The sequence below is a fragment of the Aeromonas sp. ASNIH5 genome (assembly GCF_002902865.1).
GTDB lineage: Bacteria > Pseudomonadota > Gammaproteobacteria > Enterobacterales > Aeromonadaceae > Aeromonas > Aeromonas caviae.
Genome location: NZ_CP026122.1, coordinates 1,662,393 through 1,718,438, shown reverse-complemented (window position 1 = coordinate 1,718,438; position 56,046 = coordinate 1,662,393). Strand labels below are relative to the sequence as shown.

Annotated in this window: 54 protein-coding genes, 1 tRNA gene and 1 pseudogene (2 of these 56 running past the window's edge); 23 read left to right on the top strand and 33 right to left on the bottom strand. The window is 60.9% G+C overall.

Going from position 1 to position 56,046, the window contains the following annotated elements:
* The 5 genes in view from C2U30_RS07720 to C2U30_RS07700 are tightly spaced (at most 17 nt apart) and all read right to left on the bottom strand, a layout consistent with a single transcriptional unit that may run on beyond the window.
* On the bottom strand, positions 1 to 239 hold the 5' portion of the coding sequence (locus C2U30_RS07720; protein ID WP_066918456.1) for a hypothetical protein. The gene continues 31 nt to the left of window position 1, outside the view; the window shows 239 of its 270 coding nt (coding positions 1–239); it begins with the start codon at positions 237 to 239; its stop codon lies off the left edge, out of view.
* Positions 226 to 702, bottom strand: a complete 477-nt coding sequence (locus tag C2U30_RS07715) for a putative molybdenum carrier protein (protein ID WP_103243560.1) — start codon at positions 700 to 702, stop codon at positions 226 to 228. Before C2U30_RS07715 ends, C2U30_RS07720 begins: the two co-directional genes overlap by 14 nt.
* Positions 699 to 1,115: a hypothetical protein gene (locus tag C2U30_RS07710; RefSeq protein ID WP_059936908.1), complete on the bottom strand. Its 417-nt coding sequence runs from the start codon at positions 1,113 to 1,115 to the stop codon at positions 699 to 701. Before C2U30_RS07710 ends, C2U30_RS07715 begins: the two co-directional genes overlap by 4 nt.
* Complete coding sequence (locus tag C2U30_RS07705; RefSeq protein ID WP_069953369.1) at positions 1,112 to 1,756, bottom strand: hypothetical protein; 645 nt, start codon at positions 1,754 to 1,756, stop codon at positions 1,112 to 1,114. Before C2U30_RS07705 ends, C2U30_RS07710 begins: the two co-directional genes overlap by 4 nt.
* Positions 1,757 to 1,773: 17 nt before the next feature.
* Positions 1,774 to 2,430, bottom strand: a complete 657-nt coding sequence (locus tag C2U30_RS07700) for a hypothetical protein (RefSeq protein ID WP_103243559.1) — start codon at positions 2,428 to 2,430, stop codon at positions 1,774 to 1,776.
* 143 nt (positions 2,431 to 2,573) lie between these two features.
* On the opposite strand from C2U30_RS07700, the gene C2U30_RS07695 reads away from it, so the two are divergent.
* The 3 genes from C2U30_RS07695 to C2U30_RS07685 all read left to right on the top strand — a co-directional run bounded on the left by C2U30_RS07695 (position 2,574) and on the right by C2U30_RS07685 (position 4,518).
* Positions 2,574 to 2,813, top strand: a complete 240-nt coding sequence (locus tag C2U30_RS07695) for a helix-turn-helix domain-containing protein (RefSeq protein WP_011806687.1) — start codon at positions 2,574 to 2,576, stop codon at positions 2,811 to 2,813.
* A gap of 464 nt (positions 2,814 to 3,277) precedes the next feature.
* A complete protein-coding gene (locus tag C2U30_RS07690) occupies positions 3,278 to 3,496 on the top strand; it encodes an AlpA family phage regulatory protein (RefSeq protein ID WP_069953367.1) in 219 nt (72 codons plus the stop codon).
* Positions 3,497 to 3,507: 11 nt separating this feature from the next.
* Positions 3,508 to 4,518, top strand: a complete 1,011-nt coding sequence (locus C2U30_RS07685) for a replication protein RepA (protein ID WP_069953366.1) — start codon at positions 3,508 to 3,510, stop codon at positions 4,516 to 4,518.
* A 1-nt stretch (position 4,519) separates the two neighbouring features.
* On the opposite strand, the gene C2U30_RS07680 is transcribed toward C2U30_RS07685, so the two are convergent.
* From C2U30_RS07680 to lolB, 8 genes are all read right to left on the bottom strand, one after another.
* Positions 4,520 to 5,308, bottom strand: coding sequence for a hypothetical protein (locus C2U30_RS07680; protein ID WP_103243558.1), 789 nt, complete (start codon positions 5,306 to 5,308; stop codon positions 4,520 to 4,522).
* On the bottom strand, positions 5,295 to 6,533 hold the full coding sequence (locus tag C2U30_RS07675) for a tyrosine-type recombinase/integrase (protein ID WP_053814599.1): 1,239 nt from the start codon (positions 6,531 to 6,533) through the stop codon (positions 5,295 to 5,297). Before C2U30_RS07675 ends, C2U30_RS07680 begins: the two co-directional genes overlap by 14 nt.
* Before the next feature lie 206 nt (positions 6,534 to 6,739).
* Positions 6,740 to 7,831, bottom strand: coding sequence for a redox-regulated ATPase YchF (gene ychF, locus C2U30_RS07670; RefSeq protein WP_010673843.1), 1,092 nt, complete (start codon positions 7,829 to 7,831; stop codon positions 6,740 to 6,742).
* 131 nt (positions 7,832 to 7,962) lie between these two features.
* Complete coding sequence (pth, locus tag C2U30_RS07665; RefSeq protein ID WP_043155778.1) at positions 7,963 to 8,559, bottom strand: aminoacyl-tRNA hydrolase; 597 nt, start codon at positions 8,557 to 8,559, stop codon at positions 7,963 to 7,965.
* Positions 8,560 to 8,807: 248 nt separating this feature from the next.
* Positions 8,808 to 9,755 (bottom strand): ribose-phosphate pyrophosphokinase, encoded by a 948-nt coding sequence (locus tag C2U30_RS07660; protein ID WP_010673845.1) that lies wholly within the window; start codon positions 9,753 to 9,755, stop codon positions 8,808 to 8,810.
* Positions 9,756 to 9,994: 239 nt separating this feature from the next.
* Positions 9,995 to 10,069 (bottom strand) — tRNA-Gln (locus C2U30_RS07655).
* Positions 10,049 to 10,927 carry a 4-(cytidine 5'-diphospho)-2-C-methyl-D-erythritol kinase gene (gene ispE, locus C2U30_RS07650; protein WP_103244666.1) on the bottom strand — a complete coding sequence of 293 codons (879 nt, stop codon included), beginning with the start codon at positions 10,925 to 10,927 and terminating at the stop codon, positions 10,049 to 10,051. Before ispE ends, C2U30_RS07655 begins: the two co-directional genes overlap by 21 nt.
* Positions 10,927 to 11,505 (bottom strand): lipoprotein insertase outer membrane protein LolB, encoded by a 579-nt coding sequence (gene lolB / locus C2U30_RS07645; protein ID WP_039039599.1) that lies wholly within the window; start codon positions 11,503 to 11,505, stop codon positions 10,927 to 10,929. Before lolB ends, ispE begins: the two co-directional genes overlap by 1 nt.
* 125 nt (positions 11,506 to 11,630) lie before the next feature.
* Between lolB and hemA the strand changes: the two genes are divergently transcribed.
* Genes hemA through kdsA form a run of 6 tightly spaced genes read left to right on the top strand, consistent with a single transcriptional unit; the run spans position 11,631 to position 16,966 of the window.
* Entirely contained in the window at positions 11,631 to 12,890 is a 1,260-nt protein-coding gene (gene hemA, locus C2U30_RS07640; RefSeq protein WP_041212583.1) for a glutamyl-tRNA reductase, read from the top strand.
* A 50-nt stretch (positions 12,891 to 12,940) separates the two neighbouring features.
* Positions 12,941 to 14,029 (top strand): peptide chain release factor 1, encoded by a 1,089-nt coding sequence (gene prfA / locus C2U30_RS07635; RefSeq protein WP_048207166.1) that lies wholly within the window; start codon positions 12,941 to 12,943, stop codon positions 14,027 to 14,029.
* Entirely contained in the window at positions 14,029 to 14,862 is an 834-nt protein-coding gene (gene prmC / locus C2U30_RS07630) for a peptide chain release factor N(5)-glutamine methyltransferase (RefSeq protein WP_039039602.1), read from the top strand. Before prfA ends, prmC begins: the two co-directional genes overlap by 1 nt.
* Positions 14,863 to 14,904: 42 nt before the next feature.
* Positions 14,905 to 15,288, top strand: a complete 384-nt coding sequence (locus C2U30_RS07625; RefSeq protein ID WP_042880800.1) for a SirB2 family protein — start codon at positions 14,905 to 14,907, stop codon at positions 15,286 to 15,288.
* Positions 15,289 to 15,299: 11 nt separating this feature from the next.
* Positions 15,300 to 16,100, top strand: a complete 801-nt coding sequence (locus tag C2U30_RS07620; RefSeq protein WP_041212584.1) for a SirB1 family protein — start codon at positions 15,300 to 15,302, stop codon at positions 16,098 to 16,100.
* A gap of 11 nt (positions 16,101 to 16,111) precedes the next feature.
* A complete protein-coding gene (gene kdsA / locus C2U30_RS07615; protein WP_039039605.1) occupies positions 16,112 to 16,966 on the top strand; it encodes a 3-deoxy-8-phosphooctulonate synthase in 855 nt (284 codons plus the stop codon).
* Between the two features lie 46 nt (positions 16,967 to 17,012).
* On the opposite strand, the gene C2U30_RS07610 is transcribed toward kdsA, so the two are convergent.
* Complete coding sequence (locus tag C2U30_RS07610; protein ID WP_041205253.1) at positions 17,013 to 18,350, bottom strand: IS4-like element ISAeme15 family transposase; 1,338 nt, start codon at positions 18,348 to 18,350, stop codon at positions 17,013 to 17,015.
* A gap of 346 nt (positions 18,351 to 18,696) precedes the next feature.
* Here C2U30_RS07610 and C2U30_RS07605 point away from each other — a divergent pair, with 346 nt between their 5' ends.
* Positions 18,697 to 19,980 (top strand): dicarboxylate/amino acid:cation symporter, encoded by a 1,284-nt coding sequence (locus tag C2U30_RS07605; protein ID WP_103243557.1) that lies wholly within the window; start codon positions 18,697 to 18,699, stop codon positions 19,978 to 19,980.
* 78 nt (positions 19,981 to 20,058) lie between these two features.
* Here C2U30_RS07605 and grcA read toward each other — a convergent pair whose 3' ends face one another.
* On the bottom strand, positions 20,059 to 20,439 hold the full coding sequence (gene grcA, locus C2U30_RS07600) for an autonomous glycyl radical cofactor GrcA (protein ID WP_010673855.1): 381 nt from the start codon (positions 20,437 to 20,439) through the stop codon (positions 20,059 to 20,061).
* A 608-nt stretch (positions 20,440 to 21,047) separates the two neighbouring features.
* Between grcA and ung the strand changes: the two genes are divergently transcribed.
* Together ung and C2U30_RS07590 are read left to right on the top strand one after the other, a co-directional pair.
* A complete protein-coding gene (gene ung / locus C2U30_RS07595) occupies positions 21,048 to 21,728 on the top strand; it encodes a uracil-DNA glycosylase (protein ID WP_048207174.1) in 681 nt (226 codons plus the stop codon).
* Between the two features lie 160 nt (positions 21,729 to 21,888).
* Positions 21,889 to 22,434 (top strand): hemerythrin domain-containing protein, encoded by a 546-nt coding sequence (locus C2U30_RS07590; protein WP_041212588.1) that lies wholly within the window; start codon positions 21,889 to 21,891, stop codon positions 22,432 to 22,434.
* A 96-nt stretch (positions 22,435 to 22,530) separates the two neighbouring features.
* Here the strand turns inward: C2U30_RS07590 and C2U30_RS07585 are convergent, their stop codons facing one another.
* Positions 22,531 to 22,710 (bottom strand): DUF3545 family protein, encoded by a 180-nt coding sequence (locus tag C2U30_RS07585; RefSeq protein WP_010673858.1) that lies wholly within the window; start codon positions 22,708 to 22,710, stop codon positions 22,531 to 22,533.
* Positions 22,711 to 22,890: 180 nt separating this feature from the next.
* Complete coding sequence (tal, locus tag C2U30_RS07580; RefSeq protein WP_010673859.1) at positions 22,891 to 23,841, bottom strand: transaldolase; 951 nt, start codon at positions 23,839 to 23,841, stop codon at positions 22,891 to 22,893.
* Between the two features lie 725 nt (positions 23,842 to 24,566).
* On the opposite strand from tal, the gene C2U30_RS07575 reads away from it, so the two are divergent.
* The 4 genes from C2U30_RS07575 (at position 24,567) to yidZ (ending at position 29,838) form a co-directional block, all read left to right on the top strand.
* Complete coding sequence (locus C2U30_RS07575; RefSeq protein ID WP_103243556.1) at positions 24,567 to 25,997, top strand: alanine/glycine:cation symporter family protein; 1,431 nt, start codon at positions 24,567 to 24,569, stop codon at positions 25,995 to 25,997.
* A gap of 179 nt (positions 25,998 to 26,176) precedes the next feature.
* Positions 26,177 to 27,328 (top strand): CMY-1/MOX family class C beta-lactamase, encoded by a 1,152-nt coding sequence (gene blaMOX, locus C2U30_RS07570; protein WP_103243555.1) that lies wholly within the window; start codon positions 26,177 to 26,179, stop codon positions 27,326 to 27,328.
* A 292-nt stretch (positions 27,329 to 27,620) separates the two neighbouring features.
* On the top strand, positions 27,621 to 28,787 hold the full coding sequence (locus C2U30_RS07565) for an MdtL family multidrug efflux MFS transporter (protein WP_049636983.1): 1,167 nt from the start codon (positions 27,621 to 27,623) through the stop codon (positions 28,785 to 28,787).
* A 10-nt stretch (positions 28,788 to 28,797) separates the two neighbouring features.
* Entirely contained in the window at positions 28,798 to 29,838 is a 1,041-nt protein-coding gene (gene yidZ / locus C2U30_RS07560; protein ID WP_103243554.1) for an HTH-type transcriptional regulator YidZ, read from the top strand.
* Here yidZ and ruvX read toward each other — a convergent pair.
* From ruvX to metK, 7 genes are all read right to left on the bottom strand, one after another.
* Positions 29,835 to 30,257: a Holliday junction resolvase RuvX gene (gene ruvX / locus C2U30_RS07555; protein WP_010673863.1), complete on the bottom strand. Its 423-nt coding sequence runs from the start codon at positions 30,255 to 30,257 to the stop codon at positions 29,835 to 29,837. The genes yidZ and ruvX overlap by 4 nt on opposite strands.
* A gap of 108 nt (positions 30,258 to 30,365) precedes the next feature.
* Complete coding sequence (locus C2U30_RS07550; RefSeq protein ID WP_010673864.1) at positions 30,366 to 30,920, bottom strand: YqgE/AlgH family protein; 555 nt, start codon at positions 30,918 to 30,920, stop codon at positions 30,366 to 30,368.
* 154 nt (positions 30,921 to 31,074) lie between these two features.
* Entirely contained in the window at positions 31,075 to 32,025 is a 951-nt protein-coding gene (gene gshB / locus C2U30_RS07545; protein ID WP_041212592.1) for a glutathione synthase, read from the bottom strand.
* 122 nt (positions 32,026 to 32,147) lie between these two features.
* A complete protein-coding gene (gene rsmE, locus C2U30_RS07540) occupies positions 32,148 to 32,879 on the bottom strand; it encodes a 16S rRNA (uracil(1498)-N(3))-methyltransferase (RefSeq protein ID WP_052816450.1) in 732 nt (243 codons plus the stop codon).
* Positions 32,880 to 33,008: 129 nt separating this feature from the next.
* A complete protein-coding gene (locus C2U30_RS07535) occupies positions 33,009 to 33,701 on the bottom strand; it encodes an endonuclease (protein WP_161470373.1) in 693 nt (230 codons plus the stop codon).
* 73 nt (positions 33,702 to 33,774) lie between these two features.
* Complete coding sequence (locus C2U30_RS07530; protein ID WP_045525548.1) at positions 33,775 to 34,314, bottom strand: SprT family zinc-dependent metalloprotease; 540 nt, start codon at positions 34,312 to 34,314, stop codon at positions 33,775 to 33,777.
* A 68-nt stretch (positions 34,315 to 34,382) separates the two neighbouring features.
* Positions 34,383 to 35,534 (bottom strand): methionine adenosyltransferase, encoded by a 1,152-nt coding sequence (gene metK, locus C2U30_RS07525; protein WP_010673869.1) that lies wholly within the window; start codon positions 35,532 to 35,534, stop codon positions 34,383 to 34,385.
* A 340-nt stretch (positions 35,535 to 35,874) separates the two neighbouring features.
* Here metK and tkt point away from each other — a divergent pair, with 340 nt between their 5' ends.
* Both tkt and C2U30_RS07515 read left to right on the top strand, forming a co-directional pair.
* Positions 35,875 to 37,866, top strand: a complete 1,992-nt coding sequence (gene tkt, locus C2U30_RS07520; RefSeq protein ID WP_039040146.1) for a transketolase — start codon at positions 35,875 to 35,877, stop codon at positions 37,864 to 37,866.
* Positions 37,867 to 38,168: 302 nt separating this feature from the next.
* Positions 38,169 to 38,459, top strand: coding sequence for a hypothetical protein (locus C2U30_RS07515; RefSeq protein WP_103243553.1), 291 nt, complete (start codon positions 38,169 to 38,171; stop codon positions 38,457 to 38,459).
* Between the two features lie 121 nt (positions 38,460 to 38,580).
* On the opposite strand, the gene C2U30_RS07510 is transcribed toward C2U30_RS07515, so the two are convergent.
* Together C2U30_RS07510 and C2U30_RS07505 are read right to left on the bottom strand one after the other, a co-directional pair.
* A complete protein-coding gene (locus C2U30_RS07510; RefSeq protein WP_042017433.1) occupies positions 38,581 to 39,621 on the bottom strand; it encodes an IS481-like element ISAs19 family transposase in 1,041 nt (346 codons plus the stop codon).
* Positions 39,622 to 39,752: 131 nt separating this feature from the next.
* Entirely contained in the window at positions 39,753 to 41,018 is a 1,266-nt protein-coding gene (locus C2U30_RS07505; protein WP_103243552.1) for a RidA family protein, read from the bottom strand.
* A 344-nt stretch (positions 41,019 to 41,362) separates the two neighbouring features.
* On the opposite strand from C2U30_RS07505, the gene C2U30_RS07495 reads away from it, so the two are divergent.
* From C2U30_RS07495 to C2U30_RS07485, 3 genes are all read left to right on the top strand, one after another.
* Positions 41,363 to 42,394 (top strand): IS630-like element ISAhy2 family transposase, encoded by a 1,032-nt coding sequence (locus C2U30_RS07495; RefSeq protein ID WP_001809438.1) that lies wholly within the window; start codon positions 41,363 to 41,365, stop codon positions 42,392 to 42,394.
* 877 nt (positions 42,395 to 43,271) lie between these two features.
* Positions 43,272 to 44,126 (top strand): hypothetical protein, encoded by an 855-nt coding sequence (locus C2U30_RS07490; protein WP_233721084.1) that lies wholly within the window; start codon positions 43,272 to 43,274, stop codon positions 44,124 to 44,126.
* Between the two features lie 375 nt (positions 44,127 to 44,501).
* Entirely contained in the window at positions 44,502 to 44,903 is a 402-nt protein-coding gene (locus C2U30_RS07485) for a hypothetical protein (protein WP_233721082.1), read from the top strand.
* 112 nt (positions 44,904 to 45,015) lie between these two features.
* Here C2U30_RS07485 and C2U30_RS07480 read toward each other — a convergent pair whose 3' ends face one another.
* Together C2U30_RS07480 and C2U30_RS07475 are read right to left on the bottom strand one after the other, a co-directional pair.
* Positions 45,016 to 46,140: an anhydro-N-acetylmuramic acid kinase gene (locus C2U30_RS07480; protein WP_103243550.1), complete on the bottom strand. Its 1,125-nt coding sequence runs from the start codon at positions 46,138 to 46,140 to the stop codon at positions 45,016 to 45,018.
* A gap of 153 nt (positions 46,141 to 46,293) precedes the next feature.
* A complete protein-coding gene (locus C2U30_RS07475) occupies positions 46,294 to 47,604 on the bottom strand; it encodes a peptidoglycan DD-metalloendopeptidase family protein (protein WP_103243549.1) in 1,311 nt (436 codons plus the stop codon).
* 114 nt (positions 47,605 to 47,718) lie between these two features.
* Between C2U30_RS07475 and tyrS the strand changes: the two genes are divergently transcribed.
* The gene (gene tyrS / locus C2U30_RS07470) at positions 47,719 to 48,918 is read left to right on the top strand and encodes a tyrosine--tRNA ligase (RefSeq protein WP_103243548.1); all 1,200 of its coding nucleotides are present in this window, start codon (positions 47,719 to 47,721) and stop codon (positions 48,916 to 48,918) included.
* 78 nt (positions 48,919 to 48,996) lie between these two features.
* On the opposite strand, the gene ygjK is transcribed toward tyrS, so the two are convergent.
* The 4 genes and pseudogenes from ygjK to C2U30_RS07450 form a co-directional block, all read right to left on the bottom strand.
* Complete coding sequence (gene ygjK, locus C2U30_RS07465; RefSeq protein WP_103243547.1) at positions 48,997 to 51,477, bottom strand: alpha-glucosidase; 2,481 nt, start codon at positions 51,475 to 51,477, stop codon at positions 48,997 to 48,999.
* Between the two features lie 184 nt (positions 51,478 to 51,661).
* The gene (locus C2U30_RS07460; protein WP_042865154.1) at positions 51,662 to 52,474 is read right to left on the bottom strand and encodes a helix-turn-helix transcriptional regulator; all 813 of its coding nucleotides are present in this window, start codon (positions 52,472 to 52,474) and stop codon (positions 51,662 to 51,664) included.
* Positions 52,475 to 52,487: 13 nt separating this feature from the next.
* Positions 52,488 to 53,018 (bottom strand): annotated as a pseudogene (locus tag C2U30_RS07455) (YbhB/YbcL family Raf kinase inhibitor-like protein); the annotation flags it as partial.
* Positions 53,019 to 53,195: 177 nt separating this feature from the next.
* Complete coding sequence (locus tag C2U30_RS07450; protein ID WP_103243546.1) at positions 53,196 to 54,452, bottom strand: adenylosuccinate synthetase; 1,257 nt, start codon at positions 54,450 to 54,452, stop codon at positions 53,196 to 53,198.
* Positions 54,453 to 54,642: 190 nt separating this feature from the next.
* Between C2U30_RS07450 and C2U30_RS07445 the strand changes: the two genes are divergently transcribed.
* Entirely contained in the window at positions 54,643 to 55,545 is a 903-nt protein-coding gene (locus C2U30_RS07445) for a LysR family transcriptional regulator (RefSeq protein WP_041212603.1), read from the top strand.
* Positions 55,546 to 55,608: 63 nt separating this feature from the next.
* Here the strand turns inward: C2U30_RS07445 and C2U30_RS07440 are convergent, their stop codons facing one another.
* Positions 55,609 to 56,046, bottom strand: partial view of a TAXI family TRAP transporter solute-binding subunit gene (locus C2U30_RS07440; protein WP_103243545.1) — the final stretch only. Its footprint extends 918 nt past the window's final position; the window shows 438 of its 1,356 coding nt (coding positions 919–1,356); its start codon lies off the right edge, out of view; it ends in the stop codon at positions 55,609 to 55,611.

Below are 56,046 nucleotides of genomic sequence, written 5' to 3'. Positions count from 1 at the left end.
GCGGCCAGTGCATCGGCCTCGCTGGGGTAAGTGGTCGATGGGCCGCTGATGATGCAGGGCTGGGTTTCGCCGTCGCCTTCCACCGTCCACAGCTCCCAGGTTCCATCGTTTTTCCAGCTGGGGATGGCGGTGTAAGGTTTGTCTTTCAGCGCAGCCAGCGCGGCATCCACTTCGGGGCGAATCTGCAACTCACCCGAGTAGATATAGGGTGTCGCGCAGCGGGCATCAGATCGGCTCATGTTCCTTGCTCCAGAAAAGATCCAGTAGCGCGCTCGCCTGCAGGTAAATACCGGGGTTGCGTGCTTCACTCGGGCCAGCAATGTTGAGAATAGCGACGGGATGGCTAAGCAACCAGTCTTGCCATGCCGCCAACAGCTCTTCTGCAGGGTCATGCAAATCGCACAGCAGTAGCGGCTTGCCGTGTCCCGTCGCCAGATCGCGAGTGAGCAGGCTGCCACCTTCGATCCTGTCCCGGTAAATGATCAGTGTGGCATCAGCGTCCAGCACATTGCGTTTGGTGCGCTGGCGATAACCGCTGGATTCGGTCTCCATCAACTGGTAGCGAGCATCCAGTACGCCATCAGCGGCCCGTCGGCCTGCCGGGCACCAGCCGCCGTGCGGAATCTGCCGGGCAATGGCGAAATCAAGCGCCGCCCGGTCTACGCCGGTCTGGCCGCCGGAGAGGATGCGCTGAATGCTCACCCTTGCTCCGTTGCGGCGACCGTGCAAGTCACTTGAACCTCTGCGCTGGGCTGATCTGCCGAGAGCTGGCCGATGCGCCCGCGCTGGCTGGCAAGCTTCAGTTGCTTGCGCACCTGTTCCAGGCTGCGTTTTTCAATGACGGATGTATAGCTCGCACCCAATTCACCATCCGGGTCGATGAACAGCTCGATACGCGTCACCGGCAACCCGAACACTGTGAAGCTGCGTGCCGGTGTCAGCGACCAACTGCCGGGAGCATTGGGCGCAATGCCGTCCAGTACGTGCAACGGCAAGGCTTGACGGCATTCCACGGCGGCGACGATGGCTGGCTCGATCCGCAACCAGTGGTTGAGGTCTGGGGCAGTGCCATCCATCAGCACCACCGGCATGGCTGCCAGTAGCAACGCTTTCATCCCTTGATGTTCCTGATCCAGAAGCGGCGGTCATCGACCGTGAAGTTGGGGTCATAGCCGACCAGCGTCAGCAACGAACCGACATAGTAAAGGCCGAACTGATTCATCAGCCAGCGCTCCATCGCCGGGTCGCTGGGCAGCTTGCTGTACGGTGGGGTTGGCCCGTCGCTGCGAACCTGACCGCTGGTCTTGCCGGAGATGGAAAAGCTCTTCCAGGTCAGCACGAAGTTGTTTGACTGTTTCGGCAGCTCCGGCGCGCAAAGCGACAGATTGCTGAAGCGCTCGGAGCGCTTGGCGTCGTGCCAGAGCACTGCGTCAAAGTGAATGCAATCGCTGGCTTTGAGCGTGAGGCTACGGGTCAGGGTCATCTGATCAGCCGGAATTTGCAGATTGCTGATCACCACCTTGGGCCACTCCGGGGCGCGACCGTCGGTAGACAGATTCTGGCGCAAGGCGTTATGCAGTGGAGTGCCAAGCAAGCTGTTGCGATTTGCTGCGCTTGCGGGCGTAGCCGCTTGCGAAAGGCTGCTCCCAATCGATTTTCCCAAGCCGTTCATGGAATCCAGTGCGCCTTGCATGTCGGGTGTGGCACAACCTGTCAATACAAAAGGCAGAAGCAGCAAGCTCCGGTAGTGTTTCATCGCAGTTCCTCGCGAGGTTATCCGTTAAAGAGGGCATTGAGCCGGGCGCACCAGGTTTCCGCCGCCCGACGGCTCATGGGGAAACTGAGCACTGGTCGTTGCGGATCGGCGGTTTGCAGCTCGATGGCGAAGTTTTTGGCGCGTACCGTGCGCTCGAAGGTCGGCACGCTCATGCCGCTGGCGTTGACCTGACGGCTGCCGCCGTTCATCTCCATGCTCTCGACCTCGCGCCAGGTCATCCGCCAACCAAGCAGCCAGGAGAAGTCGTGGATTCGCCAGGTTTCATCCACGATTGAACAGACAGCCAGTTTGCGATGCTGCCGGTCAAACACCAGAAAGGCCGGCGCGGGGTAGCCCAAGAGTTGTCCAGCATCGAATGACAGGCCCTGCTGGGCGTTGATTTTGGCGACAAGGGCCTGACAGCGAGCCTGCAAACGTGCCAGAAAGCGGAAGGACAGCGTGAAGATCGCCAGCGAAATCAGCAGATAGAGCATCAACTCACCGGTCAACAGCCCCCACAGCGATGGCTGTGACAGGCGCGCAGGCCCCACGCCGAACATCGCCAGTACAAGAATCAGTGCAAAACCAGCGGCAGCGAGCCCTGAAAGCCCAGCCACCGGAACAGCCAGCCCCGCAGCCGCTCCCATCCCAGCAGTCTTCCAGACGCTTGCCATACGTCATCACCTCCATGTTGTTACTCATAGAGGTCATTCTATGGCGCTTGCATTCAATTGTCACTTATAGTGCGGGTACTTATCGGGCGTAGCCCTATAGAGGGGGTACTCATAGAGTCATTTCTCTTTAAGAAGAGAGAAATATGGCCCTTGATCCCCGACTACGCTTCGGCCTGAAGCTGATAGAAATCAGAAAGACCAGAGGGTGGTCGCAAGAACGCCTGGCACTGGAAAGTGGCTTGGCGCGCAGCTATCTGGGGGGTGTTGAGCGTGGGCAACGCAACATCGCCTTACTCAACATCTTCAAGCTGGCCGAGGCGCTGGGGGTGGAGCCTTCAGTGCTGCTGGAGGCACCGGCGGCTGGACAGGAACCTGCACCCTAACATCGTAGCGTTACGATGCCAGATAGTTGTCTCCTCAGGCCACATGGTGTAGCACCGTGAGTGCGTGGAGGTGGAGTCGTCTTGCCAATCGCTGACTGCAGGTGGTTGATGCGTCCCAGATTCCGGTTTTTCCACAGAATGCAAGGCTTTTATAGGCTACTCATTTAAAGGAAAAGTACTAAAGGCAAGAACTACAGGTTTTGGGGGGTGCCGATTCAGCATGGTGCAGGGTTCCGATTCGGCACGCTTTCTGGGGGGCTTGGGGTTCCGATTCAGCACGCGACAGGGGTGCCGAATCGGCATGAATAAGTGCGTTATCCACAGGCATATCTGGCTCCTTGCTCACAACCTTTACTGCGCGGCCACGTTGTCGTGCAGGTATTTTTCAAAACTCGTTCTCTCTGATTTTCGTCTCCCGCCACTACTGTCGCCTCATTGGTTATTCAGGTTCAGTGGGGAGCACGATGGACGATCAGCAAGGGCAAGAGGTTGCCATTCTTCGCAGGCCGCAGGTTGAGAAGAGAACCGGCCTTACCAAATCAGGCATCTATTTTCTAATCCGGGAAGGGGACTTTCCTCGCCCTGTACGACTGGGGAAGCGGGCTGTCGGGTGGATTGAGTCGGAGATCACGACTTGGCTGCGCGAGAAGACCAGCCTCCGCTCGATTGTCGTTCGGGGTTGAGTTGTTTCCGTATGCCGAACCCATCCTCCAACAGTGCTCGTCTTGCGCTGGCAGAGCTACGACGGATTGTTGATCCGAATCCCAGTGGTCAAGTAGCGAGGATTGTGCCTTCTGGATGCAGCAAGGAGTGCGTCCTCTCGATTCGTGACCGCAAGCTGCTTGACTCTGCCGCCGACATTGCTCTCGGCTCAACGTCTGAGAACGCGGTGTTCATGCACACTGTTCTCTGCCAAGTTGGCTTGCCGCGCCGTGCTGTTGATGGCACTTCATTTGAGCGGCGATCTGGAGGGGCGGCACTCCTTATCGAGGCTGGGAAACTGTGGGATGGCGAAAAATTTGTGCAGCAGCCGGTTCCGTATGGCGCAAAACCCCGGCTCATACTTGCCTACTTGAATACCTATGCAGTTCGCCATCGAACGAGGGAAATCGATGTGGGGAAAAGTGCGTCGGCATTTCTCAAGATGCTTGGAGTTCAAGCAAATGGGGGAAAAAGAGGCAGCTACACCGAGTTCAAGAAGCAGATGACTGCGCTGGCTGCCTGCAAGATGACTCTGGGATTCAATGCGGGGAATACTCCTACTACACGCTATGCGAAACCGATAAATGAGTTTCAGGCGTGGGCATCGAATGATGGCTGCCAAAACAGGTTATGGCCAAAAAAAATCATCCTATCGCCAGAATACTTTGACGCTCTGGTAACTGATCAGCACGCCGTCCCTATCGACATTCGAGCTTTTCACGCGCTGTCAGGCTCCGCGCTAGCGATGGATATCTATGTCATGCTCGCGGAAAGGCTGCACAGAATATCAGGAGGCAGACCCGTGAGGTTGAATTGGGCAAATTTGCGTGAGCAGTTCGGGCAGGAATATGCGGCCGACGCCAATGGAAAGAAGAACTTCAAGACGAAGTTTTTGAAGGCGCTTGTTTCTGTTTTGGCTGTCTATCCCAAGGCGAGAATCAGTCAGGTTACGGGCGGGATTCTGCTGTTTCCTTCGCCGCCTCCGATCCCCAAGCTGGTATAAATTACGCCTGCCCAAGGCTGATTTCCAGCTCTGGGTAGCGCTTTCTCAGGGTGGCGTATGAAGCCATCAACTTCGCATGTTCACGCTGCTCAATTGCTTCCAGTGCAGAGAAGAAGCTCTGTTTGGCTGCATCGAGCAAGGCAAAGCACTTCCCAGACGGCAAAACCTCACAGAAAGCCTCCCACGCGTTGACCTGCGACCAAAGCGGCATCAAGACCATTTCATGTCTTAGCAAGGCCCTGACTAGTTGTCGGCCACGATTCTGCTCGTCATTGATTCTTGCTGCCTCTTCAAGTGCCTTTTGAATGAGTATCGCAGACCAGCGCTTTACTATTTCCCGCAATAATCCAAAGCTCATGGCTCGGCCATCATGGGGTAGCGCCTTCATCAACGGTCGATTTGGCTCGGAGGGGGGCGGCATTGATGGCGCGGCTTCCGTCGGTGGCAGCGGCGGAGCCTGAATGCCGAAGGCGTCGTCCGCTTGGCAGGGAGGGATCGCATCCTTCTTTCCGTGCCGTCCGTACCATGTTCGCCACAGCCTTTTCTCCGTGACGCTGCGATGTCGGTGAGCCACGTAAGCGCGCCATTCTGCGCCTGCGTGGTCGCTCCCGAGCAACATCCGCTCCAGTTCATGCTGAGAAGTTCCCGCCATCGAATTCTCGATATGTCGAAGAACTTCGGCAACCAGCGCTCCGGGTACGCTTTTGTGCAGTCGGCTGCGGCCTTCGTTCAATAGGGCCTGCCCATAGCGCAAGCCCTCAAGGAACCGCGCATCGTCATTTCCCATCATCGTCTGCGCTCTTGATGCCATCAGCAGCACTCAGATAATCGGCCCATGCCTGCATGATCTCGCGCCGCTCATTCAGCAGCAGGGCCTTGTTGTAAGTGGCTCGCACCTTGTTGCTTTCGACATGTGCCAGTTGCCGCTCAATGGCATCCGGCCTGAATCCCTGCTCGTTGGCCCACGTCGAGAAAGTGGTGCGCCAGCAGTGAGGTGTTGTGCGTTCTCCAAGCTTCATGTCGCGCATGGCGTACGTGAGCCGATTCGGCGTCGTGAACCCTTCTCCGCTTCGGTGAGGGAAAAGATACTGACCCGCTCCTGTGATTGGTCGTAGGGTTTCCAGCAGTTCCAAAGCCTGCTCTGACAGCGGTGATACGTGGTCGCGGCGTGCTTTCATCTTGGCCGCAGGCCGCCGCCATAGCTTCGCCTCGATGTCGAACTCGCTCCACTCGGCATCTGCAGCTTCTCCGGGGCGGCAGGCTGTGAATGCGATCAGGCGCAGGCATATAGCGGTCTCGGGGTAGCCGCGATAGGCGCGAAGAGCGCGGTAGAAGGCGCGGATTTGATCTGCGGTCAGTACTGCTTTGCTTTTGCTGACCGGAATTTTCAGCAGGCCGCGAAGGCCTGGAATCGGGTTGGAATCGACCAATCCGCGGATGACTGCATACTGGAAAATTGCCGATAGGTCGCCTTTGACGTGGATGCCTGCCCACGCCCCGTGGTCTTCGCACGCTTCTAAGATCGGGCGGATTTCCTTGGGACCGATCTCGGTGATCGGGAGCGTGTCGAGCTTGGGGGACAGGTACTTTCTGATCCGTGATTCCTTCGACCGATAGGAGCCGGGGGTGTAGTCGGGCTTCACCTTGGCCAGATAGGCTGCTGACACCTTGGCGAAGGACAACTCCTGAGCCAGTGCCTCTGCATGCTTTCGCGCTGCTGCGGCCTTGATGTTCCGCTGCCGTTCATCTTTCCGGTGCTGAGAGGGATTGATTCCTTGCTTGACGAGTTCGCGTGCCGCATCTCGGGCCGCTCTGGCTTCAGCAAGGCTTACTTCGGGGTACGAACCGATGGCAAAAAGGTTCTCTTTTCCGTCGAGTCGGAATTTCCAGCGCCAGAGCTTGCTACCCGTCTTTTCGACGGAGAGAAAAAGCCCGCCGCCATCGCCGAGTTTGTATCGGTTGGCTGCGGGCTTGGCTGTCCTGATCTTGGCGTCAGAGAGAAGGTCTTTGGGCATCTGGGTATCCTGCTAGCGAGCGGGATACCCCCACTCATAACATCACATACCCCGAATCCTACCCCATGTTTTTCTGGAATTCCATGAACTCTACTGAACCACCATGAGCAACACGGCATTCCTCAATCCCTTGTACGGCCTAGGAAAATCATTGGCTGCGGCTTGTTGATGGTTCATTATGGTTCAGTGAGGTTCAGGCGGATAAGTCAGACGTTGAACAGGAAGTTCATGATATCGCCATCCTTGACGATGTAGTCTTTCCCTTCCGCGCGCATCTTGCCTGCTTCCTTGGCGCCTTGCTCACCCTTGTAGGTGATAAAGTCGTCGAAGGCGATGGTCTGGGCGCGAATAAAGCCTTTTTCGAAGTCGGTGTGGATCTTGCCAGCGGCCTGCGGGGCGGTGGCGCCTACGGGAATGGTCCAGGCGCGCACTTCTTTCACACCGGCGGTGAAGTAGGTCTGCAACTTGAGCAGCTCGTATCCGGAGCGGATCACCCGGTTCAGGCCCGGCTCCTCGATGCCCAGATCCGCCATGAACTCGGCGCGGTCTTCGTCGTCCAGCTCGGCGATGTCCGCCTCGATGGCGCAGCAGACGACCACGACAACGGCGTTCTCGGCGGCGGCTATCTCACGGACCTGATCCAGATAGGGATTGTTCTCGAAGCCATCTTCCGCCACGTTGGCGATGTACATGGTGGGTTTGAGGGTCAGGAAGTTGAGGTGGCTGACGGCGTCCAGCTCATCCTTGTCCAGCTTCATGCCGCGGATCATCTGGCCGTTTTCCAGGGCAACCTTGATCTTCTCCAGCACTTCCACTTCCAGCTTGGCATCCTTGTCGCCGCCCTTGGCACGCTTGGACTGGCGATTGATGGCGCGCTCGCAGGCATCCAGGTCGGAGAGGGCCAGCTCGGTGTTGATGACCTCGATGTCGTCGGCCGGGGAGACCTTGCCCGCCACGTGGACGATGTTCTCGTCCTCGAAGCAGCGCACCACGTGACCGATGGCTTCGGTTTCACGGATGTTGGCCAGGAACTGGTTGCCAAGGCCTTCGCCCTTGGAGGCACCGGCCACCAGGCCGGCGATGTCCACGAACTCCATGGTGGTCGGCACGACACGCTGCGGATTGATGATGGCCGCCAGCTGGTCGAGGCGGGGATCCGGCATGGGGACCACACCCGTGTTCGGCTCAATGGTGCAGAACGGGAAGTTGGCGGCTTCGATGCCGGCCTTGGTCAGCGCATTGAACAGGGTGGATTTACCTACATTGGGCAGGCCCACGATACCGCATTTAAAACCCATGAATTGTTACCTTGTTGATGGATGCTTCAAGGGGCCGCGCGGGCGGCCCGTGTCGTGTTGCTTGACCCCGAGGCGAGGGATCTCGCCAGGGGCCGGTCATCTTGAACTGCCTGGCGATGCAGGCTGAAGGCCTAGACTTTCTCGGCCTTGAAACAGTGCAGGCGATTCATGGCCTTGGTCATGTCCTGCTTGAACAGGATGTCGGTGGCGCGTAGGGATTCGTCCAGCGCGGCCTCGATCAGACTCTGCTCACTACTGGGCGCCTTGGTCAGCACGAAGCCGGCGACCAGCTCCTTGGCGCCCGGATGGCCGATGCCAAGGCGCAGCCGGAAGAAGTTATTGTTGTTGCCCATCCTGGCGATGATGTCCTTGAGGCCGTTATGGCCGCCGTGACCGCCCCCTTGCTTGAACTTGGCGATGCCGGGAGGCAGGTCCAGCTCGTCGTGGGCCACCAGGATCTCCTCCGGGGCGATCTGGTAGAAGCGCGCGAGCGCCGCCACGGCCTTGCCGGAGAGATTCATGTAGGTGTTCGGGATGAGCAGCCGCACATCCTGCCCGTCCACCAGGAAGCGGGCGGTGTGGCCGAAGAACTTGGGCTCTTCGCGCAGGCTGACATTGTGCCAGCGTGCCAGTTGCTCCACATACCAGGCGCCCGCATTGTGGCGGGTCTTGGCATATTCGGGGCCGGGATTACCCAGCCCGACAATCAGTTTGATTTGACTTGTCACGCTTGATGTCTTCACTCGCTACTTGCCATGGGCGGATGACCCGGGGCAATGGGACGCAATATTCTAGCCGCCGAGTGGCGATCACTCAACCAAAGTGCGGCAAGGTCGGGGAAAAGCCGGACAGAAGGGCTCGGGTGGGGTGGCTCGTCCGAGGTTTTCGTCTCTTGCCGAGTGGAGGCTGGCGGCTGGCGCCAGGCACCCAAAAAACAAAAACCGCCATTCGGCGGTTTTTGTCACAACAGGGTCTATCAATGCTCGAACATGGCAGAGATGGACTCTTCGTTGCTGATGCGGCGAATCGCTTCGGCCAGCACGGAGGAGAGGGTCAGCTGCTTGACCTTGCCGACGGCCTTCATCTCCGGGGTGAGCGGGATGGAGTCGGTGATGATCAGCTCGTCGATGACCGAATTCTTGATGTTTTCAACGGCGGTGCCGGAGAAGACAGGGTGGGTCGCATAGGCGAACACGCGCTTGGCACCACGCTCTTTCAGCGCTTCGGCCGCCTTGCACAGGGTGCCGCCGGTGTCGATCATGTCGTCGACGATGACGCAGTCACGACCAGCCACGTCGCCGATCAGGTGCATGACCTGGGAGACGTTCGGACGGGGACGACGCTTGTCGATGATGGCGATGTCGGTGTCGTCCAGCAGCTTGGCGATGGCACGGGCACGGACCACGCCGCCGATGTCCGGTGACACGACCACGGGGGATTCGAGGTTCTTGGCCTTCATGTCTTCCAGCAGCACCGGGCTGCCGAACACGTTGTCGACGGGGACGTCGAAGAAGCCCTGGATCTGCTCGGCATGCAGGTCAACGGTCAGCACACGGTCCACACCTACGCTGGAGAGGAAGTCGGCGACGACCTTGGCGGTGATGGGCACACGGGCGGAGCGGACGCGGCGGTCCTGACGGGCATAACCAAAGTAGGGGATAACGGCAGTGATACGGCCAGCTGAAGCACGACGCAGTGCATCCACCATGACGATCAATTCCATCAAATTGTCGTTGGTCGGGGCACAGGTGGATTGAATGATGAAGATATCGCCACCGCGTACATTCTCGTTGATCTGTACGCTGATCTCGCCGTCGCTAAAGCGACCTACGGCAGCATTGCCGAGTTTGATAAACAGGCGATCTGCGATCTTCTGGGCTAGTTCCGGCGTTGCGTTACCAGCAAACAGCTTCATGTCAGGCACGGTTTGAAACCTCGGGGTTGCATCCAGTATGTGGGGAGTCTGATTTTAGACCCGTATCGTTTGGGGGCAAACGATTTAGCAAGATGACGGACAAGGTCTCTGGGCGATGTCGAGGATGGCGTCTCATCACCCGCAGGGTGGGTGGACGGGAATCCACCTTGAGCGCCATCGCGTCAGATTGGCCCAAGACACATCGACGAGGTCAACACCTCCCGATACGGCCTCAACAAGGAGAGAGTTGGCTGGGGTACTAGGATTCGAACCTAGGAATGGCGAGATCAAAACCCGCTGCCTTACCGCTTGGCGATACCCCAATCACTCACTTGTTGCAAAGTGACGAAGAGTGGTGATATGTTCTCGCCCTTGGCGACAAACCCATCCCAGCCTTCCGGCACTCTTGCCAACACCTTCCGAGCAGCCATTTCGTCTTCAAATCGAGCAAAGACGCAGGCGCCAGTGCCCGTCATTCTTGACGGCGCGTATTCTAGCAACCAGCCGAGCGCATTGGCAACCTCGGGGTGGCGCTTTTTCACCAGCAGCTCGCAATCGTTTTTCCACTCTCCTGCCAGCAGATTGTCCAGGGTCATCTTGGGGGTGTTGCGGGGCAGGTCGGGATCCTGGAACACGGCGGCGGTGGCCACATGGCAATCCGGCTTGAGTACCAGGTACCAGGCATCCGGCACCTCGATCTGTTGCAACCGCTCCCCCACGCCTTCGGCGAAGGCGGCCTTGCCCCGCACGAACACCGGCACGTCGGCGCCCAGCTGCACGCCGAGCTCGGCCAGCTCGTCTTCACTCAAGCCGGCTTGCCAGAGGTGGTTCAAGGCCACGAGGGTGGTGGCCGCGTCCGACGAGCCGCCCCCGATGCCACCGCCCATGGGCAGTACCTTCTCCAGCCGGATATGGGCTCCCTGCGGACTGGCCAACCGGCTCTGCAACAGTCGCGCAGCCCGGATGATGAGGTTCTGTTCATCGGGCACGCCGGGAATGGCCGGGCTCAAGGTGAGCTGGTCGCTGCCGGGGATCGGCTCGAATTCGAGCCAGTCGCCGTGGTTGAGGAAGATGAAGAGGGTCTGCAGTTCGTGGTAGCCATCGGGGCGGCGGCCATTGACGTGCAGGAAGAGGTTGAGCTTGGCCGGGGCGGGCCAGCGGATCGGCGCCTGGTCGTGCATCATGGTGCCAGGGTCCACTCGTTGATCTGCAGCTTGAGACGGCTCTCCTGCCCGGTCATGGTGAGCAGGTGGGGCAGGCGATAGCCGTCCTGATCCCGATAGTCCCCGTAGACGATCTGCCACTGGCCGTCGCGCACGCTGGCGAGGCTGGCATCGGGGTTGAGCTCGAATTCGGCCTGCCCCGGCAATCCCTTGATCCACTCAGGCAGCCCGGCCACCGGAATGTGCCAGCCGGTGAGCTGATAGACCAGGAGCTCGGCATCCTGGCTCTGGTGCTGTTTTCCGTCGTTGTCGAGCAGAGTCACCTCGCCGCCGGTGCGGGAGAGTTCCAGAATATGGGTGCCGATGAGGCTGGTGAGGTTGAGGCGATAGTCGTCGCCGTTCTGCTGCCAGTTGAGGCGGGCGCTGCCCTTCTGGCGGGCGGTGATGATGGCCATCTTGCCCGACAACTGCCAGTGTGTGAGGCGTTCGAGGCGGGCGCGCTCCTGCTGCCAGTTGACCTGATCCCGCTGGGGTTGGGTGGTGGTACAGCCCGCCAGCACCAGCAGGCAGGCGAGGGAGAAGATACGCAACAACAAGGTGGAGCTCCGCAGATGAGGTTTGCGACAGTATAAGGGGCGGCCGTATTGCTTTTAAAGACTTACCCTTTCTCGTACAATTGTCGGCCTCTACACCCTGTGCATGAAACGATCATCACCCACCCATGAGTCTGCTTGCCCTCGGAATCAACCACAACACCGCCAGTGTCGCCTTGCGGGAGCGGGTCGCCTTTGGCCCGGACCGCATCGATCGCGCCCTGCGTGAGCTGGTGGAGCAGCCTGGCGTCAGCGAGGCGGTGATCGTCTCCACCTGCAACCGCACCGAGCTCTATTGCAGCCTGGAGCAGGGGCAGGGGGAGCAGGTGCTGAACTGGTTGCAGCGGTTCCACGCGCTGGAGGCGAGCGAGGTGCTCTCCGCCATCTACCGGCACCAGGACGAGGAAGCGGTGCGGCACCTGATGCGGGTGGCCTGTGGCCTCGACTCCCTGGTGCTCGGGGAGCCGCAGATCCTGGGGCAGATCAAGCAATCCTACGCCCACGCCCAGCAGGCGGATGCGGTGAAAGGATCCCTGGAGCGCCTGTTCCAGAAATCCTTCTCGGTGGCCAAACGGGTGCGCACTGACACCGAGATCGGCGCCAGCGCGGTGTCGGTGGCCTTCGCCGCCGTGAGCCTGGCCCGCCGTATCTTCTCCGATCTCTCCCAGACCAAGGTGCTGCTGGTGGGCGCCGGCGAAACCATCGAACTGGTGGCCCGCCACCTGCGCGAGCAGAGCGTGACCCGGATGATGGTGGCGAACCGCACCCTGCAACGGGCCCAGTTGCTGGCAGAGGAGTTCGGTGCCCAGGTAATGACCCTGGAGGAGATCCCGGACTACCTGCACGAGGCGGACATCGTCATCAGCTCCACGGCAAGCCCCCTGCCCATCATCGGCAAGGGCATGGTGGAGCGGGCGCTCAAGGCGCGTCGTTTCAAGCCCATGTTCCTGGTGGACATCGCCGTGCCCCGCGACATCGAAGCCGAGGTGGACGAGCTCTCCGATGCCTATCTCTACACGGTGGACGATCTGCAGGGCATCATCGAGCAGAACCTGGAGACCCGCAAGCGGGCGGCCGCCGAGGCGGAACTCATCGTGCAGGAAGAGCGCGACGAGTTCATGGGCTGGTATCGCAGCCAGCACTCGGTGGATCTCATTCGCGATTATCGCCATCAGTCACAGCAGGTCGCGGACGAAGAGTTGCAGCGGGCCCTGCTGGCCCTGCAACAGGGTGAAAATGCCGAGCAGGCGCTCAAGGCCATGGCCCATCGCCTCACCAACAAGCTGATCCACGCACCGACCCAGGCCCTGCGCCAGGCCGCCGCCCAGGGGGACAGCCACAAGCTGGCCCAACTGCGTCAGGTGCTGGGATTGTCACAAGAATCATAGTGTTGGGACGGCCCTTTGCCGTCCCGTCCTCCATCGAGAATCCAAGAGTCATGAACCCCTCATTGATCAGAAAGCTGGAAGGCCTCATCGAGCGCCATGAAGAAGTACAGGCCCTGCTCGGGGAGCCCGGGGTCGCCTCGGATCAGGACAGATACCGCGCCCTGACCCGGGAATACGCCCAGCTGGAAGATATCGTTCACGCCTTCCAGCGTTTCCGCCAGGCCGAAGAGAACCTCGAGACCACCCGGCTGATGCTGGAGGAAGAGGATGCCGAGCTGCGGGAGATGGCGCAAGAGGAACTGCCGCTCGCCAAGGCGACCTTCGAGGAGCAGGAGCAGGCGCTTCAGGTGATGCTGTTGCCGCGCGACCCCAAGGATGACAACAACTGCTATCTGGAGATCCGCGCCGGTGCCGGTGGCGACGAGGCGGCCATTTTCGCGGGGGATCTGTTCCGCATGTACTCCCGCTACGCCGAGCGTCAGGGGTGGCGTGTCTCCATCGTCAGCTGCAATGACGGCGAACACGGCGGCTACAAGGAGGTGATCGCCAAGGTGGACGGTGAGCACGTCTACGGCCGCCTCAAGTTCGAGTCCGGCGGCCACCGGGTGCAGCGAGTCCCCGAGACCGAATCCCAGGGCCGGGTGCACACCTCCGCCTGTACCGTGGCCGTGCTGCCGGAAGTGCCGGAAGCCGAGCAGGTGGAGATCAACCCCTCCGAGCTGAAGATCGACACCTTCCGCGCCTCCGGTGCCGGCGGCCAGCACGTCAACAAGACCGACTCCGCCATCCGCATCACCCACCTGCCCACCGGGCTGGTGGTGGAGTGCCAGGACGAGCGCTCCCAGCACAAGAACCGCGCCAAGGCGATGTCGGTGCTCTCCGCTCGCCTGCAGGCGGCCGAGGACGAACGCCACCGCGCCGCCGAGCAGAGTACCCGCCGCAACCTGGTGGGCTCCGGGGATCGCTCCGAGCGCATCCGCACCTACAACTATCCCCAGGGGCGTCTCTCCGAGCACCGGATCAACCTCACCCTCTATCGTCTGGGCGACATCCTGGAAGGGGATCTGGACTGCGTGATCACCCCCCTGGTGCAGGAGTATCAGGCGGATCAGCTCGCCTCCCTGGCCGAGAGCAACTGATGCAGATCCAGCAGGCCCGCGCCCATATCATGGCGACCCTGGCCTCCGGGGAATCCCCCCGTGCCGACGCCGATGCCCTGCTCTGTCATCTGCTGGATTGCCGGCGCAGCTATCTGATGACCTGGCCGGAGCACGAGCTCGATGCCGCCCAGCAGGCGACCCTGGCGGGCTGGCTTGCCCGTCGCCTCAATGGAGAGCCCATTGCCCACCTCATCGGTGAGCGGGAGTTCTGGTCGCTTCCGCTGAAAGTGAGCCCGGCCACCCTGATCCCGCGCCCCGATACCGAGGTGCTGGTGGAACAAGCGCTGGCCCGCCTGCCGGGTGGCCCCTGCGCCCTGCTGGATCTGGGCACGGGCACCGGTGCCATCGCCCTTGCGCTCAAGTCTGAGCGACCGGATGCCGATGTATGGGCGGTGGACAGGATGCCGGCCGCGGCCGCGTTGGCCCGCACCAACAGCGCCGCCCTGGGGTTGCCCATCGAGGTGCGCGACGGCAGCTGGTTTGCGCCGCTCTCGGATGCACCGCGCTTTGCGATGATCGTCTCCAACCCGCCCTATATCGACGGGACGGACCCCCATCTTCACGAGGGGGACGTGCGCTTCGAGCCGCGCTCCGCCCTGGTGGCGGAGGAGCAGGGGCTGGCGGATATCCGCCTCATCGTCACCCAGGCGCCCGCCCATTTGGTGCCAGGTGGCTGGCTGTTGCTGGAACACGGCTGGGATCAGGGGGAGGCGGTGCGTCAACTCCTGCTGCAACAAGGCTACGTCCAGGTGGAAACCGTGCGCGATTACGGCGATAACGAGCGGGTGACCCTGGGGCGCCTGGCTCAGTGATATGACGGGCGGGCCCGGTCTGCCCCTGTTCAAGGAAATCTTATGTATGTTGTGCTCAAGCATCTGCACCTCACCCTGATTGCCGGGGCCGTGCTGATGTTTATCCTGCGCTTTTACTGGTTGCAGACCGGCTCCGCGCTGGCAGGGGGCGCCCGCACCCTCAAGATCAGCGGCTGGCTCAACGGCCTGGTGGTGCTCTCCGGTGCGCTGCTCTGCATGGTGCTGGGTCTCAACCCCCTCAACAACGCCATCCCCTGGCTGGCCGAGAAGCTGACGTCCATCCTGGTGGTGGCGTTTCTGGCCATGATGGCGCTGCGCCTGGCCCGCAGCAACGGCATCCGCTGGTTTGCCTTCCTGGGCGCACTGGGGTGGATCTTCTTTATCGCCAAGCTTGCGGTGCAAAAGCAGGCCAGCCTGTTCGGCTAGGAAGGATGACGATGATACGTGTGGATGAGTGGACCGACTTCGAGGCTCACGATCTGGCCGAGCTGGCGCTGTCGGTGAGCGACGAGATCCGGGGCCATGGCGGCACGGGAGAGGCCGAGCTTGCCCGCCTCGATGCCTGGCTGGACGAAACGATTGCCGAGGGAGACTGCGACGAGGTGCGCCGTCAGCTGTTGCAGGGTTTCTACCAGACCCTGGGCTTTCGTGGCGACTGGCAGGATTACTTCTCGTCCGCCAACTGCGATCTGGACCAGGTGCTGGCAAGGCGCAAGGGGATCCCGGTCAGTCTCGGCATCCTCCTCATCCAGCTGGGTCGCAAGATAGGGCTGGATGTGGAGGGGATCTGCTTCCCCGGCCATTTCCTCCTGAGTTTTGCCGGTCTGGACGGGGAGGTCTATGTGGACCCCTTCAACGGTGATGAACTGAGCCGGCACCGCATCGAACTGCTGCTGCGCGGTGCCCTCGGCAACCTGGCGAGTCTGAGCGATGATCATCTGCAGCCATCGGGGCAGTGGGAGATCATCGAGCGCTTGCTCAATGTCAGCAAGGGCGCCCTGCTGCGCGAGGAGCGCATGACGGAGGCGCTGCGCTGCAGCGAGCTGCTGCTGCGCATGAAGCCCGGCGATCCGCTGGAGACGCGGGATCGGGGCTTCATCTATGAGCAACTCGATTGCCCGCGCTTTGCCGCCGACGATTTCGAATACTTTATTGAACAATGCCCTGATGATCCCGTGGCCGATGTGCTGAAAACCCAGCTGGCCACCCTGGACCTCAGTCCCAAACCCCTCCATTAAGGATCCCTGAGATGGAACAGAAGAATATCAAGGTCAACCAGATCGACGTCGCCAACGACAAACCTTTCGTGCTGTTCGGCGGCATGAACGTGCTGGAATCCCGCGACATGGCGATGGCGGTGTGCGAGAAGTACGTGGAAGTGACCAGCAAGCTCGGCATCCCGTTCGTGTTCAAGGCGAGCTGGGACAAGGCCAACCGCTCCTCCATCCACTCCTATCGCGGCCCGGGTCTGGAAGAGGGGATGAAGATCTTCCAGGAGCTGAAAGCGACCTTCGGCATGCCGGTGATCTCCGATCTGCATGAGCCCCATCAGGCCAAACCGGTCGCCGAGGTGGTCGACGTCATCCAGCTGCCCGCCTTCCTGGCGCGCCAGACCGATCTGGTGGAGGCCATGGCCCGAACCGGCAACGTCATCAACATCAAGAAGCCGCAATTCCTGAGCCCAAGCCAGATGAAGAACATCACCGACAAGTTCGAGGAGTGTGGCAACGATCGCCTGATCCTCTGCGAGCGCGGTGCCAACTTCGGCTATGACAACCTGGTGGTGGACATGCTGGGTCTGGGCGTCATGAAGAAGAGCACCGGCGGCTATCCGGTCATCTTTGACGTCACCCACTCCCTGCAGTGCCGTGATCCCCTGGGAGCGGCCTCCGGTGGTCGCCGCGAGCAGGTGACCGAGCTGGCCCGTGCCGGCATGGCGGTGGGCTTGGCCGGTCTCTTTATCGAATCCCACCCGGATCCGAAAATTGCCCGCTGCGACGGCCCGAGCGCTCTGCCGCTGGAGAAGCTGGAAGGCTTCCTCAAGCAGATGAAGGCCATCGACGATCTCGTCAAGGGCTTCGAGCCCCTCGATACCTCCGCCTGATCGCGATTTTTACTATCAAAAATGCCCCGCCATGCGGCAATGCTGTTCACTTAAGCGGAGCCGCATTGCGATTTACCGGAAAACGGGTCTTTGATATCTTCACCGCCCTGGGTCTCGATGGCCTGGGGCGTTTTTCTATGAACATGACGCCTATGCAGCCCCGCAACTCCGCCAACCTCCGTGGCGTATGGGCTGGCGATAACGCGCCCGCCATCACTGCCATCTGGTTCGCGATGAACTGACAGGCAAACTTAAAGCTCACCTCATTGGGCGCTCGCTGATGGGCTACGGCGGCCTGGCTGGCCTCCCGCCTGACCAGATTGTATCCAAGCAGCAATCCCCACAGCTCCTGATAGACCAAGTCCACTTTCTTGCTTCTCAGCGTGATGGCGTTGTGCTGCATCGCGCTTTTGATATCCCGGTATCCCAGCTCGATTTCCCAGCGCTCGTGGTACAGGGTCGCCACCTGAGCTGCACTGAATCGCGCCACGGGCAGGGAGGTAAAGACCGTTTTCTCCTTGCCTGCCACCTCATAGGTCACTGCGCGAACTTGCCAGTGTGTCGGCAACGCCGGGTTTTTCTTGCGAGCCTGAGGCGAGACCGTCATTTGCAACAGACGGTCACCGTCGCCATAGCGCTCAAGTTCCGTGTATACCAGCCCCTTGCGTTCCGGGATGAGCCAGTGACGGTCGGTGTCTTCGGCCTGAATACGCAGCAACAGGTCGGCACCGAAGAAGCCTTTATCCAGCAGGGTCACTGACTTGTCCGGCAATGAGTGAATGAACTCGCTGGCCAGGGGGATTTCCCCTTTGCGGTACGGGCTGATGGCCGCGTTGGCAATGACATGCGAGCGGACATTCATGAGCGTGACCAACCGCAGCATCGGGTAGGGTGTCTGCCGGTTGGTTGAGGTGTTACCCGAGCCGAAATGTGCTCTGAGTTCAGGCATATCCTGGGTTCGGAACAGGGCCCCATCGATGGCAAAGACCTGTAAACCGTGCCAATGGTCTTCAGGATAACGTTCCCGCCCCCACACATCGGCGCACTGTTTGAACAGCCACTCGAGCGGCTGTTTGCCGAGTCGCTGACGGGCCTGAGACAGGGCACTGTCCGCGAGCAAGGCATCATTGGCCAACCCTTCTGCACAGATGTTGAGGCGCCGAGCGACCTCGGAGATGGGCTCATTGCGGAAAAAGGCCATCCCCACGACGAGCCACAAGACCATATCAGAAGGTAAGCGGCGTCGGCGGATAGTGGCCTTTTCAGACAAGGCGGCAGCGGCAGTAATCCATTCGTCGGGAATATGGTCGGCAAAAATGGCCAGCCGAGCCAGCATGTCGCCAGATGCCTCAACAACATCGTTCAGATCGTTTGCAATAGACATAAAAAAATCCGGAACCAGTGATTGGTTCCGGATTGTCCTACAGCAGAAGGATCGGTCAATGGATCCTTAACTGATCAGCATTGCCGCCATGCGGGGCATTTTTATTTCCGTCATTTTCATTTGGTGCTCTTCGGCGTCCATTGCGACCATGTTTCCGTGGTGTTAATGATGTTAAATATGTTGTGTGATTGATATCTCTTATTTGCTTCTTATGACATGCAAAAGTAGCGACCGTCAGGATGGCAAAAAGGTATGAAGCGGGTGAGATAACCCTATTTCTCGCCGCAGACTGCTGCATGCGTTATTTGCTGTCAGTGGAGTCACACTTATTAACAGGACGTTGAGCATGCACAAGAAAATTGTCAGTAGCCTCTATTTTCAGGTGATATTGGCAATCACCATCGGAATATGTCTGGGACATGTCTATCCGAGTCTGGGCGCAGATATGAAACCCCTTGGTGATGGCTTCGTTAAATTAATCAAGATGATCATCGCCCCCGTCATTTTCTGTACCGTGGTCACCGGCATTGCCGGCATGGAAAGCATGAAGGCGGTGGGCAAAACCGGTGCCATTGCGCTGATCTATTTTGAAGTGGTGAGCACCCTGGCCCTGATCATCGGTCTGTGCGTGGTCAACGTGCTGCAGCCGGGGGCCGGTATGAATGTGGATCCCTCCTCACTCGACGCCAGCGCCATCTCCGTCTATGCGGATCAGGCCCAGTCCCAGGGGATAATTCCCTTCCTGCTGGATGTGATACCGGCCAGCGTCATCGGTGCCTTTGCCGGCGGCAATATACTCCAGGTGTTGCTGTTTGCCGTCCTGTTCGGATTTTCCCTGCATCATATCGGGGAGAAGGGAAAACCCATCTTCAATATCATCGATGGTTTCTCCCAGGTTATTTTCGGCATCATCAACATGATCATGAAACTGGCGCCGATCGGGGCATTTGGTGCCATGGCATTTACCATAGGGAAATACGGTATTGGTTCTTTGGTGCAGCTGGGGCAATTAATTGCTAGCTTCTATCTGACCTGCCTGCTGTTTATTTTCCTGGTGCTCGGCAGTATCGCCAAAGCCAATGGCTTCAGCATTGTGCGCTTTATTGCCTATATCCGGGAAGAGCTGTTGATCGTGCTCGGAACATCCTCGTCGGAATCCGTATTACCGCGCATGCTGGTGAAAATGGAGGCGCTGGGCTGCAAGAAATCGGTGGTGGGTCTGGTGATCCCGACCGGTTACTCATTCAACCTGGACGGTACCTCCATCTATCTGACCATGGCTGCCGTCTTCATCGCCCAGGCGACCAACACCCCGCTGGACCTGTTCCATCAGCTCACCCTGCTGGTGGTGCTGCTTATCTCCTCCAAGGGGGCGGCCGGAGTCACGGGGAGTGGCTTCATCGTGCTGGCAGCCACCATCTCGGCGGTAGGGCATCTGCCGCTGGCCGGGCTGGCGTTGATCCTCGGGATTGATCGCTTCATGTCGGAGGCGCGCGCCCTGACCAACCTCATCGGCAACGGGGTGGCGACCCTGGTGGTGGCCCGTTACTGCGATCAGCTCGACGAGGCCACCATGCAGGACGCCCTGGCGAAACCCGTGGCGGTCATGCCGGTGGACCTGCGAAGCTGACCCAGGTTCCGGCGGCGATCATCACCCATGAAAAAACGGCCCGAGGGGCCGTTTTTTCATCTCTTTACGCAGGGCGCCTTACAGGCTCTGGGTGAAGGTGCGGGTGACCACGTCACGCTGCTGCTCCGGGGTCAGGGCGTTGAAGCGCACGGCGTAACCGGAGACGCGGATGGTGAGCTGCGGGTATTTTTCCGGGTTGGCGATGGCGTCTTCCAGGGTCTCGCGGCGCAGTACGTTGACGTTCAGGTGCTGACCCCCTTCGACCACAGGCTCTTGCTGAACCGGCAGTTCACGGTATTCGAATTGACCCAGGTCGGAGAGGCTGACTTCCTGATCGGCGGCAAAGCTGTCGCCCTTGGCGCAGATGCAGCGAGCCTGTTGTTTCTCTTCGTCCAGCAGCCAGAAAGAGTTCAGCAGAGCGGCGTTGGCGGACTGGGTGATTTGGATGCCCTTGATCATGGTATGACTCCTCATAGGAAAGCAGATTCAACGGTAAGCACATTACCCTGATGTTTTTAAACCACCTCTTGGAAGGAATGATTTAACGGGGCCTTGCCTTACACCTTTACTTCGTTGGGGCCATATATACCACGACGGTAATATTACGAAAATTGATCCAAATCAATAAAACCCCATTTTGCGCGCATTGAAAGGGATTAAATCATTGAGTTGAATCAAAAACAGATCATTTTTCTGTTTTTGTAAGATATATGAATTATGCATTTTTTATTATTCATATCTAGTAATTTAACTACACCTTTAGGGTTTATTGCTGGCGTCAGCGAAAACCGGCCTGCCCATGAGGCCTGTCCGAAGGACGTCCTGTTATTCCTGTGTCGACGCAGCCCCGGTCATTGCCCGTGAACGCCGCCGCCACTTCCCAGGCTGGCCAGGCTGAGCCTGACCTCCATGCGGTTGCGTCTTGGGGGCGAGGACCCTATCCTGAGCCCCTTGCTCTATTGACCGAGGAGATAGCGGTGCCAAGCTGGACAGAAGGCGGGGAGTGGGGAGAGGCTGGCATGCCAGCCAGGATGGAAGGAGTGGATTCGCAACGAGAGGAGACGGGTGTGCTGACCTGGAAAGATGTGATTGGTTCGGAGAAAGAGCAGGCGTATTTCATGGATACCCTGGCCACCGTCAGGGCCGAGCGGGAGGCGGGCAAGGTGATCTATCCCCCGGCGACCGAGGTATTCAATGCCTTCAAACTGACCGAGCTGGATGACGTCAAGGTGGTGATCCTGGGGCAGGATCCCTATCACGGCCCGGACCAGGCGCACGGCCTCTGCTTCTCCGTCTTGCCCGGAGTGCGCACGCCGCCGTCCCTCGTCAACATCTACAAGGAGATGCAGCGGGATCTGCCGGGTTTTGTCACACCCCATCATGGCTTTCTGGAGTCCTGGGCCAGACAGGGAGTGCTGCTGCTCAATACGGTGCTGACGGTACAGGCGGGCATGGCGCACTCTCACGCCCACCTGGGGTGGGAGACCTTTACCGATCGGGTCATCGAGCGGATCAATGCCCATTGCCAGGGCGTCGTCTTCCTGCTGTGGGGCGCTCATGCCCAGAAGAAAGGGCGCTTCATCGACCGGTCGCGCCACCATGTGCTGAGCGCCCCCCATCCCAGTCCGCTCTCTGCCCATCGCGGTTTCATCGGTTGCGGCCACTTCTCCGAGGCCAATCGCCTGCTGGTCCAGCAGGGACGCAGTCCCATCGACTGGCTCTCGGTCTGCGCCGATCCGGCGGCCTGACGCCGTGCATGCACAGGGGAAATGGTGTCCCCTGTGCCCCCTGTGGTGAGAGGCTGGTGCAGCCGCTGTCTGCATCCGACTTGATTGAGTGCAAAGTTCAGGCAATAAATGACCGTATACTCGAGACAGACGTTTTCTCATTTCAGTGCAAGGAGTGCCCATGTTATCCAGTCTGCATAAGGACCATCTCAACATCACCCGGTTGCTGACGCTGCTCAAGCAAAAGCTGGCGGCCATTCGCAATGAGCAGCCGGTAAGCTACTTCCTGCTGCGAGATGTGGTGGATTATCTGCGCGAGGTATCCGACAAGTACCACCACCCGAAGGAAGACATGATTTATGACTACTACCTGAAATACAGGGTGGTGGAGGGGGAGGTGGCCAACCGGCTGCACGAGGAGCACGCCCGTCTGCTGGATGCAGGGACCGAGCTCAAGGAGATGGTGGAGATGATCCTGATGGACGCGGTCATCCCGCTGGATCAGTTCGTGGCCCGTCTGGAGCAGTTCATCGAGCAGCAGGAGGCGCACATGAACTATGAGGAAGGGGTCATCTTCCCCCATCTGCGCGACTCCCTGACCGAGGATGACTGGCGTCATCTCGAACAGCTCTGGCAGAACCGGGCCATCAATGATCCCCTGTTCGGGGCGGAGGTGAGCCAGCACTTCCAGGCGCTGGCCAAACAGCTCTCGCTGCCTGCAGCCTGACAGGAGGTTCACCCATAAAAACAGCGCCCCGGTCAATCCGGGGCGCTGTTTTTATGGCTCCACTCGCTGGAGTGAAACATGGGCGATGTGGGCGTATCAGAGCTCCAGGTCGTCCGATCCTTCATAGGCGATGTCGATGGCCTGCAGCTCCTTTTGCAGGCGGTGCTTGTCTTTAAGCGCCTCAATCTCACGCCATTTGCGTTTTTTTCCCGTTGTCCCGCGGCTACGTGAACCCAGCTCAACGACCTCGTCAAAATCGAAGTTGAACATGTCCATGGCTCCCTCCTTGGTTTTATGGTTTTCACCATCCGTATAACACGACGCCTTTGAAAATAAAACGTTTTTATGACGAAGTTGTGACAACCGGAAACAGGCACAAAAAAACCGGGCTGCCCTTTCGGGAGCCCGGTTTTTGCGGCGCCACTTCGCTCTGTGAGAGCCGTGTGGCGAGCGGCCTTACAGGTGGCTTGCCAGCATGGTTTCCAGCTTGCCCTGGTCGATGGCGAACAGGCGGATGCCTTCCCCCAGTTTCTCGACGGCCATGGCGTCCTGGTTCAGCTCCCAGCGGAATTCGGCTTCGGTCATCGGGGCCGGTTTGGCTGTGCGCTCGCCGGTGTAGTCCAGCTTGCGCACCACGGTGCCTTCAGCCTTGCTCAGCTCTTCCAGCAAAGCGGGGCCAATGGTCAGGCGGTCGCAGCCGGCCAGTTCCAGGATTTCGCCGGTGTTGCGGAAGCTCGCGCCCATGACCACGGTCGGGTAGTCGTGCTGCTTGTAGTAGTTGTAGATGGCGGTGACGGAGACCACGCCCGGATCTTCACTGGCGGTGTAGTCACGGCCGTTCTTGGCCTTGTACCAGTCGAGGATGCGGCCCACGAAGGGGGAGATGAGGAAGGCGCCGGCTTCGGCACAGGCGCGGGCCTGGGCGAAGGAGAACAGCAGGGTCAGGTTGCACTGGATACCCTCTTTCTCCAGCACCTCGGCGGCACGGATGCCTTCCCAGGTGGAGGCCAGCTTGATCAGGATGCGATCATTGCTGATACCGGCTTCGTTGTAGAGGCGGATCAGCTTGCGGGCCTTGGCGATGCTGGCGTCGGTGTCGAAGGAGAGGCGGGCGTCCACTTCGGTGGAGATGCGACCCGGGACGATTTTCAGCACTTCGAGGCCGATGTTGACCGCCAGCTTGTCGCCTGCGTCGATGATTTGCTGTGCCTTGTCCTGGCTCTGGGATTTGGCCCAGGCAATGGCGTCCTGGATCAGGGCTGCGTACTCGGGGATCTCGGAGGCCTTGAGTACCAGAGAGGGGTTGGTGGTGGCATCGATGGGCTGGTAGCGCTTGATGGCTTCGATGTCGCCGGTATCGGCAACCACTGTGGTCAGGGCTTTCAGCTGGGTCAATTTATCGGCCATGGCAAATATCATCTCTTTATGAGGGAGCAATCCCAGGGTGGCGGGCATGAGACGGCAGTTCTGAAATTAAATTACAAGATCCCGGCGGCTCAGGCTCAGAAAGGGGCGATGGGCAGGCCCCATCGTCATTGCCTGCCTAATTAATACGGATGTGGCGCATCCTGCAATAGGGGGGCTTGTATGCGAATCAGCCAGGTGGTGAAAGCGGTACCGGCTGTCTGGTGAAAGTGTTTGATAAAAAACGAGTTTTATTCATGGTGTGGCGGCTGGCTCCGACATGGAAAAGCGCAATTATTTTGGTGGATTCATGAATTTGTGCGGGAGGTCACATAAATAGTTCTGTCAGCTACTTGAAATTTAATTACGTGTAAAACGTTTTGCGTTACAACCCCTTGCCGATGAGGCATGAGAGGCAAACGCTTGTCTCCCTGGTTTTGTTTCACTCAGCGGTTTTTACCCCCATGGGATGAGTTGTAAAATGGTTCTCTATTGGATCTAATTTGTAAGGGCGCTGGGTAGCGCATCAATTTTTGTTGATTTATTGCGTGCTAAATGAAGCTTTTTTGCATCAAATTGCTCGTTTTTTGTCTCCCCAGTGAGCCCTGTCACTATTCTGAATTCCCTCCCTATGCTAGATTCCGCCCCTTCGGCGCAATGCTGGTTCGGTAATTGACAGAGAGCGGTCAGCGCAGACTGGCCATGGATGTGATAACAACGAGAGAATTATGGACACCTTGATTGCAATGATTAACGACCTGATGTGGGGAGCCGTGCTCATTTACCTGCTGATCGGGGTCGGTATCTTCTTTACCTTCCGTCTGGGCTTTATCCAGATCCGCCACTTCGGCCACATGTTCTCGGTCCTGCGCAACAGTCGCAAATCCGACAGCGCCGGCATCTCCTCCTTCCAGGCTCTGTGTACCAGCCTGGCGGCCCGTGTCGGGACGGGCAATCTGGCCGGTGTGGCCGTCGCCATCTATCTGGGTGGCCCTGGCGCCGTCTTCTGGATGTGGCTGATCGCCTTCATCGGCATGGCCACCGCCTTCGTGGAAAGCACCCTGGCCCAGCTCTACAAGGTCAAGGATGAGGATGGCAACTACCGCGGCGGCCCCGCCTACTACATGGAGCGCGGCCTCGGCATGCGCTGGATGGGGGTGGTCTTCTCCCTCTGCCTGCTGCTGGCCTTCGGTCTGGTGTTCAACGCGGTGCAGGCCAACTCCATCAGCCTGGCCATGAACGTCGCCTTCGGCATCCCTGACTGGGTGAGCGGTCTGGCCCTGGTGGTGCTCTCCGGTCTCATCATCTTCGGCGGCATTCGCGGCATCGCCCGCTTTGCCGAGCTGGTGGTGCCCTTCATGGCGCTGGCCTACATCCTGATGGCGCTGTTCGTGGTGTTCATGAACATCAGCGAGCTGCCGAGTATCTTCGCCCTCATCATCAAGTCTGCGTTCGGCATCGAGCAGGCAGGTTCCGGCGCCATGGGCTATGCCATCTCCCAGGCGATGATCAACGGCATCAAGCGCGGCCTCTTCTCCAACGAGGCGGGCATGGGCTCTGCCCCCAATGCTGCCGCCACCGCCACCCCCTATCCGCCGCACCCGGCCTCCCAGGGTTATGTGCAGATGCTGGGTGTCTTCCTCGATACCATCGTCATCTGTACCTGTACTGCCGCCATCATCCTGATGTCCGGCCAGTTCGAGCCGGGTTCCGGCGTGACCGGTGTCGAGCTGACCCAGCGCGCGCTCTCCTCCCAGGTGGGCGGCGGTGGCAACATCTTCATCGCAGCGGCCATCTTCTTCTTCGCCTTCACCTCCATCGTGGCGAACTACTCCTATGCGGAGACCAACCTGGTGTTCCTCGAGCACAACCACAAGGGCGGCCTGATGCTGTTCCGGATGTTCGTGCTGGGCATGGTGATGTTCGGCTCCGTGGGCGAGCTGCCGACCGTGTGGGCTCTGGCGGATGTCTCCATGGGGCTGATGGCCATCGTCAACCTGGTGGCCATCCTGCTGCTCTCCGGCGTCGCCATCAAGCTGGCCAAGGACTACAACGATCAGCTCAAGCTGGGCCGCGTGCCGACCTTCGATGCCAACAAATACCCGGAGCTGCGCAGCCAGCTGGAAGAGGGGATCTGGGACAACCCGGGCAAGAAATAAGCCCGCGTTGCAAGGTGATTGAAGGGGAGCCATGGCTCCCCTTTTTCATGGGTAAAAAGAGGGGGCGGCTTCACACTGACTTCACAGAGCCTCATCGGCAGCACACCTCGCGGGACTATGCTGGGTTCATCACTCGCCGCCATGGCGATACCTTGCTAACGACAGTCAGGAGACATGCAATGCAACAACGACAATCCATCCTGTGGGGCGCTCTGGCCACCCTGATGTGGGCCGGTCTGGCTCATGCCGGTGACAAGGCGGCGACCGATCCCCTGCGCCCCGTGGTGGATGCCAGCATCCGGCCGCTGCTCAAGGAGCACAGGATCCCGGGCATGGCGGTGGCCGTGCTCAAGGATGGCAAGGCCCACTATTTCAACTACGGTGTGGCCGATCGGGAGCGCGCGGTCGGTGTCAGCGAGCAGACCCTGTTCGAGATAGGCTCCGTGAGCAAGACCCTGACCGCGACGCTGGGGGCCTACGCCGTGGTGCAGGGGGGCTTCGAGCTCGATGACAAGGCGAGTCTGTTCGCCCCCTGGCTCAAGGGATCCGCCTTTGACAACATCACCATGGGGGAGCTGGCTACCTACAGCGCGGGCGGCTTGCCGCTGCAATTCCCCGAGGAGGTGGATTCGCTCGAGAAGATGCAGGCCTACTACCGCCAGTGGACCCCAGCCTACTCGCCGGGTTCCCATCGCCAGTACGCCAACCCCAGCATCGGGCTCTTTGGCTATCTGGCGGCGAGCAGCATGAAGCAGCCGTTCGATCGCCTGATGGAGCAGACGATCCTGCCGGGGCTTGGCCTGTACCATACCTACCTCAATGTGCCCGAGCAGGCCATGGGACACTACGCCTACGGCTACTCGAAGGAGGACAAGCCGATCCGCGTCACTCCCGGCATGCTGGCGAACGAGGCCTACGGCATCAAGACCAGCTCGGCGGATCTGCTGCGCTTTGTGAAGGCGAACATCAGCGGGGTGGATAATGCGGCCATGCAGCAGGCCATCGACCTGACTCACCAGGGCCAGTATGCGGTGGGGGAGATGACCCAGGGACTGGGCTGGGAGCGTTACGCCTATCCCGTCAGCGAGCAGACGCTGCTGGCGGGCAACTCCCCGGCGATGATTTACAATGCCAACCTGGCGGCGCCCGCGCCCGCTGCAACAGGGCACCCTGTGCTCTTCAACAAGACCGGCTCGACCAACGGCTTCGGGGCCTATGTGGCCTTCGTGCCGGCCAAAGGGATTGGCATCGTCATGCTGGCCAATCGCAACTACCCCAACGAGGCGCGCATCAAGGTGGCTCACGCCATCCTGACGCAACTGGCCAGGTAATGGTGCGCCTTCGCTGAGCCTTGAGGGCTCGTCGCATCGCGGCGTGCCCGTTACCTCGGACCCGACCCCTCAAGGGCGACCTGGCAGGGGGTGGGTCGATGAGCATGCCAATCCGGGCCTCTCCTGCGGGAGATGTCCGGATTGGCATTCACCGAGTGCCATCTCGTCACTAGGCCCCGGCAGGCCGCCCGCTCTATAGTGCCCGGCATCTTCCTCTGCTTTTGCAGGATTGAGTTGTCCATCTCGCTGACAGCGCACCTGTGATGGTGAAACCTGCTGCTATGGAGCCTTCATGGGTATGTTTCTGCTGTGTACTTTTCTGATGATCATCCTCTATCCCCTCGGGATCGATCTCTATCTGGTGGCCGTCCCCCGCATTGCGCAAACCCTGCAGGGGAGCGAGGCGCAGATCCACACCGCTTTTTCCATCTATCTGCTGGGCATGGCGGCTACCGTGCTGCCGGGGGGCATGCTGGCGGATCGCCATGGCAGGCGCCCCGTGGTACTGGGGGGCGCTCTCATCTTCGTGGTCGCTTCCCTGGTGGCGGCGGAGGCGACCGGCATCGCCCAGTTTTATCTGGGGCGTTTCTGGCAAGGGGTGGGCGCTGGAGCGCTCTACATCATGACCTTCACCGTGCTGCGGGATGTGCTGAGCCAGGCGCGCCTCGCGATGGCCCTCTCCCTCATCAACGGCGTGATCTGCGTCATTCCGGTGCTGGCTCCCGTACTCGGTTATCTCATCCTGTCGCACTTCGAGTGGCGCGGCATCTTCGTGGGCATGGCGCTGGTGGCCGCCATCAGCGCCCTGGTCAACCTGCGACTGCTCAAGGAGACCCGCCCCGCCCGCCAGCCTGCGGGGGCATCGCCGCTGGCCCTGCTGGGCACGGCCCCCTTCATGCAGCGCGCCTTGCTGACCAGCGCCAGCGTGACCGCCATCCTGGTCTATGTGAGCGTCTCGCCCCTCGTCCTGATGACCACGTTCGGCCTGCCTCCCGAGCAGTACACCCGGCTGATGATGGCGATGGCCGGGGTAAGCATGTCCGCTTCCTTCCTGACCCCCTTGCTGCTGCGCTGGCTCGGCAAGGCAAGGGTGCTGGCGCTCTCCCATCTCGCCTACCTGCTGGCCTTGCTCGCCCTGTTGTGCAGCAGCGGGCCCGAAGGCGGCCTGTCCTGGCTGCTGGCGGGGTGTGCCCTGGTCTGCATCGGGTTTTCCTGCGGGTTCGGGGTGGCGATGGGGGAGGCGCTGGATGTGTGCGGGGATCAGGTGGCATCGGCCAGTGCCCTGCTCTGCATCATGCAGATAGGGTTGTCCGGGCTCTTCATCTGGGGGATGGGCCATCTGGGGATGCCTGCGCTCTGGATGCTGATCCTGGCACTCCTGCTGGCGCTGCTCGGTTACCTGGTGGTCAAGGTGCTGCTACCATGGCGTGCGGTACGGCGAGTACGGGCTCGGGGATAGGAGAGACGCGATGCGCAATCTGGGTGAACTCGATTTGAACCTGCTGGTGGTCTTCAGGCACCTGATGCAGGAGCGCAGCGTGGCGGGGGCGGCCAAGAAGCTGTGTGTCACCCCGTCGGCGGTGAGCAAGGCGCTTGGCAAGCTGCGGGACTGGTTCGGGGATCCCCTCTTCGTGCGCGTGCGCCAGGGTTTGCAGCCGACCAATCTCTCCCTGACCCTGGCGGAGGAGCTCAAGACCTGGTTCCAGCTCACCGAGAGCATCAGCACCCTCAACAGCGAGGCGATCCCCGAGGGGGCCCGCTTCAGTCTGGTGATGGAGTCCCCCTTTGGCATCAGCTTCCTGAGCGAGCTGCCCACGACCATCTACCAGAAGTACCCCCACTCCGTGGTCAGGATGCTGGGCTGGGATCACCACTCCCTCAACGACATCGTCAACGGGGAGGCAGACCTCGGCTTCTGCGCCCGGGAGACCCACGGCCGCTCCCATGCCAGGGTCAACCGGCTGCCCTATTACATCGATCACGAGGTGCTGTTCTGCGATCGTCCCGTGGTGTTCCTGCGCAAGGATCACCCCTTGCTCGGGCAGACGTGGTCGCTGACCCGCTTTCTGGCCTGCCCCCAGGTGAGCGTGGTGTGGGAGGCCAGCGACAGCTGGGCACTGGATGATCTGCTGGAGGACGAAGGCCACAGGCGGCAGGTGCCCATCATGGTGGCGAGCTTCGAGCAGGCGCTGCACATCGCCGCCCAAAAGAGCCACGAGCTGATCGCCGTGGTGCCCTCATATTGCGCGGACTATGCCGCCAGACATCACCCCGACCTCACCCCCATGCCGTTGCCGCTGGAAGAGTCTCTCTATGCCCAGCTGGAGATCGCCTTCATCCTGCTGTGGCACAAGCGCCACAATCAGGATGCCAAGGTGATGTGGTTGCGGGGGGAGATCCGGCGGCTCTATGGACTGGCCGCGGCGGGGAGGACGCGTTTTGCCTGGGGCGGGCCCATGGAGAGCGGGGCGGCGAAAGAGAAGCAAGGGGGAGGAGGCACCCCGGTTTAGTCGTACTGCTCTTCCATCCAGGCTTCGACGATGAGCTGGGCGGAGACGCCGTCCACGCTCCCCTTGTCCAGCGCCTTGTAGCCGCCACGTTCAAACAGGCGGGCGCGGGCATCCGTGGTGGTGAGCCGCTCGTCCTTGAACTCCACCGGCTTGCCGAAGCGACCGTGCAGGCGATTGCCGAACTTGCGAGCTCGCACCGTGATCTCCTGGTCCGTGCCATCCATGTTGAGCGGCAGACCGACGATCAGCAGATCCGGTTGCCACTCCTTGATCAGCTTCTCTATCTCGTCCCAGTTGGGGATGCCGTCGTTGGCCTTGAGGGAGCGAAGGGGGCGGGCGCTGCCCGTGAGCTCCTGGCCGATGGCGACACCGATGCTCTTGGTGCCGTAGTCAAAGCCCATGATGCTGCGTGATGACATGGGGTCTCCTCGAAATGGATGGATAAATGAAGGGGGAAGCCCCCTCCCTGTCTCCCCTGCTTGTGAGGGGGGAGCGTGCCGCCTCCCCCGGAGGGGAGGGCCGGGGTGTCAGCTATGGCCCACCTGGCTGGAGAGGTGCAGAGGGTTGACCCCAATGCTCGCGGCGGCTTGCTGCCAGCGCAGGTGGATGGGGGTATCGAAGACCAGCTTGGGATTGGGGGGGATCACCAGCCAGGCGCCATCCACCAGCTCCTGCTCGAGCTGGCCTGCACTCCAGCCGGCGTAACCGAGCGCCACCAGCCAGTGGTCCGGCGCCTCGTCGGTGCCCAGGGTCTCCAGAATGTCCTTGGAGGTGGTGACCATCATCTCGTCGCTCACCTGCAGGGTGGAGTTGAAGCCCGGGCGGAAGCTGTGCAGCACGAAGCCGCGATCCCCGTGCACCGGGCCCCCCTGCAACACCGGCTGTTTCATCTCGGCGGTGGCGGGGGGATTGAGGTTGAGCTTGGTCAGCATGGCGTCCAGGGACATGTCGACCGGAATGTTGACCACCAGTCCCATGGCGCCTTCGCTGCTGTGTTCGCACAGATAGACCAGGGAGCGCTGGAAATAAGCGTCTGTGAGGCTCGGCATGGCGAGCAGAAAGTGATTTTGCAGTGTTTGCATGGAGCGTATGTATCTCTTAGCGTGCAAAGGTATTTGGGGTGATTATGGCAGTTGATGGCGGCGGGCAAAACCGCTTTTTGCCGGCAGTCAAAGGGGCCTTCACGGCCCCTTGTGTGTGTTTCCTCGCCGCGGCAACGGGTCGCTGGGCAAGGGGTCAGCGGCCCAGTCGGCGCTCGATGGCGTCCATCAGCATGCCGGTAATGGAGACGTCGAAGGCCGCCTCAATCTCGCGGATGCAGGTCGGGCTGGTGACGTTAATCTCGGTCAGGCGATCGCCGATGATGTCGAGGCCGACGAAGATGAGCCCCTTCTCTTTCAGGGTCGGGCCTACCGCGCGGGCGATGGCCCAGTCCGCGTCACTCAAAGGGCGCGCCTCACCACGGCCGCCGGCCGCCAGGTTGCCACGGGTCTCACCCTGGGCCGGAATGCGGGCCAGGCAGTAAGGTACCGGCTCGCCATCCACCACCAGCACCCGCTTGTCGCCATCCTTGATGGCGGGCAGATAGGTCTGCGCCATGCAGTACTGGCTGCCGTGAGAGGTTAATGTCTCGATGATGACGCCGACGTTGGCGTCATCCTCCTTCATGCGGAAGATGGAGGCGCCGCCCATGCCGTCGAGCGGCTTGAGGATGACGTCCTTGTGCTTGGCGTGGAAGGCACGCAACTTGTCGGCTCTGCGAGTGACGAGTGTGGTCGGGGTGTGCTCGGCAAACCAGGCGGTGTAGAGCTTCTCGTTGGCGTCGCGCAGGCTCTGGGGCTTGTTGACGATGAGGCAGCCCTCATCCTCGGCCCGCTCCAGCATGTAGGTGGCGTAGATGAACTCGGTGTCGAAGGGGGGATCCTTGCGCATCAGGATCACATCCAGGCTGGAGAGCGGCTGATCCACCACCTCGCCGAGGCTGTACCAGTCGGCATAGTCATATTTGACGGTGAGCGGGCGCATGGTACCGAAGGCGCGACCGGCCTCCATGTAGAGATCCTTCATCTCCAGATAGAACAGCTCGTAGCCGCGCTTTTGCGCCTCTTCGAGCATGGCGAAGCTGGAGTCCTTCTTGATATTGATGGCCGAGATGGGGTCCATCACGATGCCGAGTTTAATGGTCATCCGAATATCCTTCTTGTGGCTCGATTGGATGTGATGACCCCCTCCCTGCCTCCCCCTTCACAAGGGGGAGGGGCCTGATGCTCCCTCCCCTTCGAAGGGGAGGGCCGGGGTGGGGTCGGCTGTCAGGCCAGATCGCCAAAGCGGCACTGAAGCGCAGTAATCGCCGTCAGGGCGGCGGTTTCGGTGCGCAGCACCCGCGGCCCCAGCAGCATCTCCTTGAAATCTTCCTGCACGGTACGGGCGATCTCGTCGCTGGACAAGCCCCCTTCCGGGCCGATCAGCAGGCGCACGCCGTGCTCGGGGATGGGCAGGGTGTTGATGCTGTAAGGGGCGCGCGGGTGCAGGTTGAGCTTGAGCTCCTGAGTCTCTTCCGCCAGCCAGGCGTCCAGCTCCATCGGCATGCGCACCTCGGGCACGGTATTGCGGCCGCACTGCTCGCAGGCGCTGATCACCACTTTTTGCCACTGCTCGCGTTTTTTCTCCAGCCGATCGGCGGGCAGCTTGACGCCGCAGCGCTCGGAGAAGAGGGGCGTGATGCAGGTGACGCCGAGCTCCACGGATTTCTGGATGGTGAAGTCCATCTTGTCGCCGCGGCTGATCACCTGACCCAGGTGGATGGCCAGCGGTGACTCCACCGAGCGGGTCTCGCAACTGTCGATGGTCACCTCAACGGACTTCTTGCCCACACTGGTGATGGTGGCGGGGTACTGGTGGCCGTCGCCGTTGAACAGCTCGAGCTGCTGGCCCGGCTGCATGCGCAGCACGCGGCCGATGTGATTGGCACCGTCTTCTGACAGGGCGAGGGTCTGGCCAACCTGCAGGCTGGCCGGTTCATAGATACGTGGAATGCGCATGGCTGATAGTCAGTCTCTTGCTTGGAAACCCTTCAATACCCTACTGCACGGCGGCGAGCAAGGCTCGCGAGACAGAGAGTGAAGGGATTCAGGAGGAGGGGGACGCTCCCCCTCCCTGGTCAAATGGGGTTATTGGCACTGCTTTTCAATGAAGGGATTGGTATTGCCCTGCAGCTTGCCGATACGGCGGTTGCGCTCGCACTCCCAGCGATCAGCCGGATACTGCCTGTCCCAGGCTTCGTAAAGCTTGCGCTGCTGGGCCGCCAGACGCAGTCCGTACTGCTGGCTCATGTAGAGGTAGGCGCGGGCGATCTGGCCACGCACCGGCCCCTTGGGCGGCTGCACCTGGCGCTCCTTGAAGTCCACCAGCATCTGGCACTTGCCGTACTGGTTGGGTTTGCCGTTCCAGTCGCTGAAGCGGAAGTTCGCCCGATCGCCGTTCACCTCGCCGATGGCAGGGAAGAGGTTGTGCATGTCTCCCTCCATCCTGTTGAACTCGTCGCTCTTGCCGCAATTCTTGCGACCTCCGTCCTGCCAGCACTGGAGCTGGTGGCCGAACTCCCAGGCGGACACCACGTGCTCCCATTCGATGCGGGAGGCCCGCTCGGCCTGCTTGCGCGGCAGGTAGCCGCAGCTCTCCCAGTCGGGGGCCATCTTCTTGCCGCTGAACTTGATGTTGCAGCCGCAGTAGAAGGTGACGGGGTGGCTCTGGTAGAGCTTGTTCAGATCCTGCTTGGCGGCGCGAAAGGTCTGGATGTTGTCGGCATGAGCCGGGGCGCTGACCAGCAGGGCCAGGCAGAGGGAGAGCAGAGGGCGAAACATGAATATCCTTGGCAATGAGACAGTTGAATGAAGTAAGCGCGCACCCTATCACAGGAGCGCGACACGGGGTGACTCAATCCGCCGTCGTGTCGCGCTGCCACACCAGGGGCTGGCGACAGCGGCGGCAGTGATAGCGGGCCTCGCCGCGCATCACCTTGTTGTGGCGGCGCACCGAGAGGGGATGCTGCTGGCAGGCGCAGGCATACACGAAGGTGCGCTGGGCCAGCACCCCCAGATCGAAGCTGTGGGTGGTGCTGGGTACGAGACCGAACAGCTCCCGCATCACCGACTGCCACTGGCGACCGTGGGGCAGTACCCGGCTCTTGCCGCGCCCCTCTCCCCAGAGCGCATAGACCAGCAGGTGCGCCACCTCGTGGGGCACCACTTCCCTTAAAAACGCCTGCTGATTGGCCTGATAGAGCGCCGGATTGAAACGCAGCTCCCAGGTTTGCAGCCGCGCAGACCCTGCCGCCCGGCCCCGCATGTTGCAATGGACTTGCGGGCGGGGAAAGGTGCGGCCAAGGCGCGTTTCAGCCTGCACAAAGCAGGCCTCGACACGCGCGAGCAGCGTCTCGATGAGGGCGGGGTCAAGCCGGGTGGCAGTGGCAGGCATGGGATCCTCGGGACAGGACACAAAAGCAAAAGGGGAGCCAGGCTCCCCTTTTATCACAACCTCGAGCCTTACAGGCCGGCGGCAGCGCGCAGCAGCTCGGCCTTGTCGGTCTTCTCCCAGGGGAACTCGTCGCGGCCGAAGTGGCCGTAAGCGGCGGTTGCCTGGTAGATCGGGCGCTTCAGATCCAGCATCTCGATGAGGCCATAGGGGCGCAGCTCGAAGAACTCGCGCACCAGCTTGACTAGCAGGGCTTCGGCCACCTTGCCGGTGCCGAAGGTTTCGACGCTGATGGAGGTGGGCTCGGCCACGCCGATGGCGTAGGAGACCTGCACTTCACAGCGATCCGCGAGGCCTGCGGCCACGATGTTCTTGGCCACGTAGCGGGCGGCGTAGGCGGCGGAGCGGTCCACCTTGGACGGATCCTTGCCGGAGAAGGCGCCACCACCGTGACGGGCCATGCCGCCGTAGGTGTCGACGATGATCTTGCGACCGGTCAGACCGCAGTCACCCATGGGGCCGCCGATGACGAAACGACCGGTCGGGTTGATGAAGTACTTGGTGTCCTTGTTGATCCACTCGGCGGGCAGCACCGGCTTGATGATCTCTTCGCGCACCGCTTCCACCAGATCGCTGTGGCTGATGGAGTCGCAATGCTGGGTGGAGAGCACCACGGCATCGACACCCAGGATCTTGCCTGCGTCGTCGTAGGCGAAGGTCAGCTGGCTCTTGGCGTCCGGACGCAGCCACGGCAGGGTGCCGTTCTTGCGCACTTCAGCCTGACGCTTCACCAGCAGGTGGGAGTAGGTGATGGGCGCGGGCATCAGCACGTCGGTTTCGTTGGTGGCGTAGCCGAACATCAGGCCCTGGTCACCGGCACCTTGCTCCAGCGGGTCGGTACGGTCGACGCCCTGGTTGATGTCCGGAGACTGTTTGCCAATGGCGTTCAGCACGGCGCAGGAGTCGGCGTCGAAGCCCATGTCGGAGTGGGTGTAACCAATCTCGCGCACGGTGTCGCGCACGATCTGTTCGATGTCGACCCAGGCAGAGGTGGTCACTTCGCCGGCTACCATCACCATGCCGGTCTTGACCAGGGTTTCGCAGGCGACGCGCGCCTTGGTGTCCTGCTGCAGGATGGCGTCCAGCACCGCATCGGAGATCTGGTCGGCGATTTTATCGGGATGGCCTTCGGAGACCGACTCGGAAGTAAACAGCTTTGCCATGTTTGGTTCTCGATTCGTAAGGGTTATCGCCTTGGCCATAACCGGATAATGACAGGATGACTGTAGAGGTATCTACATCTGGACGTCTATTTTAAATAGGTCATCCGGTGATTGCCAGCACTATTTGGGGGTGGAGCCGCCCGGGGCGGGGTGGGGAAGGGATCCACCTCCATGGAGGTAAGGCAGGGGGCGGATTGAATCGTTTTCCCCGCCCAGAAAAGCGATTGTGCTCCCAAAGCCACTTTATTCGCCCAGATAATATTTGCACGCCGCGCCCCCTGCTGGGACAATAACGCGCCTTAATCTTGGCCATCAAATGAAGCAATCGCAGGAGATACAGATGCCTTCTCGTAAAGAGCTTGCCAATGCCATTCGTGCATTGAGTATGGATGCCGTTCAAAAAGCCAACTCCGGTCACCCGGGCGCCCCCATGGGAATGGCGGATATCGCTGAAGTGCTGTGGCGCAGCCACCTCAAACACAACCCGAACAACCCCAAGTGGGCCGACCGCGACCGTTTCATTCTCTCCAACGGCCACGGCTCCATGCTGCTGTACTCCCTGCTGCACCTCTCCGGTTATGACCTCTCCATCGACGATCTGAAAAACTTCCGCCAACTGCACTCTCGCACCCCGGGTCACCCGGAGTACGGTTATGCGCCGGGCGTTGAAACCACCACCGGTCCGCTGGGTCAGGGCATCACCAACGCCGTGGGCATGGCGATCGCCGAGAAGGCCATGGCCGAGCAGTTCAACCAGCCGGGTCACGACATCGTTGACCACTACACCTACGCCTTCATGGGCGACGGCTGCCTGATGGAAGGTATCTCCCACGAAGCCTGCTCCCTGGCCGGCACCCTGGGTCTGGGCAAGCTGATCGCGTTCTGGGATGACAACGGCATCTCCATCGACGGTCACGTAGAAGGCTGGTTCACCGACGACACTCCCAAGCGCTTCGAAGCCTACGGCTGGCACGTCATCCCGGCCGTTGACGGTCACAACCCGGAAGCCATCAACGCTGCCATCGAAGCCGCCAAGGCCGAGACTGGCAAGCCGACCCTGATCTGCTGCCGCACCATCATCGGCTACGGTTCCCCGAACAAGTCCGGCTCCCACGACTGCCACGGCGCACCGCTGGGCAACGACGAGATCGCCGCCGCCCGTGCCTTCCTGAAGTGGGACCACGCGCCGTTCGTCATCCCGTCCGACATCGCCGCCGAGTGGAACGGTCAGGAGAAGGGCGCCAAGCTCGAATCCGACTGGGCTGCCAAGTTCGCCGCCTATGAAGCCGCTCACCCGGCCCTGGCTGCCGAATTCAAGCGCCGCACCACTGGCGAGCTGCCGGCCAACTGGGCTGCTGAATCCGCCAAGATCATCGAAACCCTGCAGGCCAACCCGGCCAAGATCGCGACCCGTAAAGCGTCCCAGAACTCCCTGGAAGCCTTCGGCAAGCTGCTGCCGGAATTCATGGGCGGCTCCGCGGATCTCGCGCCGTCCAACCTGACCATGTGGTCCGGCTCCAAGTCCCTGACTCCCGAGAGCGCCGCAGGCAACTACATCCACTACGGCGTGCGCGAGTTCGGCATGTCCGCCATCATGAACGGCATCGCCTTGCACGGTGGTTTCATCCCCTACGGCGCCACCTTCCTGATGTTCATGGAGTACGCCCGCAACGCCCTGCGCATGGCCGCCCTGATGAAGCAGCGCGCCATCTTCGTCTATACCCACGACTCCATCGGTCTGGGTGAAGATGGCCCGACTCACCAGCCGGTCGAGCAGATCGCCTCCCTGCGTCTGACCCCGAACATGAGCACCTGGCGCCCGTGTGACCAGGTAGAGTCCGCCATCGCCTGGAAACACGCCATCGAGCGTACCGACGGCCCGACCTCCCTGATCTTCTCCCGTCAGAACCTGGCCCAGATGGACCGCACCGCCCAGCAACTGGCCGATGCCGCCAAGGGTGGTTATGTGCTGAAGGATTGCGCCGGTACCCCGGAGCTGATCCTGATCGCCACCGGTTCCGAAGTGGAGCTGGCCGTGGCTGCCTATGAGCAGCTGACTGCCAAGGGCCGTGCCGTGCGCGTGGTCTCCATCCCGTCTACCGACGTGTTCGATGCCCAGTCTGCCGAGTACAAGGAGTCCGTCCTGCCGGCCGCCGTCACCAAGCGTGTGGCCATCGAAGCCGGTATCGCCGACTACTGGTACAAGTACGTCGGTTTCGGCGGCAAGATCATCGGCATGCGCACCTTCGGTGAGTCCGCCCCGGCCGAGCTGCTGTTCAAGGAATTCGGCTTTACCGTGGAAAACGTGGTTGCGACCGCAGAATCCCTGTAACAGCCCCTGTAATCGCTGAATATTGGGCCGCCCAGGCCCAATAGCCAGAACGATAAAACGCCCTCCATCGCAAGATGGGGGGCGTTTTTTATATTTTTTTCGTTGTTAACTTGAATGAGATCGGACTTTTAAGTAAAACGCATATTCTGTAAGCAGAATTGCCTTTATATCAATTAACTCATTGAATTCATAAATTAATATTTTTCTCCATGAAATACATTTCAAATTCTGTGATTATGGTCACCATTGAGTCTTTTGGGATGGAGTAGTATTCCTGCTTATTTTATCAAGGAGAGATATATATGATTCGTGAATTGATTGATGCAATAAATAGCCGAAAAGAAATAGAGTTTACATATAGTGGTTATGTTCGAAAAGCTAAACCTGTTGCTGTAGGGGTGTCCCGTAAAGACAATGTCGTATTACGTTGCTACCAAACTGAGGGAATGCATGTAACTCCAGGGCATGAGTGGGATTTATGTCTGGTCGATGACATATCTAATCTCGTAGTTACAAACAATGTTTTTCATGTCGACCCTCCCGGCTATAAGAAAGGAGATAAGCACATGAAAGATATATACGCTGAGTTATGACACTATCAGTGTGCATGTGTGCATGAATGGGGAATAGAAAAAGACACCGGCCTGAAGCCGGTGTCTTTTTTATGTACAGATCTAGTTATCACCTGACACCGGCCTCAAACCGGTGTCTTGTTTACGCTACTTTAGTGCGCACTTCCTTCGGTATCAATTTCAGACCCTTTTTGAACATGCTGTAGGGAGTCTGTCCTTCCATCATCCTGCCTTGATGTGGCCGCTGGGTGTTGTAGTGATCCAGATAGCTGTCCAGGTCTGTCTGCATCTGCTCTACCGACTCATACCAGGTTGTCCTCCCCTTGATACGGAAGTGTTCATCCAGCAGGGTGCGATGTAGCCGCTCGATAAAGCCGTTGCTCTGCGGCCTGCGTACCTTGGTGGTCCGGTGCTCAATCCCCTCCAGTTGCAGGAACAGCTCGTAGGGATGATGGTCAGGGCGGCCGCAGAACTCGCGCCCGTTGTCCGACAGGATGGTATAGACCCGCGCCTCATGGGCTTCGAAGAACGGCAATACCGTTTCATTGAGCACATGAACCGAGGTCACCGGCAGCTTGCTGGTGTAGAGCCGTCCCCAGGCGTGGCGGCTGTAGCAGTCCAGTACGGTTTGCAGATACACCTTGCCCACCCCCTTGAGTGCGCCGACGAAGAAGGTGTCGACCGCCACCAGTTCCCCGGTGTAGTGGACCTCAATCTGGCGTTCGCGAAACTCGGGGCTGAAGCGTTCTAACAGGCGAATCTGCTCGTCATTGAGCTCAATGGTCTGCTCCCGGTGGGTTTTCTCGAGGCGCAACAAGCGGTCGTGTTTGGAGAGCAAGTCGTGACGTTGCCACACGCCACGCACACCACCCGCACTGACATTGATGCCTTGCAGAGCCAGTTCTTGGGCGACCCGCAGCGGGCCATGAGTTGGTCTGGTGAGGGAGTAATCGAGGATGGCCTGTTCAATCTCAGGAGCGACCCGATTGGGATGAGCCCCTTTACACCCGGGCAATTTGTCGAGCAATCCCTCGGCGCCATAGGTCTGGTAGTTACGGCGAATTTCGTAGAACTGCTGACGGCTGTAGCCGATGAGCTTGCAGGCTTTGCTGACATTATTGAGCTCTTTGGCGAGCTCTAGCAGGCTGAGTTTGCGACGTGCTACTTTCTCGTTGGTGGTCATACGGTGACTCCGGATAACACGGTAGGGGTACCGTTTTGTTATCCGGTTTGAAGCCGTATGACCACTCCCTTTTGTGGGCAACTGTCAGGTGAATACCATCTCCATACATTTTTTACTATTAGCAACAACCCTTACACCTGCGGCGGGGTGCTTTCGGCGTTGGACATCACCGCATCAATCTGCACCAGGGCGCCGGCGGGCAGCTCGCTCACGCCAATCACGGTGCGGGCAGGCAGATAGGCCGGGAAGTACTTGGTGTATATGGCATCCACCTCCGCCAGATCCGCGATGTTGGCAAGCTGGATATTGACCTTGACGATATCGTCCATCACATGGCCGATGCTCTCGACGATGGTCTTGATATGGCCGAGGCACTGGGCGGTCTGCTCACGGACGCAACCGGTCAGCACCTTGCCGGTGGTCATGTCGAGCGGCAACTGGCCGGCGATATGGTTGTAGTGGGAGAAGGCGACGCTCTGGGTATGCAGCGGGCTGCGCGGCGCCTTGTCGGTATTGCGGGCACGGATCACCAGGTTGTGCCTGTCTTCCACCAGCTGGGGCGGGGTGCCGTCACCGTGGGAGATGACCGCATCCATCTGCACCCGGGCACCCAGCGGCAGGGCAGAGGCCGCGATCACGCTGCGGGCCGGCAGATAGGCGACGGCACGGGCGATGGCGGAATCCGGGAAGAAGGTGGTGTAGACCTCGTTGACGGCGTCCAGATCGGCGAGGTGGGTCAGATAGACAGTCACCTTGACGATGTCGTCGAAGGGCACGTCGATGCTCTCCAGCACGGTTTTGATATTGCGCAGGCACTGGGCCGCCTGCTCGCGAATGCCACCGTCAACCAGAGCGCCGGATGCGGGGTTGAGGGGCAGCTGGGCACCGATATTGTTGTAATGGGAGAAGGCGACGCTCTGGCTGGAGAGCGGATCCTGCGGGGCGTGGTCGCTATTGCGGGCGAGTTTGAGCAGCGGGCAGGGAGCCTGGGGGAAGGTGCCTTCCCCGTTGGAGAGCAGGGCGTCCATCTGCACCCTGGCGCCGAGCGGCAGACTGGCGACGGCGAGCACTGTGCGGGTCGGCAGCGAGTGGGGGAAGAATGCCCGATAGACGGCGTTGACGGCATCGAGGTCGGCGATGTCCGCGAGGAACAGGGTCACCTTCACCATGTCCTCCATGCCGTGGCCAATGCTCTCGACGATGCCCTGGATATTGGTGAGACACTGTCTGGCCTGCGCCTGGATATCCCCTGCGACCAGCGCGCCCGTTTTCGGATCGACCGGGAGCTGGGCGGCAATATTGTTGTAGTGGGAGAAGGCCACGCTCTGGGTATAGGGCCCCAGATCCTGAGGCGCATTGGGGGTATTTCTGGCTGACTTGATGATGGTACCACTCATGGCGATACTCCTTTTTCGTTTTTGATGTAGGGTCCGGGCCGCATTGTTCTTCCCTGGCCGAATACGGCACGCTGATGACTCGTGATATTGCGGCAACAGTTAGTTGCCCGTTCCCGCCGCAGGGCGACGGAGAAAAGGAGAACGATCATCACAGTGTCGAGCCCTGTTTCGATGCAGACAGCGCGTGCAACAGACAAGGGAGAGAAGTTGGCCTGGTGATTCAGACGGGAGAATTCTAAATAGCTGTTCCGAATAGTAGATCACCGGAGGAAGGGAACTCAGTCCAGTTTGTGCGATCTGATTAGTCGCTAAACAAAACAAGCCACACCCAAAGGACTGAGTTGATGCCTATCCTACCACCTCTGCCACGACCACAACGGCGCCGCATTCACAAAATCATCCATGCCACCCGTGATAAAGGACATGCTCGTCGCTTGATGGCCATCTTGCTGTTACATGAAGGACGCACGATCACCGATGTTCATCACCTTACCGGCGCTGCGCGCTCGACCATCGGTCGTTGGCTTCGGTGGTATCGAGATGAAGGCATAGATGCGCTAGAAGCCTTACCGGCTGGCCGTGCCCCAGTCTTACCTATCGCCAAGATTGTCACCTTACTGGTGCTGCTCATGCAGTTTTCTCCGCAAGATTTTGGTTATCAGCGCAGCCGTTGGTGTACTGAACTATTGGCTATAAAAATCAATCGGTTAACAGGGCTCAATGTGGCAGCCTCCACGCTCCGCCGATGGTTACCTCGTATGGGCATTGTCTGGCGCAGGCCCGTGCCGACCTTGCGGATAAAAGACCCAGCCTATCAGGAAAAAATGGCGAATATCGACGCCGCGCTGGCCCGCTGTGATGCCGATAATCCGGTGTTTTATGAGGATGAAGTCGATATAGACCTCAATCCCAAATTAGGAGCCGACTGGATGTTCAGAGCGCAGCAAAAGCGGGTTGTCACACCGGGGCAGAATGCCAAGCATTATCTGGCAGGCGTTCTCCACGCAGGCAACGGAAGGGTACTTTACGTCAGCGGGATCAAGAAAAACTCATCGCTGTTTATTGCCATGCTGGAAAAGCTGCGCCACCACTACCGACGAGCCAAAACCATCACGTTGATCCTCGATAACTACATCATTCACAAAAGCAAACAGACCGAGCGATGGTTGAAGAAGAATCCCAAGTTCTGCCTGGTGTTCCAGCCAGTTTACAGCCCTTGGGTTAATCACATAGAACGGCTATGGCACAAGTTACATGAAACCATCACGCGCAATCATCAATGCAGAGGGATGGCAAACCTGCTGGCCCGAGTGAAACACTTCATGGATACCGTGTCTCCTTTCCCGGGGAATGGCTATGGCACAGCGAAGGTGTAGCACTATTGGGATCAGTTATTTAGGGGGCGGTTATCCGGGGATGCAAACCGGGATCCTGTTTCTATGAAGTGGCTCAACAGAGTGAAATATATTCATTTTGCGATTCAATTCATGACGGGTATGGCAAATAAAGGTGATGATGATCCCGCTTTACCATGAAAGTGGAACCAGATAGCGCCATATTGTCGCGCATCAGGGTTACAGCCTGTGAATCCTCCGTTAATACTTTTGGCGAAATTGCAGCTTATTCTCCCGGTTTTGCATAGCTATCTATTTATCGCTCTCTCGACGCCCTGTTCAGCGCCGCCAAAATATGCTGTGGCGAGCACACTGAAATAACATTCACCCTCTTTGCATGGCCACAGGTCATGACATAAATACGGGAGAAAGAGAGGGCGCATTTTAGCCCCTGCGGCGGAGGCTGACATGGGCGGGTCGCCACATCGCCTATGCCATATCTTTTCAGCGGCGCGAACGCACCCCGCCAACAAGGCTCATAAGCAAGGGGAGGGGGCCTTCCCCTTGCCTGCCCCGACTTGCCGCCCCCCGATGCATATCACTCCTGTCATGACCCTCCCTGTGAGGGGGCCCCGGAGTCCGCCCTGCTTTGCCGCCCTGACGTATCCCGCACTCCTTGCGATGCAGCCAGCTCATCTTCCCCGCACCACCCTTATTTGTGCTTTTTGTCATCAACTGCCGTTATTGCGACCTGGGTCGGGGTTTGGGTGGATTATTAACTGTATGATTAATAATGAAATCAGGGACCCTGCCGACGAGCAGCACGGATCGGCACTCATCTGCCCGGGAGTGGCACATGCGATCGCATCGCGATCCCCGTCATCTGACTTCGGAGGTTTTATGCTTGGATTCATTCTGGGTGACATGTACAGCCGCACCAGCGGGTTTCGGCCACCCCCCCCGCCTAGGCAAGCACTTCCCCCTCGCCCCCGACTATCAACTGCGCGGTCGCACCGGTGCCGCCATCCTGACCATGGAGACCCTGCTCGATACCCCCTATCCCCAGAAGAAGTTCAGGGCCCTGATCTATGGCGCCTTTATCGAGCGCCAGCGTCGCCTCTTTGCCGAGCAGGTGGTCATCGGCCGGATGGAGGAGGGCCAGGACCTGGCGATCGCCATTGACCTCGCCTTTATCAGCACGGCGGTGCCCATCGGTCTGCTCGCCATCTCGGAGGAGATCGCGCTGCTGACCACCCCCCGTCCCACCCAGACCCATCCCCATCAGGCGGCCTTGAGCCAGGCGCTCGACTGTACCGCCATGCTGATGTTCTATGCCAAGGTCATTCGCCAGCGCAATGCAGTGCTTGAGCACATCGGCCACCAGTTCGGCTACAGGCCGCAGGCCGGGCTGGTGGCCAGGGTGGGCCACGGCGGGGAAGATGACTATGCCGCCTTCATGGTCAATGTGATGACCTGCATCGCCCATTCGGGCTCCTTCAAGGAGGCGCTGGAGAATGGCGTCAGGATGGGCATGCACGAGCCCGCTTTCTTCTGTATCGTCGGCGCCCTGGCCTCGACCCTGTGGGGAGTCCCCAAACCCTGGGCCCATGAGATCTCTCGATTCATCCAGCGCCAGCACCCCCACTATCTCCAGATCCTGCTGCGGGGCGAAGCCAGGGTGGGCCGCAGACAGATCAACCTGGAGCCTCCCAAACCGCCGCTCTGTGCACCGGTCAAGCGCCAGGTAAACCGCTTCCTGAAGTGGGCCTTCTAGGGCCATGGGAGTGCTCTCGAGGGGCGGGCCTATGGCGCCATCCCATCGGCCCGCCCCTCCTGAGGGTCATCACGGGGCTGTAATCTCACTGACCCCTGATCCCCCGGCTACCTTGCCCATGAGAGGATGGCCAGAAAAGCCAACGGCTGCACGGGGGACAAGGGGTGGATAGAAGGTGATCCACCTCGCCTTTTGATGTGAACGTCTTTTGATGTTTGGCGCCATACGATACCATGCGCAGCGTGTGTTCCTGTTGGGGGAGGTGCCGCCCATCACCCCGTGGCTGGCTGCTGGTCCGTCATGATCATGGGATGCACAATCCGGGGCCGCCACGGCAACCCCTTATCGCCATAGCCAACAGGACGGAGTATCAGGATGGCCATTGCCATTGAACAGTCGGACAACACACTGAGGGTGAACAAGGATCGCTACGATCTGGACCGCATCGTCGGCGTGCAGGTAAAAGCACTCGGCTGGATGGATAGGCTCAAGAAGACCTTGTTGCTGGGGGTGGTCACCTCCAGTGTGCTCTTTTACTTCACCCCTTCCTACGAGCAGGCGGGCAACTGGCTCATCGTGCTCTTCCTGCCCCTGGTGGGTTTTCTGTCTGGTGCGCTGATGGGGCTGCTCTCCAGCGCGAAATATGAGTTTTGCATCGAATTTTCCCACGCCGACGAGACGGGCGTGCAGTGGATCACCGCAGCCAGGAGCCGGCATGTCGCCGATTATGAGACCTTCAAGGCGCAGGCGGCCAGGTTGAAAGATCGGCTCGGGTAGGGAGCACAGAGTGACGGGTCTGCGCCATCTGGCGCCAGGCATAACAACAAGCCCGATCAGGTGCACCTGTTCGGGCTTGTTCCATTAGAGGGGAGGGCGCTCGGGAAGCGGCTCAGGCGGGATAGAGGGCGCCCAGCACCGCCGGGCGGCTCGCACCGGTCACCGCAGGCAGGTTGCCCGGCTTTCGCTGGATAAAGCGTTGTGCCAGCCAGGCAAAGGCGGCCCCTTCCACCCAGTCCGGTGCAAGGCCGAGCTGGGCGGTGCTGGTCAGATGCCAGTCGGGCAGCAGGGCAGCAAGCTCCGCCAGCAGCGGGGCGTTGTGGGCGCCGCCGCCGCAGACAAACAGCTCGGGCCGGGTTGGCGCATCACGGTGGGTGGGCAACTGGCGGGCGATGCTGTGGCAGGTGAGGGATTGCAGGGTACGCTGCACATCAGCGGGGGCGTATGCGCAGCCGTCCAGCTCGCCGTCGAGCCAGTCGAGGGTGAACATCTCACGCCCCGTGCTCTTGGGGGCGGGGGCGGCGAAGTAGGGGTGAGCCAGCAACTGCTCCAGCAGCGCAGGAATAAGCTTGCCGCTGGCGGCCCACTGGCCACCGGCATCATAGCTGTCACCGTGTGGATGGTGGCGGCGATACCAGCCATCGAGCAGGGTGTTGGCGGGGCCGGTATCGAAGCCATATACCCCTGAACCCGCCCCCCCGTCGGCCTGGCCGGGCAGCACCGAGATATTGGCAATGCCGCCGAGGTTCAGCACCACCCGCAGGGCACCGGGGCGGGCAAAGAGCGCCTGATGGAAGGCGGGCACCAGGGGCGCCCCCTGACCGCCGAGGGCTATGTCCATGGTGCGAAAATCGGCCACCACGTCGATGCCGGTCAGGGCCGCCAGCAGGGCCGCGTTGCCAATCTGCAGGGTAAAACCGAGGGCTGGGCGGTGGCGTATGGTCTGGCCGTGACTGCCGATGGCGCGAATCTCCTTGGGAGTCAGCGCCGCCTTGGCGAGCAGGGCCTGGGTGGCGGCGGCAAATTCGCGGGCCACCAGGTTGTCGGCGACCCCCATGCGGTCGATTTCGTTCTCCCCCGGGGTGCAGAGGGCGTGCAGCTCGTGGGCGGTCTCCGCTGGCCAGGGATGGCACAGCGCCGCCTCTACTCGAAGCGCTTCCCTATCCATCGTCACCAGCACGGCGTCGATACCATCCATACTGGTACCGGACATCAAGCCTATATAGCGTTCAGTCATGACAACCCCTTTCAATGATGCGGGGGAACGGTTCGATACCATGCCCCGCTCTGGTACCGGACATCCAGCCTATATAGCGCTCAGTCATGACAACCCCCTTTCAATGATGCAGAGGAACGGTCTGATACCGTGTTCCGCCTTGGTCGACAGCGGTCAGCTGTCGTCACCGTTGCCCTTGTTTCTGGCCAGTTGCAGCTCGGGGCTGTCCAGCTTGGCCAGTTGGGGCATGGCCTGGGCCTTGAAGCTGGCCAGCGCCCGCCCGCTGAGAGACTCCGCCTGGGGCAGGTTGAGGGTGCGCGGGTTCTTGTGTACGCCGCCCACCACGAACTCATAGTGCAGGTGCGGGCCTGTGACCCGGCCGGTGCCGCCGAGCAGGCCGATGGTCTGGCCCTGCTTCACTCGCTGCCCCTTGTTGACGGTGCGCTTGGAGAGGTGCAGATACTTGGTCACGTAGTTGCCGGCGTGCTTGATGAAGACGTAGTTGCCGTTGAACTGGTTGTAGCCGGCGGCCACCACGCTGCCGCCGCCCGCCGCCATGATGGGTGTCCCCACCGGCGCCACGTAGTCGATGCCGTTGTGGGGACGCACCTTGCCGGTGACCGGGTGAAGGCGGCGCGGATTGAAGTTGGAGCTGATGTATTTGAAGTTGACCGGCGCGCGCAGGAAGCTCTTGCGCATCGCCTTGCCGTCCGGGGTGTAGTAGTTGCCATCCGTGTTCAGCACGGCACGGTAGATGGCCCCCTGGTTGACGAACTCGGCGGCCAGGATGTCGCCGGAGGCAACCCGCTCGTCATCCTGGTATTTGTCCTGGTAGACCACCCGGAAGCTGTCTCCCGGTTGCAGGTCCTGGGCAAAGTCGATGTCCCAGCCGAAGATGGCGGCGAGATCCATGATCTGGTCTTCCGTCATGCCCGCTTCGACGGCGGCGCCCCAGAAGCTGGAGCGGATTTCCCCCTGGGCCACCTGTTCGCGGGTGTCGAGCTCGATCTTCACCGGCCTGGCCACGAAGCCGTCATCCCGGCGGTTCACCTTGAGCGCCTGCTCCAGGCTGTGGGGGTAATAGAGGCTGTGCAGCTCGCCGCCCTTGGTGAGCTTGAAGGTGAGCTCCTGACCGGGTTTGAGCAGGCGCAGGGTATCCGTGCCCTCGAGCTGGTCGATGAGGTGCAGATCCGTGGTGCTGAGGCCCAGGCGCTGGAAGATGACCCCCATGTTGTCGCCGCTTCGCACCTTCACCTGTCTGGTGACGTAGTGCGGTTTGGGCGGGATGACGGGCTCGGCCCGTGCCAGCTGGGCCTCCTCGTCGACCTGCTGCTCGACGGCCAGTTCGTTGTCGTTGACATCGACCCGGGTGGCGACTGCCTGTTCGCTCGGCCAGGCCGCCAGCATCATCACCATGATGCTCAGGATAAGCACCATCTTGCGGTGCCAGTGAGGGAGAGAGTTGAAGGCGTGCCAAAGGACCATGAGAAGCAGACAAAGTTGAACCCGGAAGAAGGTCGGAGTTTACCGCCTTTCCAATTGGCCCGCCATTCCAGTAATATGTCTGGCCCTGTGGAATCGTGATTGGAGAGTCAAAAAATGTCCCAGCTCGAGGTGGCGCTAGCCGAGATCAAGCGCGGAGCGGAAGAAATTCTGGTTGAAGAAGAACTGATCGCCAAGTTGAAGGAAGGGCGCCCCCTGCGCATCAAGCTGGGGATGGACCCGACCGCGCCGGACATCCACCTGGGTCATACCGTGATCCTCAACAAGCTGAAGACCTTCCAGGATCTGGGCCATGAAGTGATCCTGCTGATCGGTGACTTCACCGCCATGGTGGGTGACCCCTCCGGCAAGAACGCCACCCGTCCGCCGCTCTCCGAAGAGGCCATCAAGCACAACGCCCTCACCTATGCCGAGCAGGCGTTCAAGATCCTCGATCCCGCCAAGACCCGCATCGAGTACAACTCGACCTGGCTGAGCGAGCTGGGCGCGACCGGCATGATCAAGCTGGCGGCCAAGCAGACCGTGGCCCGCATGATGGAGCGCGACGACTTCAAGAAGCGCTACAGCAACGGCCAGTCCATCGCCATTCACGAATTCCTCTATCCGCTGCTGCAAGGCTATGACTCGGTCGCGCTGAAGGCGGACGTCGAGCTCGGCGGTACCGATCAGAAGTTCAACCTGCTGATGGGCCGCGAGCTGCAAAAAGATGCCGGCATGGCGACCCAGTGCGTGCTGATGATGCCGCTCTTGGTGGGCCTGGATGGCGTCAAGAAAATGTCCAAGTCCGCTGCCAACTACATCGGCGTGCACGATGCCCCGGGCGAGATGTTCGGCAAGATCATGTCCATCACCGACGATCTGATGTGGAACTACTACGAACTGCTCTCCTTCCGTCCGCTGGCTGAAATCGAAGAGTTCAAGGCGGGCATTGCTGCCGGCACTCTCAACCCGCGCGACGTGAAGATCTGGCTGGCCAAAGAGATCATCGCCCGTTATCACGACGAGGCGGCGGCCGAAGCGGCCCACGAAGACTTCACCCAGCGCTTCTCCAAGAACGCCATTCCGGACGAAATGCCGGAAGTCGAGCTGGCTTTGGAAGGCGAAGGGCTGGCCATCGCCAACCTGCTCAAAGATGCCGATCTGGTGGCCACCACCTCCGAAGCGCTGCGGATGATCAAGCAGGGCGCGGTCAAGGTTGACGGCGAGAAGCTGGAAGATGGCAAGGCACTCATCGGTGCCGGTACCGCCGTCTACCAGGTCGGCAAGCGCAAGTTTGCCCGGGTGACCGTCAAGTAAGTCGCCATCTCCGGTGCCGCCATAAGAAAGGCCTCCCTTGCGGAGGCCTTTTTGTTGGCTCATTCCTGCAAAGAGGGATCAACCCTCTGTTTTCAGGAAGTTGCGGTAGAGCATGTAGAGGTGGGCCGAGCTCCAGCTGAAGTTGCTGGCCCCCTGCATGGCGCCGGTCTCCGGGTTGTAGTTCTCGCGGATGGGGCCGCTGCCCGCCAGCCCCTCGGCGTTGGCAAACAGCTTGTTGACCAGCGTCTGGGCATCGCTGCGATAGCCGTAGTTCTCCAGTCCCTTCACCCCGAAGTAGAACTGATCCAGCCAGACCCGGCCGCGCCAGTAGATGTCGGGATCGTAGGCCGGGTTGGTCAGCGCCGCCGTGCCGAGCGGCACCTTGGTGTTGAACTCCTGGGTATTGAGCATCACCTCGCGTACCCGCGCCGCCTTCTCCTTGTCCGCCACCTCGGCCCAGAGCGGGCTCCACCCTTCCGGGCCACGGCCGCGGGCGGTCAACAGCTTGCCGACGCAGCCGTTGGCGTCGGGCAGATCCCCCTGGGCTATCTGGCGGTCGTAATAGAAGCCGGAGGCCTCATCGAACAGGCAGCTGTTGATATAACCGGCCAGCTGGGTCGCCCCTTCGCGATAGCGGCTCGCCTCGTCCGGCTTACCGAGCAGTTCGGCCATGTCGGCCAGGATGCGTTTCTCCTTGGCGAGGAAGGCGTTGAGCTCCACCGACTCCTGATCGATGGAGAAGCCGATGAGGCTGCCGTCGTCCTGATGGTTTTCGAAGAAGAAGACGTTCCAGTCCTGGCGCGCCTTGGCCATGTCGCCGCCATAGGTCTTGTCGGCATAGCGCTTGAGCTGATCCGGCTCGATAAAGCCGAAGCGGGCGGCGTTGTCCATGCCGGACTCCCAGCCGGCGCCGTGCTGGGCGCCGATATCCATGTCGGCGTAGCCGCCAACGCTCAATACCTGCTGATAGAGCGCCATGCCGGCGCAGCCATACCAGCCATCTCCCTCATCGGTACAGCTCGACAGATCCAGCCCGGCCGGTGCCCCCGTCGGGTACTGCACCTTGAAGGTGATGTTGCCGAACTCGTCGTTGTGCTCGACGTGGCGGGTGGCGCCATATTCGATGATGCCGTTGCGGTTGTTGTCCCGCGCTCGGTACCACCAGTCGTGATAGGCCTGGATCTTCGGATACATCTCGGCGATGAAGGCCTTGTCCTGGGTGGCGCTGTAGATCTCCCAGATGGCCCAGGCGGAGAGGGGCGGCTTGGTGTCCCGCTCGTTCCAGTTGCCGCCGTCGCCACCGCGATCGGCGAGCTTGTTGTAGAAGACGGCGTCGATCACCATGCCGGCATCCTGCGGACGGACCGGGTCATCGGCCTGGATCTGGTAGTCATACATGGCGCGCACGTTGTTCTTGGCTACCTCGGGGTTGAAGTGGGCCATGGCATAGGCGTGCTTCCAGCTGTCCCAGGCCCAGACCCCGTCGAACCAGCGGGCGGTGTTGGAGGGAGTCACCCCGTCGTGCAGGATGGCACCGGCGGGGGAACGCCAGTTGCCGTTGAGGGTCTCCATCGCCTTGACCGCGATGCGCCGCTCCGACTCCGGGATCCCCTGATTGGAGAGGCCGCGCGCCAGGTAATCCTCCCAGCGGCGGATGGCGTCGTCGAAATGGCTGGCGGGGTCGGCCAGCAGCGCCTGGCGGCTCTGCTCGAAGCGACTCGCGTCAGCACTGCTGTGGACATAGCTCTGCAGGGTGTAGATATCCTGCTGGCCCTTGGCTGCCAGGGTGAGGCTGGCCTCGCTCACGTAGCCGAGCCCCTGCTCGTCGAGGGTGGTGCGACTGGGCAGGGTGCGATCGATGCGGTAGCTGGCGCTGCCGCTTTGCATGATGTTCCAGGTGCTGCGCAGTTTGCCGAACTGGAATGCCACGCCGCGCTCGGTCTGGCTGATGGTGCGGGTCCAGGCGGGGTACTGTTCGGCGACCGTCTTGTTGGCATCCCACTGGTTGAGCAGCTCCCCCTGCCAGTTGAGCTTGAGGGTGAGGGGGGCGTCAGTGTGGTTGATGAGGCGGGTGCGAACCAGCGCAGTGCGGGCATCGCCGTAGCGCAGCTCCAGCTCCAGGGTGAAGGGGTCGAATTCGAAGCGTTGCACCAGCGCCCCCGGGATGGCGTACAGCGCCTGCTTGCTGGCGCTGGTGAGCGGAAAGGCGCGGCCGCTCTCGTCGCTCAGGGTCAGCTTGTCCAATTCGCTTGCGAAGAACAGGCTGTACTCCTCGGCGATGACCATGGGGCCGGTAAAGCCGCCCCACTCGCTGTCGCTGGCGGGCAGCAGGAAGCCGTGCCAGGCGCCGAGATCGAGCAGCGGGTTGTATTTGAGGTTGGCGTAGCTGTCAAAGTCACGGAACTGGAGCGGGGTGCCGCTGCGGTCGATCACGTTCTGATACTGGTTCGCCAGGGTGGCGCTGGGGGCGGCCGGGCTGCTGGAGTCATTGCCGTTGCAGGCAGTGAGGCCGAACAGGGCGACGCTCAGGGTGATGGAAAGTAAATTTTTACGAAACATCTCTCGCTCCAATGGCAGTTTTTGTAGGTTAAGGAAGGTGTTTTTTAGTGATTATTTTAGTGAAAGCGTTTGCGAGAGCCATTATAGGGCGATTTTGACGGGATTATTGGCGCTGTGTCACAGTGCAGGAGGGGCGAGTGTGAGCCGGATCACCCAGTTACACGAGGTTACATAGTCTTATATTTTAGTAATTATTTACTTTTGTGGTGGCAGTCAGCGAGAGAGAGGAGGGGCAGGTACGCAGGTATTGGTGGGGGGTCAGGCCGAACTCCTCCTTGAAGCGCGCGGCAAAGCGGCCGGGGGAGTCGTAGCCACAGGCGAGGGCGGTCTGAAGCGGCGTGAGCCCCTGTTGCAGCAGGGTGAGGGCGTGCCCCAGGCGTACCTGGGTCAGCACCTGGCGAAAGCTGCGTCCCTCGGCGGCCAGCTTGCGGACCAGGGAGGCGCGGCTCATGGCGAAGTGGGTCGCTACCGTCTCCAGCCGGTGATCAAGACCAGGCTCCACGCTGAGGTAACGGGCCAGCCGTTCCCCCAGGGTCATGGTGGTGGCAGGAAAGAGCAGGCCAAGGCCCCCCGCTTCCCTGAGCTCGCCATAAAACCCTTGCAGCAGCTGGGTCTGGGCCGTCTCGCAGAGCTGCCGCTGCGCCATGGTGGTGACGAGATCGAAGCAGAAGGCGAGGGCTGACGTCACCCTGATGGCCGGTGGCTTGAGGAGATCGAGGGTGCTCTCTGCCAGCCACTCGGCCGGTGGCGGGGCCAGCAGGGTGAGCGCCTGGGAGCGAAACGAGCCCTGCTCCGGCTGGTTGACGAAGGTGAGCCGGTGACCCGCCGGGATCAGCAGCCAGCTCTCCTTGTCAAAGGAGAGGCGCTGCTCCCGCCACCACAGCTGCTTGCGGCCCTGCTGCACCCAGATGAGGGTCGGCGCGTAGATGAGCACCCGGCGCAGGGGCTGCTGGCGGATCCCGAAGTAATGATTCAGTTGCAGCAGGGGCGTGCTCATCGGGCGGGCTCCTAGGGGGTGGTGAAAGTGCGGTCAGGGTGGCCTTGCCAAGGGCGAGGCTGTTGAGCATGTAGCCTACCATGGCGGGCGGGGTGTTGGCCTTCACCTCCAGCGCCTTGGGCAGGGCCCAGACGGTGAACTGGTAGCGGTGCATGCCGTGACCGGCGGGCGGGCAGGGGCCGCCATAACCCTGGATACCGTAGTCGGTGCCAAGCTCCAGCCCCTGCTTGATCTTGCCGGAGGCATTGCTCGGCAGCTCGCTCTGGCTGGCCGGCAGGTTCACCACCAGCCAGTGCCACCAGCCGCTGCCGGTGGGGGCGTCCGGGTCATAGGCGGTGATGGCGACGCTCTGGGTGCCGGCGGGCAGGCTCTGCCAGCTCAACTGGGGGGAGCGGTTCTCGCCGCTGCAACCAAAGCCGTTGAAGCTGAAGACCTTGTCCATGGATTCACCCTCGCGGATGTCGGTACTCTTGAGGGTCATGGCGCCGGCGGGCAGAGCCGCGAGGCAGAACAGGGGCAGCAGCGGGATAATGGGGGATCTCATGATGGGCACTCCTTTGTGTGAATATGGCATTCACTCTAAGGGGGCTGGCTCAAAACAGAGTGCCCGTATGGCTCAAATTATGCCATAGAGGTGGCTTTTGTGAGCTGTTCGGGGCTTTTGAGGGGCATAAAAAAACCGGCATCCTGGGATGCCGGTTTTTGGGAGAGGCGAGGGGCCTTAGCGCAGGATCATCTCGTCACGGCCCGGGCCGACGGAGACCATGGGCACCGGCACGCCCAGCAGGGCTTCGATGCGCAGCACATAGTCCTGGGCAGCCTTGGGCAGCTCGGCGAAGGTGCGGCAGGCGCTGATGTCTTCGCTCCAGCTCTCCATCTTCTCGTAGACGGGGGTGAGGGCGGCGGTCTGCGGCCAGATCGGGTTCTCGGTGTGGGCACCTTCGTAGGCCACGCAGATCTTCAGATCCGGCAGACCGGTCAGGCAGTCCAGCTTGGTCAGGGCCACTTCGGTAGCAGCCTGCAGCTCGACGCCGTTCTTGGTGGCGACGGCATCGAAGTAACCCACGTCACGGGGACGGCCGGTGGTGGCGCCGAACTCGTTGGTGATCTTGCGGAACTCGTCCTGGTTCTCCATGGCGGTCAGCAGGGTGCCGGTACCGACGGAGGAGCTGAAGGCCTTGGCCACGGCGATGACGCGCTCCGGGCGCAGGCCCGGCAGACCGCCACCGATGCCGGCGTAGGCGCCGGAAACGTGGGAGGAGGTGACCCAGGGGTATTCGCCGTAGATGAGATCACGGCCGGCACCCAGCTGGGCTTCGAACAGCAGGGTCTTGCCTTCGGCTTGCAGTGCCTTGAGGGGCATGCTGACGTTGCAGACGGCGTCCAGCCAGGGAGCGGACACTTCCAGCAGCCAGTCGGCCATCTCCTGGGCGGTCTGGGTGAATTCGAAGTCCGGATAGAGAGCCTTCATCTGCGGCAGTTTCCAGTCCAGCATGAACTGGATGCGCTCGACCAGCACGTCCGGCTGTTTCAGCCAGCCCACCAGGATCGCCTTTTTCATGACCCGATCACCGTAAGCCGGGGCGATGCCCTGACGGGTGGAGCCGTAGGCGCCGTCACCCAGGCGTTGCTCTTCCAGGGTGTCTTCCAGTGCGTGCAGCGGCAGGCAGAGGGTGGCACGGTCAGAGATGGCGAGCTTGGGCATGACGCCGGAGGCCTTGACCTCTTCCAGCTCGACGGTGAGCTTCTCGGGGCTGATCACCATGCCGGGGCCCAGCACGACCAGGCAATCCGGGTTGAAGACGCCGCTCGGCACCTGGTGCAGCTTGAAGGTGCCCAGATCGTTGACCACGGTGTGGCCGGCGTTGTTGCCGCCCTGGAAACGAATACTGGCGCCAGCCTGGCCTGCCAGATAATCGACGATGCGGCCTTTGCCTTCATCACCCCAGTTAGCACCTACGACTACGATAGACGACATGACTCTTTCTCCTAAGACGTTAGGCGTCCATCCTAGGAGCCCCGTGAGGATTAGAAAAATTAATTATCTTTATAATTCCAATAAGAAAGCCATATAATTCCGGTGCCATTATCGACACCGCACTCCCTTTCGTGGTGCCCGTGCCCTGGCGGCGCTGGCCCTGCCATCGACCCGGGAGAAGAGGACCCCCATGCTGGACATTCACTGGCTGCACACCTTCGTCACCCTGGCCCGGTTGCAGCACTTCGGCCAGACGGCCACCGAACTGCACATGACGCAACCCAATGTGAGCCTGCACCTCAAGAACCTGGAGCAGGCGACCCGGGTCAAGCTGGTGGAGCGCAGCCCGTTTCGCCTGACCCAGGCGGGGGAGCGGCTGCTGCAAAGCGCCGAGCGCGCCATCAACGAGCTGCAACTCTGCCAGTCCGATCTCAATGCCCTGAGCCAGTTGAGCCAGGGTACGCTCGCCATCGCCGCCAGCGACATCATCTCGCGCCTGCTGCTCATCCAGCCGTTCCAGCGCTTCAAGCAGGCCTTCCCCGGCATCGACCTCACCCTGTTCAACACCACCTCGGATCAGGCGGCGGATCTGGTGCGGGCGGGCAAGGCGGATCTGGGCTTCGTGATGGCACAAAAGCGCAGCGAGCCGCTCTTCTACACCGAGTTGCAGCAGGTGACCTGGTGTGCCCTGGGGCACGGCCTGGCCCGCTGGCAGGCGCGGGCCAGCTCGGGAGAGAGCGATCCTCTGGACGAGCCCACCCTGATCCTGCTGGGGCACGACACCCGGACCCGGGCATTGATCGATCCCTCCCTGCCCCTGCTCGGCCTGCCGAGCTGCCGCATCATGGAAGTGGGGAGCGTGGATGCCCAGCTCGACTGGGCCGAGGCGGGCTTTGGCGTCGCCATCGTGCCGGATTTCTCCCTTCACCCCAGGCTCAAGCTGACCGCCCCGGTGACCCGGCTCACCGATTTTCCCGGTACCAGCCTGGGGTACGTGGTGCGCCAGAACCAGGTGCTGTCGCGGGCCATCAAGCAACTGCTGCACTGGGTGGAGGAGGAGATCCAGAATCCGGCGCTGCTGCTGGCGCCGTGACAGGCCAGGCGCCCGTTCCCGATAACCAAGAGGCCACCCCTGGGGTGGCCTCTTGGTTGGTGTTCATTGCCCGGCGGGGGCTGTGGTCCCCACCGCGTGGCTGGGCGGGCTGGCCGACATGGCCTCCGGTGATGGCGCCTCCAGCGGCGTTGCCGCCGAGGCGGGCGCCTCAGGCGGGGTCAGGGGATGGCCTGGCGCCAGGGTTGCGCTGCCCGGTGTGGGCGGCTCGGTCAGGGCCGGGGCCTGGTTGGTGGAGGCCGCCCCCGAACTGGTTGAGAGGGTCGCGGCGGCCGGCTGCTCCGGCAAGGTGTCGGACCCCTCCAGTGGCGCGGTGCCTTCCAGGGGGCCTGTCCCATCGGTCGGTGTGGCCGCGCTGCTCGCCGGGGACAAGGTCGGCAAGGCACCCGATGTCGCCCCGGCACCGGATGCCGTGAGGGTGTCCGCCGGGATGGTGGGCACGGCATCCAGCATGCCGGGATGGAGCAGGGCGATGCTGCCCGC

Excerpts from the sequence above, each read along its gene's own strand:
- C2U30_RS07515 (WP_103243553.1), top strand. The coding sequence starts at position 38,169 with ATGATTCGTGAATTGATTGATGCAATAAATAGCCGAAAAGAAATAGAG.
- C2U30_RS07685 (WP_069953366.1), top strand. The coding sequence starts at position 3,508 with ATGCCGAACCCATCCTCCAACAGTGCTCGTCTTGCGCTGGCAGAGCTA.
- tyrS (WP_103243548.1), top strand. The coding sequence starts at position 47,719 with ATGTCCCAGCTCGAGGTGGCGCTAGCCGAGATCAAGCGCGGAGCGGAA.
- C2U30_RS07680 (WP_103243558.1), bottom strand. The coding sequence starts at position 5,308 with ATGATGGGAAATGACGATGCGCGGTTCCTTGAGGGCTTGCGCTATGGG.
- C2U30_RS07550 (WP_010673864.1), bottom strand. The coding sequence starts at position 30,920 with ATGCAAACACTGCAAAATCACTTTCTGCTCGCCATGCCGAGCCTCACA.
- C2U30_RS07695 (WP_011806687.1), top strand. The coding sequence starts at position 2,574 with ATGGCCCTTGATCCCCGACTACGCTTCGGCCTGAAGCTGATAGAAATC.
- kdsA (WP_039039605.1), top strand. The coding sequence starts at position 16,112 with ATGGAACAGAAGAATATCAAGGTCAACCAGATCGACGTCGCCAACGAC.
- C2U30_RS07505 (WP_103243552.1), bottom strand. The coding sequence starts at position 41,018 with ATGAGTGGTACCATCATCAAGTCAGCCAGAAATACCCCCAATGCGCCT.
- hemA (WP_041212583.1), top strand. The coding sequence starts at position 11,631 with ATGAGTCTGCTTGCCCTCGGAATCAACCACAACACCGCCAGTGTCGCC.
- C2U30_RS07690 (WP_069953367.1), top strand. The coding sequence starts at position 3,278 with ATGGACGATCAGCAAGGGCAAGAGGTTGCCATTCTTCGCAGGCCGCAG.
- prmC (WP_039039602.1), top strand. The coding sequence starts at position 14,029 with ATGCAGATCCAGCAGGCCCGCGCCCATATCATGGCGACCCTGGCCTCC.
- C2U30_RS07590 (WP_041212588.1), top strand. The coding sequence starts at position 21,889 with ATGTTATCCAGTCTGCATAAGGACCATCTCAACATCACCCGGTTGCTG.
- C2U30_RS07705 (WP_069953369.1), bottom strand. The coding sequence starts at position 1,756 with ATGAAACACTACCGGAGCTTGCTGCTTCTGCCTTTTGTATTGACAGGT.
- C2U30_RS07460 (WP_042865154.1), bottom strand. The coding sequence starts at position 52,474 with ATGAGCACGCCCCTGCTGCAACTGAATCATTACTTCGGGATCCGCCAG.
- C2U30_RS07620 (WP_041212584.1), top strand. The coding sequence starts at position 15,300 with ATGATACGTGTGGATGAGTGGACCGACTTCGAGGCTCACGATCTGGCC.
- rsmE (WP_052816450.1), bottom strand. The coding sequence starts at position 32,879 with ATGCGCATTCCACGTATCTATGAACCGGCCAGCCTGCAGGTTGGCCAG.
- C2U30_RS07535 (WP_161470373.1), bottom strand. The coding sequence starts at position 33,701 with ATGTTTCGCCCTCTGCTCTCCCTCTGCCTGGCCCTGCTGGTCAGCGCC.
- C2U30_RS07485 (WP_233721082.1), top strand. The coding sequence starts at position 44,502 with ATGGCCATTGCCATTGAACAGTCGGACAACACACTGAGGGTGAACAAG.
- C2U30_RS07495 (WP_001809438.1), top strand. The coding sequence starts at position 41,363 with ATGCCTATCCTACCACCTCTGCCACGACCACAACGGCGCCGCATTCAC.
- blaMOX (WP_103243555.1), top strand. The coding sequence starts at position 26,177 with ATGCAACAACGACAATCCATCCTGTGGGGCGCTCTGGCCACCCTGATG.
- C2U30_RS07510 (WP_042017433.1), bottom strand. The coding sequence starts at position 39,621 with ATGACCACCAACGAGAAAGTAGCACGTCGCAAACTCAGCCTGCTAGAG.
- C2U30_RS07450 (WP_103243546.1), bottom strand. The coding sequence starts at position 54,452 with ATGTCGTCTATCGTAGTCGTAGGTGCTAACTGGGGTGATGAAGGCAAA.
- gshB (WP_041212592.1), bottom strand. The coding sequence starts at position 32,025 with ATGACCATTAAACTCGGCATCGTGATGGACCCCATCTCGGCCATCAAT.
- C2U30_RS07565 (WP_049636983.1), top strand. The coding sequence starts at position 27,621 with ATGGGTATGTTTCTGCTGTGTACTTTTCTGATGATCATCCTCTATCCC.
- C2U30_RS07530 (WP_045525548.1), bottom strand. The coding sequence starts at position 34,314 with ATGCCTGCCACTGCCACCCGGCTTGACCCCGCCCTCATCGAGACGCTG.
- C2U30_RS07710 (WP_059936908.1), bottom strand. The coding sequence starts at position 1,115 with ATGAAAGCGTTGCTACTGGCAGCCATGCCGGTGGTGCTGATGGATGGC.
- tkt (WP_039040146.1), top strand. The coding sequence starts at position 35,875 with ATGCCTTCTCGTAAAGAGCTTGCCAATGCCATTCGTGCATTGAGTATG.
- metK (WP_010673869.1), bottom strand. The coding sequence starts at position 35,534 with ATGGCAAAGCTGTTTACTTCCGAGTCGGTCTCCGAAGGCCATCCCGAT.
- C2U30_RS07610 (WP_041205253.1), bottom strand. The coding sequence starts at position 18,350 with ATGTCTATTGCAAACGATCTGAACGATGTTGTTGAGGCATCTGGCGAC.
- C2U30_RS07445 (WP_041212603.1), top strand. The coding sequence starts at position 54,643 with ATGCTGGACATTCACTGGCTGCACACCTTCGTCACCCTGGCCCGGTTG.
- ruvX (WP_010673863.1), bottom strand. The coding sequence starts at position 30,257 with ATGTCATCACGCAGCATCATGGGCTTTGACTACGGCACCAAGAGCATC.
- ygjK (WP_103243547.1), bottom strand. The coding sequence starts at position 51,477 with ATGTTTCGTAAAAATTTACTTTCCATCACCCTGAGCGTCGCCCTGTTC.
- C2U30_RS07475 (WP_103243549.1), bottom strand. The coding sequence starts at position 47,604 with ATGGTCCTTTGGCACGCCTTCAACTCTCTCCCTCACTGGCACCGCAAG.
- C2U30_RS07675 (WP_053814599.1), bottom strand. The coding sequence starts at position 6,533 with ATGCCCAAAGACCTTCTCTCTGACGCCAAGATCAGGACAGCCAAGCCC.
- C2U30_RS07605 (WP_103243557.1), top strand. The coding sequence starts at position 18,697 with ATGCACAAGAAAATTGTCAGTAGCCTCTATTTTCAGGTGATATTGGCA.
- yidZ (WP_103243554.1), top strand. The coding sequence starts at position 28,798 with ATGCGCAATCTGGGTGAACTCGATTTGAACCTGCTGGTGGTCTTCAGG.
- C2U30_RS07575 (WP_103243556.1), top strand. The coding sequence starts at position 24,567 with ATGGACACCTTGATTGCAATGATTAACGACCTGATGTGGGGAGCCGTG.
- ychF (WP_010673843.1), bottom strand. The coding sequence starts at position 7,831 with ATGGGTTTTAAATGCGGTATCGTGGGCCTGCCCAATGTAGGTAAATCC.
- C2U30_RS07700 (WP_103243559.1), bottom strand. The coding sequence starts at position 2,430 with ATGGCAAGCGTCTGGAAGACTGCTGGGATGGGAGCGGCTGCGGGGCTG.
- tal (WP_010673859.1), bottom strand. The coding sequence starts at position 23,841 with ATGGCCGATAAATTGACCCAGCTGAAAGCCCTGACCACAGTGGTTGCC.
- prfA (WP_048207166.1), top strand. The coding sequence starts at position 12,941 with ATGAACCCCTCATTGATCAGAAAGCTGGAAGGCCTCATCGAGCGCCAT.
- C2U30_RS07625 (WP_042880800.1), top strand. The coding sequence starts at position 14,905 with ATGTATGTTGTGCTCAAGCATCTGCACCTCACCCTGATTGCCGGGGCC.
- C2U30_RS07585 (WP_010673858.1), bottom strand. The coding sequence starts at position 22,710 with ATGGACATGTTCAACTTCGATTTTGACGAGGTCGTTGAGCTGGGTTCA.
- ispE (WP_103244666.1), bottom strand. The coding sequence starts at position 10,927 with ATGCACGACCAGGCGCCGATCCGCTGGCCCGCCCCGGCCAAGCTCAAC.
- C2U30_RS07480 (WP_103243550.1), bottom strand. The coding sequence starts at position 46,140 with ATGACTGAACGCTATATAGGCTTGATGTCCGGTACCAGTATGGATGGT.
- grcA (WP_010673855.1), bottom strand. The coding sequence starts at position 20,439 with ATGATCAAGGGCATCCAAATCACCCAGTCCGCCAACGCCGCTCTGCTG.